The following is a 57,344-nucleotide window of genomic DNA, read 5'->3' on the forward strand; positions in this document are numbered from 1 at the left end:
GTCCCCGAGGTGCGTGACGAAACTGACGTCGGGGTCGGCGTTGATCTGGCTGACGACGTGCGGGAAGTCGGCGATCTCGGCGTCGCCGTAGGGCATGTCGCCGAATACCGCGAAGGTGAAGGGCTTGTCGTCGGTGGTGGTGCCGGCATCTGCGGCATGCGGGCCGGCCGATGCACGCCCGGCGGAAACGGCGAGCGTGAGCAGGCTCAGGGCAGCGGTGGCGGACACGGCATGGCGCCACGATCTCATGGGATTCTCCCTCGCGGTGGAGCGGCCCGGGCGGGCCGGGATACATCTGGTCAGCGGCCGGCGGGGGGTAGCGGCGCGGCTCACGGCGGGCGCGTGCGGCAGCCGATGATCGGCCCGGCGGGAAGTCTGGCGGTCCCGGTTGACCTCGGGGTTGATCGGCGAACGGACGGACGGTGAACTCTTGCTGGCGCTCCGGTGTCCGGTCCGGGACCGCTCGCGCTGCGAGGGCGACGATCGGTGTGCAGACTTCTACGGGTTCTTCGGTCGACACTGCTGCGGAGAATGCGGTGTTCGCGTTGTACTTCGGGTGCTCGCCGGCCAGCTCGACTCCGGGACCTCACGCAGCAGTTCCTTCCGGGCGCGTGCCGCCGGGCGTCCTGCCGGGGCGCGGCTTGATGTGTGGAAGAGTCAGACGCCGTTGCCCACGCCGGCCATACGAGGTGAACCGTATGGTCGAGAGGATGAGGGGTCGTTCCATGTCCGATGAGATCACGCTGCGCCCGGTGACCGCCGACGATCTCGATCTGTTCGAGCGCGAGTTCAGCGGTCCGGAGGGAACCGGCCAGTACCAGTGGTTCGGTTTCGGCTCACCTGCCGGCCTGCGTCGGCAGTTCGCGGAGACCGGCCTGCTCAGCCCCGACGGCGGCGTGCTTTCCGTTGCGGAGGCTGGCCGGACCGTAGGGCGGGTCGAGTGGTTCGCCAGCACATGGGGGCGGCCCGCCACCTCCACCTGCTGGAGTCTGGCGATCGGCCTGGTGCCGGCAGCGCGCGGCCGCGGCATGGGCACCCAGGCCCAGAGACTGCTGGCCGAGTACCTCTTCGACCACACCAGGGCCGAACGGCTCCAAGCCTGGACGGACTTCGCCAACCTCGCCGAGCAGCGTGCGTTGGAGAAGGCGGGCTTCGTCAGGGAGGGCGTGCTGCGCTCCGCGCAGTGGCGCGGAGGCCAGTGGCACGACCAGATCATCTTCTCCATGCTTCGCGCGGAGCGGTCCGGCGGCGAACCAAGACGGTGATCGCCCCGACGAGTCTCCAGCTCCTGAGTCGGAGCCTCGCCAGGCCTCCGCCGCGCGCCCGGCCGAACTGTCCCACAGCCCCGCCGGGCAGCCGCTAGCCAGTGCTCGTCTTCGTCGGCGTCACCGATCTGAAGGTGGTCGCCACGCAGCTCAGCGTGCGGGTGTACCGGGAATGCCAAGTAGCGGCACTGGCCCCACTCTCAGCTCAGAGGTATTGACGGCCAAGCAGGTCGAACACGTGCACAGCGTTGCACGCCATCGGCAAGCTTGGAGCAAGGCCTGACTCGGCGCGACTCAGCGATGCGCCAGTTTGCCTCAGCCGCGTGTTGTGGCGCTGGTCGGAGGCCGTGGTTCACTCGACCCAACGAGTGGCGATGGCTTCCGCGACGCTGAAGACCTCATCGCACTCGGCGCACTGGGCTTTGCCGAAAACGTAAGTCAACTTACGCGCGACATCGGTCTGACCGTCTGCGAGCGCGCGACTGTGCAGTCTTTGGGCCAGCCCCTCCAGGGCTGAGGCGTCCGCAGGCTGCAGCGGCATCCTTCTTGCCGCGGTCTCGTCCATGTACATGCTGTCGGTGGTTGAGAAGAAGCCGTACTCGCCGAACGCTACGAAGTTCTCCGCGGTACACGCCGGACAGGGGACTTCGTATTCATCGTCATTCAGTCCGTCGAGCTGTTCGCTCCAGATGTCGACCCCCTCGAAGCCGAGGAGTGCGGCGAGAAGGTAGACGTAGGTGCCGGGGTCGTCGGCGAGGGCCGGATCTCGAAGGGCTTCCTCGGTCAGTTGCGCCAGGTCGGACATTTCCGAGGCGTAGGCCACGTGGGGATCTTGCTCGCCATATGGCTGATCAGTGCTGGCCGCGATGGCGCCGGCCAGTACGAGTGGCATCTGTCTGTCCGCGGGCGACCACTGGCGTGCCATGTCTCGCAGGGCCGGCAGGGCCGCGTGGCTAGCTGAGTAGACGGTGCCTTGATGGCACAGCCGGGACCAAAGTTCGGTCCAGCTTGAATCCCCTGGGGCGGGGCTCACTGAGCTGAGCAGGCCCGGGATGTCTTCTGCCGTGCCGTAGGCGTGGTGGAGCTGGGACCAGTCCGTCATGGCAGCGATCTAAGCAGCCGGGCGCCGTGGGCTACACGGCTGGGGCCGCACCAGTTGCTCTGTCACCGAGGCAAGCCAAGCCGAGCGCCCGAGCAGCCGAAGGACGCAGCGACCTGCGGTGATGCGGTGATGAGATCGGACAGTATGCCGCGATCTGCTGACTGCGGTCTCGTATGTCGGCGGGTACGGCCGCGCGTGGTCGCCGACTCGTCGGCCTGTTCGCTTGCATGTACTACGGCGCCCTGCGCCCGGCTGAGGCCGTCGGCCTCACCAGTGCAGACCTGAAGCTGCCCGAGGTCGGCTGGGGGACGGCACTGTTGAACCGGACGCGCCCCAGTGTCGGCAAGCAGTGGACCGACTCCGGCGAGACCCCATGACGACCGAGGCCTGAAGAACCGACCGGCGGAGGAGGTCCGACCCGTACCGATCCCGACCCGGCTCGTCGCCATCCTCCGGCAGCACCTCGACACCTTCGGCACCGCCGAGGACGGGCGGCTGTTCGCCAACGAGCGCGGGGGAGTGGTCGGCTCCTCGACGTACTGCCGCGTCTGGCAGGAGGCTCGTGCGCTGGCGCTCCCGCCGGCCGCGGTCGCCTCGCCGCTCGCTGCCCGGCCGTATGATCTACGGCACTCGGCGCTGTCGACCTGGCTCAACTCCGGAGTGGACCCCACTGAGGTCGCCGAACGCGCTGGCAACAGCGTTGAGGTCCTGTTGAGCCGCTACGCCAAGTGCATCGACGGTCGGCAGGAGATCGCAAACCGCAAGATCGAGGAATTGTTGCGCGAGTACGAGTGAGCGCATGTGGTGTCAGGCTTAGGCCCCCGGACCTATCTGGGTGCCTTAGGCCATTGTGCAGCTGACCAGGGGAAACACCCGGAGATTCGGCCCGGTCCTCCACGCTCCACTCGGTGGGCACTGCTCGGCCGTGCTGATACTGCGCTCGGACGAGCCGGATGCCGCAGTCGAAGGTGATCGCAGGAAATTCCGTCTGGAATTTACCGAAAAGCTATTGACTCATGACATTCAGTGCGCATCATGGTTAGTAGGCCATAACACCGAAAGAGTTACAAAGTCGATCAGGACGTCTAGTCGGCGTAGTGACTTGGACAGGATGTGGTTGAGGCCCCCGGCAAGCCGGCGCGATACCGAGGCGACAGTGACGACTGAAGCTTCAGGACACGTGCAGTACTACCGGGGACTGTTTTTTGCCCTCAGAGCCTTTGCACGGCTGGGTGCCGGTGCGGAGGTTGTGGCATGCCCACTCTCAGCGGAACCGAAGAGCAGCAGGCGTAGTCCGTTCCTGCAGGCCAGACCTACGCATTGAGTATGTCGGCGCTCGTCGTGGAGGTCCTGGCCGGGACTACCCGGCACGCGGTCGCGACGTTGACGCGGCGGTGTTGCCCGGGGCTCAGATGCAGGTCTGCGGGGCCGGCCTGTTCGGCTTCGTGCGTGAGGTTGGAGGAGTGTCCGGGGCGGGGTGAAGTCTTCGTCTGGGACCACCGACCGACCGGCCACCGGTGACCCATCCGGTTACTTCGCTGCTGTACGCCCTTGAAACGCCAGAGGCCCCGGAGTGATCCGGGACCTCTGAGCTGCGCGCACTCGGCAGGACTCGAACAGACGCGTGAGGTGTCGCGGCGGGAGAGCTGGGTCCGGAGCGGTCAGACCTGCTTCAGGTGCTGGGTGAGGTGCTGGAACGTGGCCCAGGCCCTTGGGTCGGTTCCCTCCCCCAGGGGGTAGTGGAGGGCGGGTTTGGCCGGGTGGCCGAGTCGGGTGGGGGTGGGGCCGAGGGGTGGGTGTTCGGCTCGGGTGCGGTCGATGTGCTCGATCTCGTTGTGTCCGAGGGTGAGTGCGACGGGGATGGGTGGGGCTTCGAGGTGTGGCGGCACAGTGAGGTCGCGGCGGGCGGTGCGGAGTGAGGTGAGCAGGGTGGCGAGGCCGTGTTCGGTGGCGAGAGCCGTGGCGAGGCGTTCGATCGCGTTCAGGGGTGGGGTCTCGTCCTTGCCGTAGCCGAGGGCGAGGGTGATGTCCTCCTCGATGCCTGCCGGGGTGCGGGTGATGCGGGCGGTGGCGAGGGCGGGGCGGTCGGGGTGGCCCACGGCGACCAGCCAGGTGGGCTGTGGTGCGCGGGAGCGGGCGAGTTCGGTCAACTGGCGGGTGGACCAGGGGAGGTTGACCGGTTCGGCGGTGCTCCAGCCGGCGGGTGGCGCGTCGGTGAGGAGGTGGAAGGCGGTTTCGAGGGCGCGGCCGAGGACGAGGTCCGCATCGGCGGGGTGGCGGGTGCGCAGGGCGAGCAGGAGCTGGCGTTCTCCTGTGTCGGTGACGCTTTTGAAGGCCTCGGCTGCCTGGGCGGTGCCGTTGTTGTCGCGTACGGGGGTGAAGGTGCCGTTCTTCCAGTGGAGGATGGCGCCGGACAGGCCGTCGTAGTAGCCGTGTTCGGGGTGCTGGACGACCCAGCGGTTGGGCAGGCCGCGCAGGGCGGTGCGGGTGGGCAGGGTGAGGCGTGCCGTGGGCGGGGTGACGATCTGCAGGGCCCGGTGGGCGGCGGTTGCGGTGCGCAGGGCGTCGGCGAGCCAGCTGGTCAGGGGGACCAGGGGGCGATCCTGGATGACTACGGCCGTGGTCGTGGTCAGGACGTCGACGGCGGGCGTGGCGGTGGTGGGGACGGGGACTGCAGTTACGTCGGTGGTGAGGGGTACGACGTCGGTGGTGGCGGCCTCGGGTGGCCAGACTGTGCCGCCCAGGACGGTGGCCAGGCGTCCGGCGAAGGAGGCTGCGAGGCGGCCGGCCTCGGCGACGGCGGTGGAGGCGCGGGCTTCGGTCCACCACACCGGTCCGTCCGGGGTGGGGCAGTCAAGCAGGCGGGTGGTTTCGCCGGGGATGTGGACCAGGATCGGTGCTTCCACGGAGACGAGGGGGCGACCGTCACCGGCGCAGAGTTGCACCACGGCACCGTCGGCCGTCGTGTTCACACCGAGGTCGGGGCCGCCTGCGTAGAGGCCTGCCAGCAGGGTGTTCAGGTTCGGCATCGTGGGGGTGAGGGCGATGACGTCCTTCGTCACGGGGTCTCTTCGGCCTCTTCTGCGATGAGGGCGGTCTGGATGAGCTGGTGGGGGCGGCCGCGGCGGACGAGGGTGCCGCGACCGGGCGGCTGCTGGGAGGCGTAGAGGCCGGGGAAGAGCTGTCCTTCGGTGCGGTCACCGGTCATGACCAAGGCCGTGGTGCCCGTCTCGCGCAGGGTGGTGAGCAGGGGTTCGTACAGGGCGCGGGAGGCTCCGGCGGCACGGCGGGCGAGGACGAAGTGCAGGCCGATGTCCTGCGCGGAGGAGAGGTAGGGCAGGAAAGGTGCAAGGGGCTGCTGTCCGGCGGTGGTGAGGATGTCGTAGTCGTCGATCAGGATGACGATGCGGGGCCCGCGGAAGGAGAGCTCGATGGTGGTGCTGTCCGGGTCGGCGGTTTCCGGCAGGCGTTTTTCCAGTTCGGTGGCGATGCCGGTGGCCAGGGCGGCGGCGAGTTTGGCGTTGTGAGCGTAGCCGCCGCGGTAGGGCTCGGGGATGACGCCGCGCAGGCCGCGGCGCGGGTCGAAGATGCCGAAGACGAGTTCCTCGTCCGTGTGCCGCTCGACGAGCTGGGTGGCGATCAGTTTGAGCAGATTGGTCTTGCCGCACTCGTTGTCGCCGAGGATCAGCAGGTGCTGGTCGCTGCCGAACAGGTCGAGCAGGACCGGGGCGAGGGTGTCCTGGTCGACGCCGAGGGGGATTCGGGCGGGTTCGGCGGCGGGAGTCGGCAGGGTCGCAGCCGGGAGGCGGGTGGGCAGCACTCGTACCGGCGGGGCAACTTCGCCGTGCCAGGAAGCGCGGATCGTGCGAGCGGTGCGCTCCAGGGCCGGGCCCAGGTCGCCTGTGTCCGGGCAGTTGTCGATGCGGGGCAGCGCCACCTGCGCGAAGAGCTTGCCGTCGGTCAGCGCCCGGCCGGGCGTCTCGGGGGCGAGGGTCTCGGACAGCTTCCGGTCAATGGAGGAGTCGGCGGGGTCGTTGAGCCGGAGCTCGACGCGGGTGCCGAACATCGACTGGGTGGCGATACGAACGTCGTTCCAGCGCAGCATGCCCGCCACGACGTGGATGCCGTAGCCGCCGCCCCGCTTGAGCAGGTCGGCGATCGCGTCATCGAGGTCGGCGAACTCGTCGCGCAGGGCGCCGAACCCGTCGATGAGCAGCACGATGTCGGTGGCGCCCAGCTGCGGTAGCCGTCCGTTGACTCGCAGGTGGCGCAACTGGTCGACGGAGTCGATGCCCAGCTCGCGGAAGAGTTCCTCGCGCTGGGCCAGCATGGTGCGCACCTCGGCGATGGTGCGGGCGGCCCGCTCGTGGTCCGCGCGCCCCGCGATGCCGCCGACGTGCGGCAGCCCGGCCAGCGCGGACAGGCCGCCGCCGGCCAGGTCGAGGCCGTAGACGGCGACGTCGTCCGGGGCGTGGGTGAGGGCCAGGGCGAGGGTGAGCGTGCGCAGCAGGGTGGTCTTGCCGGACTGCGGTCCGCCGATCACCGCGACGTGTCCGCCCGCCACGGTCAGGTCCAGCAGCCATGGCTGCTGGACCTGGCGGGCCGGGTCGTCGAGGACGCCGAGCGGGACGCGCAGCGGGCCGTCGCCGTGGGTGAGGCGTAGGCCGTCCGTACCGGCCTGCAGCGGTCCGGCGGCCGTGTCCAGGGTGACGGCGTCCGGCAGCGGGGGCAGCCAGATGCGGCGTACCGGGGGTGCGGCGGTGGCGAGCTGGTCGACCATGACGGACAGGACGGTCGGGCCGGTCTCGCGCCGGGTGGCGGCGGGTTCTTCCGGTGCCTCCGGTTCCTCCTGCCCCGTGTTGTACGTCGGGTCGGGCCAGGCCAGCGGGGTGTCGTCGGCCTGCTCGTGCCGGGTCGGACCGTGGTAGCGGCCGGAGACGTACCCGGCCTTGAAGCGTTCGTAAGTGGAGGTGTCGACCTTCAGATAGCCGAAGCCCGGAAGCGGCGGCAGGTGGAAGGCGTCGGTCGTGTCCAGGACGGTGCGGGACTCGTCGGCGGAGAAGGTGCGCAGGCCCAGCCGGTACGACAGATAGGTGTCCAGCCCCTTGAGTCCGCCGCCCTCGATGCGCTGGCTGGACAGCAGCAGGTGGACGCCGATGGAGCGGCCGATGCGGCCGATGGACAGGAACAGGTCGATGAAGTCCGGCTTGGCGGTGATGAGTTCGCCGAACTCGTCGATGACGACGAAGAGGTGGGGGAGGGGCTCCAGGTCGGGACGTTGGGTGGCGCGCAGGGCGGCGTAGTGGCCGATGTCTGCGACGTTTCCGGCGTCCTTGAGGACCTGCTGGCGGCGTTTGACCTCGCCGGCGAGACTGGTGTGGACGCGTTCGACGAGGCCGGCCTGGTTCTCGAGGTTGGTGATCACGCCGGCCACGTGCGGGAGTTCGGCGAAGGGCGCGAAGGTGGCGCCGCCCTTGTAGTCGACCAGGACCAGCGCGAGGTCCTCGGGGGAGTGGGTGGCGGTCAGGGCCAGGACGAGGGTGCGCAGCAGCTCGCTCTTGCCGGATCCGGTCGCGCCCACGCACAGCCCGTGCGGTCCCATGCCCAGCTGCGAGGACTCCTTGAGGTCGAGCAGTACGGGCTCGCGGCGGTCTGTCAGGCCGATGGGTACGCGCAGGAAGTCCCGTTCGCCGCGGGGTGCCCACAGCCGGTGCAGGTCGAGGTCGGCGGGGTCGTCGATGCCGAGCAGGGCGGGGAAGTCGACGGGTCCGGCGACCGGGGTGCCCTCGGCGGCCGACTCCGCGGACAGCCGCAGCGGGGCCAGCATGCGGGCGATGCCCTCGGCACCTGGGCCGGTCACGGCGTCGGAGGTGCCGCGCGCAACGGGGGCGCCGGGTGCGCGCAGGTCTTCGACGGCGATGCGGTCGCCGTCGACCGTGATGCGCACGCTCACCTCGTCCGGCTCGTGCACCTGCTGTTCCAGCAGGTGCAGCACGGTGACACCCATGTCCGGGAGGTCGACGGCCGAGTCCGGACGCGGGAGTTCGGCCGCGATGTCTCCGTACGTGTCACTGACGACCAGGAGCCGGGCCGTCAGGCGCAAGGCGTCCCGTCCGGCCAGCCCGCGTCGCACCTCGGCTGCGTACGCGGCGCGCTGTTGCAGGTCGGGCATGCACAGCCGGGCCAGCCGAGGCAGGTCGGCTGCGATCCGGCGGGCGGCGACCGGGCCGTCGTAGGACTGCGGGTCAAGGACATGCGGCAGCCACTTGGCCCACTCCCACGCGGCCTCGTCGCCCGTGGCCAGGGCGAGGGCCACGTCGTCCGGCGCGTGCGTCACGGCCGTCTGCAGCAGCAGTGCCCGCGCGACGCGGAGGACGCCCTCCCGGTCACCGACGATGCTGACGTTCCCCGCACGGTCCAGAGGCACGGTGAGCGGAAAGTCGGAGGCGGCGGTGAAGCGGCCCTGCAGGGCACGGGCCTCGTTGAGCATGAAGGGGTCCGGCGGGGTCAGCACCCCGCCGGCGCTGTTCTGGCCGATGGCCAGCTCCTGTACGGGGATGTCGCCGGTGCCGGCTCGCACCTGCAGGAAGTCGGCGTCCTGGCGGCGGCGCTCCCACAGCCGGGCCGGGTCGCGCACGAGGTCGTACAGCGCCTCCGGCGGCGGGTTCAGCAGCCGGGCCAGACGTCGCCGCTCCCGTTCGGAGCCGCCCAATTCCTCGCGCAGCTCCTCCAGATATTCCAGGTACCGCTCCCGCTGGACGCGCCGGGTGCGCTGGGCCTTGCCACGCTGGGACAGGAAGAGCGCCACCGCGCCGCACAGGGCGACGACCAGCACGATCGCACCGAGCGCGGCGAACTGGCTGTTGCGGATGACGGTCATCATCACGACGGAGCTGATGACGCCGGCCATCGGCAGCAGCGCGGTGGCCGCGTTGCCGACCTTGCCCTCGGGCAGGTTCGGCGGCGCTTCGACGGTGCGAGGCGGTGCGGGCTCGAGAGGGCGGGTGCTGCGGGCCGGACGGTGGATGAGCTGCTGGGTCATCGCATCCTCACAGCTCGCTGCATCGCCTCGGCGGCCAGGCGGACGGCCGCGGTGCGAGTGTCCTGGCCCAGCATGGCGGTGTGGATGGGGCCTCCTTGGGCGAGATGGCGGTCATAGGGGAGCAGCACCACGGGTACGCCGGGCTCGCGCAGGTGCGCTGCCGCGGTCTTGGGATCGAGGGTGGTGTCGGGCGAGCCGGCGCTGAGGGCGACGACGGTCGTCGCCAGGGCGGAGTGCGGCAGCTGCGCCAGCCAGTCGAGGACCTGACGGGTGCCGTTGACGCCCTCGGCAGTCATCGGCGCGACCACCACGCGGGCGTGGGCGGTGTCCATCGCCGTACGGGCCACCTCGCCCGGCAGGGTCTCGCAGTCCACCACCGTCACCGCGAAGTACCGGCGCAGCGCCAGCGTCACCGTGCGGTACGTGCGCACGTCCAGAGGCGCGCCCACGCGGCCCTGGCCGGCGGGCAGCAGCCAGCCGCCGTCGGACACCGGCACCAGGTAGCCGATGACGTCGGTGAGCTGCATGGCGGGCGTGAGAATCCGGGCCAGGTCGCTGCACGACCAACGCACCGACTTGGCGCCCATCCGCACCGGCAGGGTGCCCAGGGCCGCGTCCGCCTCCAGAGTGAGCACGGGATCGTGGCGGTAGTGGTTGAACGTACGGCCCAGTAGTGCGGAGACCGTGGACTTGCCCACGCCGCCGCGGATCGACGTCACCGCGATGATCCGGCCGGTCGTCACCGGCTGCTGCACCGCTTGGGCGAGGCGCGTCTGCTCGGCGACCTCCTGCCCGGCAGACGCGGCGAGCCTGCGCAGCGACCGGCCGGTGCGGCGTGCGACCGAGTCGCCGTGCTGCGGGCGGCCCAACGCGATGGCGAGCCGTGGGTCGACCGTGGGCAGGGACTCGGGGACCCGAGTGGGGACACTCGGATCGTGGGCCTGCCGGGGGACCGGAGGCGCGGCCGGAGAGGTCCCGGCGGACGGCTCCGCATCCGCCCCCGCTCGCACGGGAGCACCCGGGATCGCGCCGGACTCATTCGGGCGCGGCGACGGCGGCGTACCACCCTGGGAGCCGTCGGCCAGCTCGCGCAACACGTCCCGCTGCCAGTCCCCTTCCTGAGCCATGGTGGTCCCTACGTCCTCGGTCCCCAAGTCCTCACGCGAAGGTGCCCAACAAGCGCCCGTACACCCCGAACACGCCGATGGCCAGCGGGAACAGCGCGATCACGGCCACGGACTCCACGAGGTCACCGACGCGCCGCAGCCGCACCCGCACATGCTCGGCCGGCTCCACGGCCAGCACCATGAGAGGTACGACAGCCAGCAGCGCGAGCACGGCGACAGGCCCCGCCGCGGGGGCATGCCCAAGCCACACCACGGCCAGCCGCACGGCGACGACCGCCGCGGCGAGCAGCAGCACCACGACCTCGGCGGCGAGCGGAAAGGCGCGCGCCCGCAGCCCCAGCGCCACCGCGACGACCACGCTCAACAGCACCGTCCACACGGACACCGCACGCAACACGAGAACACCGGCCCCGGCCGCGGAGACGGTGAGGACGGCGGTCGCGAGCGCGAGCCCACGGTGCGTGGCCGCGAGCGCCGTGCTCACGTCGTACCGGCTCACCGACACCCCGCCCGTGCGCTGGTCGTCCAGCCCGGTCAGTCCCGACACCATCAACGCCAGCCGCGGCAGCAGCCCCAGCAGGACCACGGAGGCGAGGGCGATCAGCGCACCGACCCGGGCCTGCTCCGTGGCACCGCCGACGCCGTTCTGCAGGACGATCGCCGCCTCCCACAGCACCAGACACCCACCGAGTGCCCCGGCGCCGATCAGCGCGCCACGCAACAGCGGAGTGCACCACCCGGCCAGCAGCAACGCGACCGTCACGGCCACTGCGACACCCCCCAGCCGCGCAGCGCCGGACCACCCGTAGGCGTCCGCGGCCGTCCAAGCCCCGAGCGCGCCCAGCACACCCGCCGTGGCGATCAAAGTGGCGGCCATCCCACTCCGCCGTACCCGGCCGCACAGCACCCCCGCGACCGCGCACACGCCCGCCACGGCCACCAACCCGCCGGCAACCGCCGACAAAGCGAACCCGCCCCGGGCCAGCACACCGGCCGTCAGGGCCCAGAACACGCTGGCCAACCCGGCCACCACGCGCCGCACCGCAGGCCGCCACCGCCACGCCCGCACACCAAGGTCCTCGGCGACCACATCGGTGACGTCGTGCACCACGGGAGCCGACGGTGCGTCCTCGACCCGCACCAGCCGCAGCACGGCCCCGTCGGCGACCCCGGACGACTCCAACGTGCCCTGGGGCGCCAGCACCGATCCGTCCGCGGTCACCAGATGCCGCAGCTCCGGGCGTACCCCCACCCGGTCGTCCAGAAGCCGCATGATCTCCGGCAGCAGCACACCGACTGGTTCCCGCGAGGGCAGTACGAGGTCGATCCGGCGCCGTTCGCCGACCAGGGTGATGCGGGTGAGTGCCGTACGACTACTGGTCGTGGAACGACTCAAAGACCCCGTGGCTATCACGTGTTCGAACCTATCACCGGGTAGAAGGGGCGACGGAGGGCGCGGAGGATGACTGCGGCGAGGGCTGGACGGGCGTCGCGTACGGGCCTTTCCCGATCACCCGGTGCGACACGAACGACCACCCCACACACCCGGCGCACACCACCGCCGTGATCACCACTCCGGCGAACACCTTCCCGACCCGCTCGTCCAGCGACCGCCGCTGCCGCTGCGCACCGAACAGCAGCGCGTCACGAAGACGACGCCGGCGGACGGCCACCGACTCCAGGAGCTGGTTGTCGTAGTCCTGGGCACTCACGATTGCCCGCCATCCGCCCTTCGTTTCGCAGCCGTCATGATGTGTGCCCGCCGGCAGGCTATGAGCGCTCTTCCGTGACCTTTTTGATGAATGCGGCCGCTTCCGCTTCGCTGATCTCCACGTGGTCGACCTCGTTGTGGCCCAACTCGTAGAGGCGTAGGTACTCGGTCGGTTCCCAGCGCAGATTCCTGGTGAATGCCTCATCATGGGCTACCCCGTTCACCATGCGGCGTCTGACGATGCCCTGAGGATTGCTGCGCGAGTAGCCCTCGCTGAACTTGGCGTAGTAAGTGATGTCACCGGAGCGCGGGTCGAGGACACGTACGTTTGCTCCGCGGGTGTTCAGCCACTGCTCGAGTTCCAGTCCGTCGATCTCGCGCTGCACACCTGCTTGGTCGATGACCGCAGGGCCGAAGAGCGTGCCGGAGAGCCCTTGCACGACTGTCTGCTCGTCGAGCACCGCCTTCAGGGACGTCTCACGCACTGACGCGTTGGTGAGATCGGCGCCCTGCAGCCTGACGTCGATCAAGGAAGCACCATCGAGCTTTGCGGCCCGGAAGCGGGCCGACCGGGCATCCACCGCCCATAGGTCCGTGGATCCCAGGTCTGCTTCGTCCAAAGTGGCGCCGCGCAGGGAAGCCTCATCGAGTTCAGCCTTGACCAGCGACGCGCCGGAGAGGTCGGCGTCATCGAGCACGGCGCCTTCCAGATGTGCCCGATAGAGGTCGCTGCCGACGAGTTTGGCGCTCCGGAGGACGGTCTGCGTGAGGAGTGCCATGGCGAGGTCCGCACCTGACAGGTCGGCCCGAGACAGGTCGAGCGCCGAGACGTCCAGAAGCGAGTCCGCCTGCTCGACCCACTCCCGCAGAGCGGCAGCAGCCTCCGCATCAGGCGGCATGACCCGGACGGCACGGTTCACGTCACGGATACCAGACAACTCGATCACTCCACCCGTGCTGCTCGACGATCGACTTGACATCGTCGATCGCCGCTTGGTTGGCATTGCGCATGTCGAGGATAACCATGCGCCCCTTGGTCACAATCTGGTCCTCCAGCTTGCGCACCCACCCCTGGTTGTTCGCGGGGTTATAGGCTGCCTTGAACGGCAGTGATTTGTCACGGACATTGTTGAGCGGGGGCCAGTCCGAGTGCACGCCCTTGATGTCGTAGAACTCTCCTGTGCTCGGCGAATAGAGATCTCCCTGGTTGGCGCCAGGGGGGCGCTGGATGTCGGTGGGGACTTTCCCGTTTTCGCGTAGATCCAGCGCGACCCGGGCTTCGTCCATTTCCGATGGCTTCACCTTACCCTTGTGATCAGGGTCCTGCTTCAGATGGTCGAAGTCATCGCTGTACCGCTGCGAGAGATCATTCAGGTGTGCATCGTGAGCTGCCCGCTGCTCTGGGGTGAGTTCCGGTGGCGGTCCGTTCCCGTGCACGGACTCGTCGCCATGCTGCCCCGTGTGGACGTCGGGAGCGTCGGCGGCTCCAGAGCCACGCAGATCGTGGTCGAGCTGAATCGAGTCTGCTCCATGGGGAACCGGGACCCTGTCGAACAGATCGTTCTGCGCGGATTGGATGGCTTCGAATTCTTCTCTGGATATGCCGGGAAGGCGCCCCTTCTCGTAGAGAACATGGGTGTCCATCTTGGCGGTGAAACTCTCGGGGGTGTGGAACTGCACCTCGAAGATCTGGCCAGTTGAAGGATCCCGCCATGTTGAATTGATACCCTTATAGCCTGAGTTCCCCCAGGTGTTCTTGAACGTGACGTTCTCGAACCCCCGGGCACGCAGTTCGTCGACTGCCCGCTGCACGCCGTGTGAGTAGTCCCTGGTCGGAATCTCAACTGTGTATCGGAGGGAATCCCTGATATTGGCCAGAGCACGCTCCGGCGTCAGGCGGGCGTCCTCGAGCAGGGCCGTTGCGACCTTGCGCTTGAGGGAATCCTCTCCCTTCAGACGGTACTCAAGACCGTTGAGCTTCCCCTGCTCGACGTGGCCGGTAGCCGCTTGGATAGCCTCCGTGATGCGCGGCTCGGTCCCTTGGGCCCGGTCCATGAACTGGTCGGTCGCGGCATTCTCCTCGGGACTGAGTCTCAGTCCCTGCGGTCCTTCCCAGGAGCCATCGGGGAGGTTGCCTCGAGGCTCCATGGGGCCGTCGGGCAGATGCGAACTTCCGCCGAGCGGTGGGCCGCCTGCGTCACCGCCACCACCGCCCGACATGGAACTGTGCGAGTGCGCGGTACTTGTTCCGTCAGTGATGTCGCGGCTGTGCCCCGAAGGGGCCTCACCAGCGCTTGCGGCCTCGTGACCTGCCTGTGGTGATGAGTTGTCGCCGACGTGACCAGTGGCTTCAGGAGTATTCGACGTTGCGCTGACCCTGGCGAATTCAGGCTCATGCACCGGCGCCTGCTCCGGCGTGGCTTCCGAAGGGACGTGTCTTTCCTGCTTCAGTGCGTTGCCGACGACGTCGCCGTGTTTGTCGTAAGCGATGAACTCGCCGTTCTCGATGACGACCTTGGAGCCGTCGTCGAGTTCGATCACACTGTGCACCCTTTGTGCGTCGGCCGATGAGTCTGCACCAGTGAAGATCTTGGCCGTGACTTCGGAGAGCTTCGGCATTGTGCTGACTGCCTTGCCGGTCGCCTTGAGGCCCACCGAGACCGGGTCCATGAATTCGCCGACCTTGGCAGCGACGCTCGCACTCTTGGCGACCGCGCCGACCTCGCTCGTCTTGGACACCACCGCGAGCGGGCCGGCGCCCAGGGTGAGGACGTTGAAGACGGTCGTTCCCGCGGCGCGGGTCGGGTTCTCCTGCCACTGGTCCCAGGCGACGAGGGATTTGCCGAACTCTTTGGCCGCCTTCTTCGCCCTGATCTCGTCGGCGCTCTCCTTGGCCGGGCCGAAGGCCCAGTCCATGGCCGCGTCGTAGGGGGACGCTGTATACAGGCCGATGCCGGTAACGACGTCCTTCAGCCCGCTCCAGGCGTCACCCGCCGCATCCGAGCCGTTTCCGCCGACCAGCGTCCACAGCCCGCTGACGCCGGCTTCGATGCCGTCGTGGTAGATGCCGTCCCAGACGAAGGTCTTGGCGCCGTGCCCGAACCAGCCGAGGCTCCACGCCTCGTAGCTCTGCTCGTCCACGCTGCCCCAGGGCAACTCCTTGGCGCCTTCGAGCAGGCCGAGGTCGTAGCCGTACACCACCGTGTTGCGGTCGTGGGACCCGCTGCCGTGGTCGGCCACGAAGGCCGGGCCACCCACGAGCTTCGAGATCTTGCCGGCCGCCCTGCGCTCCGCCTCCTGGAAGGCGAACTGCGTGGCGGTGACATCGTCGACGAGTTGCTTGTTCCGGTGGACCTTGTCCTCGTCCTCGGTCCACTTGTCGTCGCCGTCGACGCTCGCCACGAATGCAAGGGCGTCCGCCTTGAGCTGCTCCAGGCGCTTGGCGAGCGGGCGGGCCTCGATGGAGAAGGTATCCAGCGCATCCGCCACTGTCTCCAGCTTGGCGGCGAAGGCGTCGGCCTTGTCCAGCACCGGCTGCGTGGTGGCGAACAGGTCGTCGGCCTCGGGCGCGGTATAGAAGGCCTGCAGCATCTGGAAGCGGGAGTGGACGTCCATGCCGCCGTTGCGAATACCTACAGCGTCGCTGCGCAGGGCGGAGACATCCCTGTCCAACTGGTCGAAGTCGCCGGTGAACTGCGGTATCCCGGATGGGCTGATCACTGCTTCCCGTGCTCCTTGTCCTGCCCCGTGCCGCCACCCCGCCCGGGCATGTCGATCTCCGGCACGGCAAGGGTCTGGTGCTGCGTCCTGGCGGCCATGTCGAGATCCCCGAGGACGTAGTACGCGGTGGCCTCGCGCGCGCCGTTCACCGACTTCGCTGCCCGGGCGCCGAGGAAGAGCACGTCACCGGCGGTGTTCTCCGCGAACAGGCCCAGCGCGGCGGCGATGGGGCCGGTCGGGGCAGCGCCGCAGTACGCCCCGACGATGGTGCCGGCCGAGCCCGCCGCGCTCTTCACGTCCTTGCCGTAGGCCTTGACGTGCTTTTCCATGTCGTTTATCGCGTCCTCGACCAGCGAGGTCACGAACTGCACGCCGGACGTCGAGATGTCCCATGCCGTCATGCCGATCCCCCGTCAAAAAGTCATGGTCAGCCGATGTTGTCGACGGCCGCCCTTGCCTTGGCCAGCGTCGACTGCGCGGTCCCGTCGTTCTGCTCCAGCGTTGTGCGGACCAGCCGGATGATGTCGCGGACCTCGCTGGCGGCGCGGTGCCAGCGGACCTCCTTGCCGTGGTACTCGTCGGCCACGCCGTCAGCCGTGAAGTCGGCCATCGCGGCCTTCACCGCGCGGTCGCGGTCCGTCAGGACGCGCTCCAACTGGCCGATGACGCCGGCCAGGCTGAGTTGCACCTCGGCCGAGGCGCCGGTGTCGTACGAGCGACGGTCCTGGTTCTGGCCCATGGGCGGGTTCCCCCTCGAAAGCAGAAAGACGGTGGTGGTGAGGACGGCTTCAGCGGATGCGGCTGTTATCGTGCGCCGAAGCGGGCCGCGTCGAAGTTGGCCGCGCCCATGTTCTGACGGGCGGTGTCGCCCAGTTCCACGTCACCGGTGCCGAACGCGCTGTCCATGCCGGACTGGCCGCCCAGGATCGCGCTCAGTGAGCTGTTCAGATCCGCGGTGATCTCGTCTGCGTGCGCCTTGAACGTGTCGAACGCCGCCTTGCCCGCTCCGTTGAACTTTCCTTCCAGCGGCTCCGCCGCCTGGATGAGCAACTTGATCAGAGTGCCCAGGTCCTCGCTGGAGCCCATGGTGCTCTTGCCGAGCTGCGACAGGGTCGTCGACCCCATGTCGAACTTCATTCACCCACCCCCGTAAGCGTGTTGTGCGTGAGGCCGCTCGATCGCCACCGCGGCATCATGCGTCGCGCTGACCTCACAGCTTGTCGAACATCCTCTCGCATCACGGGTTGCAGACACAACGCGAAAGCGTCTTAAGTGGCGCGATCCTATTCATGGGTGGCTTATCCCTAGCCGCCTACACTTTGCCCTCCGCTCCCCGGAGTGACGACAGGACCAGGCGGCCGTACCGTGCCGTCAAGGCCCCTGCTGTGGCGGCGACGGACAGTGCGAGTGCTACGAGCAGGTGTGTCACGGAGTTGTCGCCGAGGACCTGCAGGATGCTGAGAGCGGTGCCGAGGGGCGAGATTGGTGAGGACGCCCAGGGCGCCGCTGCACGTCGAGGAGGACCCCGTTCACAGCGAAACAGTTGATGACAGGTCTTGGAGCGCCTCGTACAGGCTGTCCCGGCAGGATCCGGACCAGCGCACGCGGCTCCGGAGTGGATGTAGCGATCCCGTCGCATACCTCGACTGACCTGTCAAAAGGAGACCTGGGGTACCACCGGGACGGGCAGTGTGTCGGAGGTGTGTCGAACGCGTCGCCAAGCATGGGCTTGGACCGGTGCCTGACTTCACCTGCTGCTCGTCGCCTGCGAAGCTAGATCCAGCCGATGCGGCGCAGGACGGGCACAACGCGGGTCACCGCATGGAACGCGGGGTGGGCACCATCGTCGCAGTCCGGTTCGAACAGAGCGCAGAGCTCGCCTTTGCCTGGCCGATCGCGGGTGACGATTTCTCCCTTATGGCCGATGTCAGCGATACCCAATCGGCATGCTGCACGGATGAGGTCTGCGCCGCACTCAGCGTCGAGGGCGTCGAGCGTGTGCGGCTGCCGGTGCATCGGCCAGCCGTCGGCCGCGAAGGTGATGGTGCGTGCGGTCATCCATGTGTGCTGTTCGTCGTCGCAGTAGTAGATGCCGGCGCGGCGCCGCTCGTAGAACTTGGCAATTGCTCGGGGGAGTTCGGGGAGTTGCTCGGGCATGATCGTGCGAATGTCGCGCTCTCCGACCTCCCAGGTGATGTCCCGGATGGTGATGCTAGGGCGATCCTCCACGGTCAGTGCCCAGTCGGAAGCGAAGCCTGGGGATCGTTCTTTTGTGAAGGTCAGCCCGCGGAGTGCGAACAGCTTTTCGGGTGCTGTGAGAGCTATGCCCTTCCCGAGCTCGATCTTGGACATATGAAGCCTGCCGTTCTCCGTACGTGCGCGGGCTCTGGTGCTGTGGGACTGGATTGCGGATAACCGGTCAGTTGCACTACCAGATCACAAGGGGGACGGGGGCGCCGGAGCTTCCGTCCCCCTTGCTTCCTGTTGTTTCTCAGAAGATGGCCTCACCCTCGCCTGCCCGGGGCAACCGCGTGGCGTATTCAGGGACAGGCAGAACGCCATCCGCTGTTAGGTCGTTCACCGTAATGCGCGGTCCCTGGCAGATTTCGTCCAGCAGTTGGCGCTGCTCTGGCTCAGGTTCCACCAACAGGCCCAGCACGTTGAGGAGTTCGAGCAGCTCAGAAGTCCAGTCAGGGAGCCAGGTAGGCGAGCACTCGTGGTCGAGCGAGCGCAGCCGCTTGCCCGCAGGCTCCTTACGGCGGTAGCCGAACCACTTGTCCAGCACATTCATGCCCGACACCGAGTACCGGCGCACCTCTGGCTCTCCTGGTCCAACGCAGCCAGTTCCTATCCATAGCTGCTTCGAGGCCTCGTCATACCGCATGGACGTCGGCATGCCATCTGCAGTGTCGGGGATTGCCACCAGACTGACCGGGCGCCGTTCGGCCGGGAGGCGGGGGCTCTGAGGTGCTCCATGCCTCCCTGCGCTGGCATCGTTGGTGCCACGGCCGAGATCATTGCAACCGGTCCCCCAGTTTCCAACATTCCTCTCGTATGGCTGGACCAGCTGACTGCCGTGGCCCCACCCTCATGAGACGACACACCTAGCGCGCGTATTGAGTCGTGATCGATGCGTGCGGGCATCCGACACGGGTCGGCGTGTCATGGCAGTGCCTTATCTCCGTGTTTTGCAGCTGTATATGACAGGTTGTCGGTTCTAATGGGGCGCGTGGTGATGGCGTCCTTCGGAGGCTGCCTCCCATTCCCCAGCTCACACCCATGGCGTGTGAGATCACTTCCAAGAGAGGGGCGCCTCGTCGTGACCAACGACGTTCACAAATGGGACGGCATGGGCTGGCGCGGACTGCGGCCCGCCACCGCCCGCCGGGCGGGGGGCGTGTCAGGTCGGGTTTCGGTGTGGTCGCGGGCCGGGCTTCGAGGGCGCGGTTGGCGTGCCGGGGTCACCGCGGCGGTGTGTGCCGTGCTGACGGGTGCGGGGACGTTGCCGGCCACCGCTGACTCCACGGCTGCGGGCCGTCCCGGCGGGAGACAGGCCGCCGCCGTGGTCAGTCAGACGTTCACTTTCACCGGCGCTCCGCAGACCCTGACGGTTCCTGCGGGGATGGTCGTTGCGATCACCGCGGATGGCGCCGGGGGCGCCGACTACACCGGCAAACCTTGTCTTTTCCTGGCGTCGGGCGGGACGGGGGCGCGGGTGGTGACCACTCTGCCGCCATCCGCCTCCCCGACGACCTACACCGTCAACGTCGGGGGCACCGGCGCCGCCGGCTGCAACCAAAGCGGCGCCGGCGGCTTCAACGGCGGCGCCCCAGGAGGCAGTGCGAGCGGCCCCAATGGCGCTCGCCAGGGCGGTTCCGGCGGAGGCGGGGCGTCCAGCGTCAGCACCGGCACCAGCCTCGTCGTCGTCGCTGGTGGTGGCGGCGGTGCCGGCGGATCCAACGCCGGCGCCGGAATTACAGGGGGAAGCGGGGGCAACGGTGGCACACCGGACGCCACCGCCGGCGCCACCGGAGCATCCCTTTTTGGCGGTTCGCCGGGAGGTGGCGGGCAAGGCGGCAGCACCACCACCATGACCGGCGGCACCGGCGGTGCGCCCGGCAGTCCCCATGCCCCTTGCACGGCCACCGCGGGTGGCCCGGGGAGCGGTTTCACCGGCGCCACGCCCGGCACCGGGGGCGCCGGCGGCAACAGCACCGCGTGCTTTACTGCTGGGGCCGGGGGAGGCGGCGGCGGAGGATACTTCGCCGGCGGCGGTGGCGGCGGAGCCACCGACCTCCGAAACGGCGGTAGCTTCGCTAATGGTGGTGGCGGTGGTGGGGGCAGCAGCTTCGCCACCCCGTCGGGCACCGGAACCAGCTTCAGCGCCTCGACGATCGGGACGGCGAACAGCAACGGCCAGGTGATCATCTCCTACGCCCCCCTGCTCCCAGTCTGACCATCGGTAAGAGTCACAGTGGCAGCTTCGTGCGGGGGCAGTCCGGTTCCTACACCATCACGGTCGGCAACAACGGGACCGGCTCGACCGACGGCAGTACGGTCACTGTGACCGACACGCTTCCCGCAGGACTCACGGGTACAGCGTTGAGCGGTACGGGATGGTCCTGCACCCTGGCCACCCTCACCTGTACCCGTAGCGACGTCCTGGCTGCGGGGGCCAGTTACCCGCCGATCAGCCTTACGGTGAACGTGGGCTGCACCGCATCGGATCAAGTCACGAATGCGGCTTCCGTGACGGGCGGCGGGGACACCGACACCCACACCGCGACCGACCCCACGACCATCACCGGGGCCTGCTCGCCCTCGCTGACCATCGGTAAGAGTCACAGTGGCAGCTTCGTGCGGGGGCAGTCCGGCTCCTACACCATCACGGTCGGCAACAACGGGACCGGCCCGACGGACGGCAGTACGGTCACTGTGACCGACACGCTTCCCGCAGGACTCACGGGTACAGCGTTGAGCGGTACGGGATGGTCCTGCACCCTGGCCACCCTCGCCTGTACCCGTAGCGACGTCCTGGCTGCGGGGGCCAGCTACCCTCCCCTCACCCTCACCGTCGATGTCGCCTGCACTGCCCCTGACGGCGTCACCAACACGGCTACCGTCTCCGGCGGAGCCAGCGCCCCTGACACCGTCACCGACCCCACGAGCATCACCGGCGCCTGCCCGCCCTCACTGACCATCAGCAAGCACCACACCGGCCACTTCGAGAAGGGCAGGAAGGGCACCTACACCCTCACCGTCGCCAACAACGGCAGCGGCCCCACCAGCGGAACCGCCACCGTCACCGATACCCTTCCCCCGCAGCTCAGGGCGGTCTCGATCAGCGGCACCGGCTGGACCTGCACTCTCGCCACTCTCACCTGCACCCGCAGCGACGTCCTGGACCCGGGCAGCAGTTACCCGCCGATCACCATCACTGTGAAGGTCTCCTGCGCGACTCGTGAGAAGGTTGCGGACACCAAGCGCGGCGGCAGCATCCAGGTCATCAACACAGCCAGTGTCACCGGCGGCGGCAGTCCATCCGACACCGCCACCGACCCCACCACCATCAGATGCAACAAGCGCGACGGGCACCACAGTCCGAAGAGGCACGAACGCCACAAGCTGCAAGAGCACACATCCCCCAGCCGCCGCTGACCAGCAGGCAACACCCCACGGCACGCTCGAGGGTCTCTACGGCGGCCGAAATAACGCCGCGCTCTTCAAGGTAGGTGCGCTGCCCCGGCAGGCCCCTGCGGGCGGGCCAGTCGGGATCGCGCGAGACGTCCCGGGCGAGATCGCCAATGGCGCTGTCTTGATCGACGTGGGTCTTCAATCACGCAGTGGAGCTCTTCGGCTTGGGCATGTCCGCATCCTTCCGCCGCCGCGTGGCGTCCACACGTGAGTGTGTCGGAGGTGTGTCGTGAACGCTGAGAGACAACGAGAGAGGGCGGGAGTCAGTCGGACTGACTCCCGCCCTCTTCTGTCGGCATCCGCCCTGGTCAGCGCTTGATTTCTGCTGATCCTGGGCGAGTGCCCCCGGCAGGATTCGAACCTGCGCACACGGCTCCGGAGGCCGTTGCTCTATCCCCTGAGCTACGGGGGCGTGTCCCGCGCTGTTGCGCTGACGGGTAGAACCCTACCAGCTCCTTCCTGGTGGTCATGAACCGTTTCCCGGGGGCTCCGTCGTCGCGGCTCGCCCGGACGGGGCGGAAGTGGGGAAAACCCGGACGCGGCCCCCTGGGGCGACCTACTCTCGAGTTGTGCCAGGCGCGTCCGGCCGGGTGCTTGTTGTGGACGACAACAAGGTCATCCGGCAGCTGATCAGGGTCAACCTCGAGCTGGAGGGTCTCGAGGTCGTGACCGCCGCCGACGGTGCCGAGTGTCTGGACGTCGTGCATCAGGTGCGGCCCGATGTCGTCACCCTGGATGTCGTCATGCCTCGGCTCGACGGGTTGCGGACGGCAGCGCGGCTTCGTGCCGATCCGCGGACCCGGAAGCTGCCCCTTGCCATCATCAGCGCCTGTTCGCAGTCGGAGGTCGAGAGCGGGCTCGATGTCGGCGTCGACGCCTTTCTCGCCAAGCCCTTCGAGCCGTCCGAACTCGTCCAGCTCGTGAAGGACTTGATCGAGCGCGGTCCTCAGGTCGGCCGGCACCACCACCAGCAGCAGAGCGGTCGCGACCTCCACGGCACGCCCGACTCCGGTGCCGCAGATCACGTCGAACCCGCCGGGCACGCCCCCCATGCCGGGCAGCCGGGCGGTTGAGGCAACCCCTCCCCGCACGCCGCCACCCCCGGCAACCGCAAGCCACCAGGCATGCCCCGCCGGGCGACCGCAAGCCACCAGCCATGCCCCGCCGCGCGCGCGACCGGGCCGCCCCGCAGTCCGCCGGGCGACCAGGCCGCCCCGCAGCCCCGACCGGCAACCGAGCCGCCCCCACCCAGGCCCGCCGGGCGACCGCAAGCCACCAGCCATGCCCCGCCGCGCGACCGGACCACCCCCCAGCCCACCGGGCGACCCGACCGCCCCGCAAGCCCGCCCGGCAACCAGGCCGCCCCCAGCCCCGCCCCGCAACCGAACCGCCCAAGTCCAGCCCCTCCCGGCAACCGGCCCGCCCCCAGCCCGCAACCGAACCACCCAAGCCCGCCCCCGCCCCACCACCCCCGTCCACATCCCGGACCCCAGCCGAAACAACTCGCCTACCCACCCCCCTCCTCCCCTACCCTTGTCCCCGTGACCCCCGTCGAGCTGTCCCGCACCGTGCTGCACGCGGTGCGTCGTGCCATTGACGTGGGCGAACTCAGCGTGCCGCTGCCCGCACGTGCCGTGGTCACTCCGCCGGGGCCCGGTGGCCGTGGGGACTACGCCACCAACATCGCCCTTCAGCTGGCCCGTCCCGCGGGGCGTCCGGCTCTTCAGGTCGCCGAGATCCTCCGGCCCCATCTCCGTGACACCGCCGGTGTCGCCGACGTCGAGATCACCGGGCCCGGGTTCCTCAACATCCACCTCGACCAGGGCACCGCCACCGCCGCCCTCGTCCGCCAGATCCTGGACGACCACAGCGACACCTACGGCCACACCACCACCCTCGACGGCGCCGTCATCCCCCTCCGCATCCCCTACGACATCCGCGCCGAAATCGTGGCCGACACCCTCGTGCGGATCATCGCCACCCAGGGCGGACGCGCCGAGATCGATCATGCGCGTCCTGGTGAACCCGTCGATCTCCGCCCCGTCCCCGCGCCCGAGGACCCCACCCCGCTCGGCCCCGACGCCGCCCGCTGGGCCCTCCTCCACCCCGCCGCCCACGACCGGCCCCGGATCACGGCCGACCATCTCCTCCAGCGCGAGAGCAACCCGCTGTTCCGCGTTCGCTACGCCCACTCCCGCGCCCGCGCCCTGGCCCGCAACGCCGCGAGACTCGGATTCGAGGCCGCCCCCGGCGACGTATCCGACGCGACCGCCGCCGCCCTCACCCGCTCCCTGGCCGAGTACCCCACCGCCCTCGCCCAGGCGGCAGCCCACCGTGCGCCCGATCGGCTCGCCCGGCACCTCGTCGCCGTCGCCGACGGACTGCTCGCCTTTCAGCACACCGTTCTCCCGCTCGGCGAGGAGAAACCCTCGGCCGCCCACCGCGCCCGGCTCGCTCTCGCCGAAGCCGCCGGGGCGGTGCTGGCCGGCGGCCTGTCCCTGCTCGGTATCAGTGCACCCGATTACCTGTGAGAGAGCCTGACCAGTCATGAGCCGTTCCGCGCACCCCGCCGGGCCCCGCCACGCCGACGTCCTGCCCGAGGGGCACTACTCCGCCCCGCCCGCCGACCTCAACGCCCTCGACCCCAAGGTGTGGGCGCAGACCGTCACGCGTGACGCGCATGGTGTCGTCACCGTCGGCGGTATCGACGTCAAGACGCTCGCCGAGCGGTTCGGCACCCCGGCCTACTTCATCGACGAGGCCGACTTCCGGACCCGCGCCCGCGCGTGGCGTACCGCCTTCGGGCCGGACGCCGACGTGTTCTACGCCGGGAAGGCGTTCCTGTCCCGCGCCGTCGTGCGTTGGCTGTACGAGGAAGGGCTCAACCTCGACGTCTGCTCCGGTGGTGAGCTCTCCACCGCTCTCGCCGGCGGTATGCCCGCCGACCGCATCGCCTTCCACGGCAACAACAAGTCCGTCGAGGAGATCACCAAGGCCGTCGAAGCCGGTGTCGGGCGCATCGTCCTCGACTCCTTCCAGGAGATCGTGCGGGTCGCGCACATCGCCTCGTCCCTGGGCAAGCGGCAGCGCGTCCAGATTCGCGTGACCGTCGGCGTCGAGGCGCACACCCACGAGTTCATCGCCACCGCCCACGAGGACCAGAAGTTCGGCATCCCGCTCGCCGACGGTCAGGCCGCCGAAGCCGTACGCCGTGCCCTCCAGCTCGACGGGCTCGAACTCATCGGGATCCACTCCCACATCGGGTCGCAGATCTTCGACATGTCCGGGTTCGAGGTCGCCGCCCACCGGGTTGTGGGTCTGCTCAGGGAGATTCGCGACGAGCACGGCGTCGAGCTGCCCGAGATCGACCTCGGCGGCGGCCTCGGTATCGCCTACACCAGCGACGACGACCCCCGTGAGCCCCACGAGATCGCCAAGGCCCTCACCGAGATCGTTTCGCGCGAGTGTGAGGGCGCCCGTCTGCGCACGCCCCGTATCTCGGTCGAGCCGGGCCGTGCCATCGTCGGGCCGACCGCCTTCACCCTCTACGAGGTCGGCACCATCAAGCCGCTCCAGGGGCTGCGTACGTACGTCTCCGTCGACGGCGGCATGTCGGACAACATCCGCACCGCGCTCTACGACGCCGAGTACAGCGTCTGTCTCGCCTCGCGCACCTCGGACGCGGAGCCGATGCTGGTCCGCATCGTCGGCAAGCACTGCGAGAGCGGGGACATCGTGGTGCGGGACGCCTTCCTGCCCGCCGATCTCGCGCCCGGTGACCTCATCGCCGTACCGGCCACCGGCGCCTACTGCCGGTCCATGGCCAGCAACTACAACCACGCGCTCCGCCCGCCCGTCGTCGCCGTGGCCGACGGGGACGCCCGGGTCATCGTCCGCCGCGAGACCGAGGACGACCTCCTGCGCCTCGACGTCGGGTGAGGCGCACCGCCCAACGAGCCCACGGACACGGCGGAAGATCTTCCGGTCTTCCGCCGCTGACAAAATGAAATGAACGTCTCACGATCCGGACCAAGGGCAGAAACTCCCGTCCGGTGAGTGAGACTGGTCAAACCGTAGACCGCATGAGGAAACGAGGTCGGATGATGCGTACGCGTCCGCTGAAGGTGGCGCTGCTGGGCTGTGGGGTTGTCGGCTCAGAGGTGGCGCGCATCATGACGACGCACGCCGACGACCTCGCCGCCCGGATCGGCGCGCCCGTGGAGCTCGCGGGCGTGGCCGTGCGGCGGCCCTCCAAGGTCCGGGAGGGCATCGACCCCGACCTCGTCACCACCGATGCCACCGCCCTCGTCAAACGGGGGGACCTCGACGTCGTCGTCGAGGTGATCGGCGGCATCGAGCCGGCCCGGACCCTCATCACCACCGCCTTCGAGCACGGTGCCTCGGTCGTCTCCGCCAACAAGGCCCTCCTCGCCCAGGACGGGGCCGCCCTCCACGCGGCGGCCGAGGAGCACGGCAAGGACCTGTACTACGAGGCCGCCGTCGCCGGTGCCATCCCGCTGATCCGGCCGCTGCGCGAGTCCCTGGCCGGCGACAAGGTCAACCGGGTGCTGGGCATCGTCAACGGGACGACCAACTTCATCCTCGACAAGATGGACTCGACCGGCGCCGGGTACCAGGAGGCCCTCGACGAGGCCACCGCCCTGGGGTACGCGGAAGCCGACCCCACCGCCGACGTCGAGGGGTTCGACGCGGCCGCCAAGGCCGCCATCCTCGCCGGGATCGCCTTCCACACGCGCGTGCGCCTCGACGACGTCTACCGCGAGGGCATGACCGAGGTCACCGCGGCCGACTTCGCCTCCGCGAAGCAGATGGGCTGCACCATCAAGCTGCTCGCCATCTGCGAGCGGGCCGCCGACGGGGGCTCGGTCACCGCGCGCGTGCACCCCGCCATGATTCCCCTGACCCACCCGCTCGCCTCCGTGCGCGGCGCGTACAACGCCGTCTTCGTGGAGTCCGACGCCGCCGGTCAGCTCATGTTCTACGGTCCGGGCGCCGGCGGTGCGCCGACCGCCTCCGCCGTTCTCGGTGATCTCGTCGCCGTGTGCCGCAACCGGCTCAGCGGCGCCACCGGGCCCGGAGAGTCCGCGTACGCCGCCCTGCCCGTGTCGCCCATGGGCGACGTCGTCACCCGGTACCACATCAGCCTCGACGTCGCCGACAAACCGGGCGTTCTCGCCCAGGTCGCCACCGTCTTCGCCGAGCACGACGTCTCGATCGATACGGTTCGTCAGCAGGGGAAGGACGGCGAGGCGTCCCTCGTCGTCGTCACCCACCGAGCGTCCGACGCCTCGCTCAGCGGGACCGTCGAGGCGCTGCGCAAGCTCGACACCGTGCGGGGTGTCGCCAGCATCATGCGGGTTGAAGGAGAGTAACCAGCAATGACCCACCAGTGGCGCGGAATCATCGAGGAGTACCGGGACCGGCTGCCGGTGTCCGACAGCACGCCGGTCGTCACCCTCCGCGAGGGCGGTACGCCGCTCGTGCCCGCGCAGGTGCTCTCCGAGCGCACCGGGTGTGATGTCCATCTCAAGGTGGAGGGCGCCAACCCCACCGGGTCCTTCAAGGACCGCGGTATGACGATGGCCATCTCCAAGGCCAAGGAGGAGGGGGCGAAGGCCGTCATCTGCGCCTCCACCGGCAACACGTCCGCCTCTGCCGCCGCCTACGCCGTGCGCGCCGGCATGGTCTCCGCCGTGCTCGTGCCGCAGGGCAAGATCGCGCTCGGCAAGATGGGCCAGGCCCTGGTGCACGGGGCGAAGATCCTCCAGGTCGACGGCAACTTCGACGACTGCCTCACCCTCGCCCGGGCGCTCAGCGACAACTACCCCGTGGCGCTGGTCAATTCGGTCAACCCGGTGCGTATCGAGGGTCAGAAGACGGCGTCCTTCGAGATCGTGGACATGCTCGGCGACGCCCCGGACATCCACGTCCTGCCGGTCGGCAACGCGGGCAACATCACGGCCTACTGGAAGGGCTACAAGGAGTACGCCGCCGACGGCGTCGCCAAGCGCACCCCGCGCATGTGGGGCTTCCAGGCGTCCGGCTCCGCCCCGATCGTGCGCGGCGAGGTCGTCAAGGACCCCTCGACCATCGCCACCGCCATCCGCATCGGCAACCCGGCGTCCTGGAAGTACGCCCTCGAGGCGCGGGACGAATCGGGCGGGCTCATCGATGAGGTGACGGACCGTGAAATCCTGCGCGCCTACCGGTTGTTGGCCGCGCAGGAGGGTGTCTTCGTGGAGCCCGCGTCCGCCGCGTCCGTCGCCGGGCTGCTGAAGGCGGCCGAGCAGGGCAAGGTCGACCCCGGGCAGCGGATCGTGTGCACCGTCACCGGCAACGGCCTCAAGGACCCCGACTGGGCCGTCGCTGGCGCCCCGCAGCCGGTCACCGTCCCGGTCGACGCGGCGACCGCCGCCGAGCGGCTCGGCCTCGCGTAACCGGGCCCTTCCCGGGGGATAACCCTTACGAGCGCCGACAGAGGGGGCACAGGGGCAGCACGACACGCATCGTGCGCCTCCTGTGCGCCCTATGTCGCCGCAGAACCTTCCTTCGATAGGCTGTACTGAACCCGCCCGCCGCATATGCCGCAGCCGCATGTGCCGTGGTGCCGCGCCGCCTTCGCGGCCTTCGGGTCCTTGGTACGTCATCGAATGTCATTCGACGATCACGCAGCTCAAGGAGAGTCAACGAGCGATGGCCGGTCCAGCGTTCCGCGCCGCCGCCGTCCGGGTGCGCGTCCCCGCCACCAGCGCCAACCTCGGTCCGGGCTTCGACGCCCTCGGGCTCGCGCTGGGGCTCTACGACGACGTGGTCGTCCGGGTGGCCGACTCCGGGCTGCACATCGACATCGCGGGCGAGGGCAGCGACACCCTCCCGCGGGACGAGAGCCATCTCCTCGTGCGGTCCCTGCGCGCCGCCTTCGACACGCTGGGCGGGCAGCCGCGCGGCCTGGAGATCGTCTGCGCCAACCGCATCCCGCACGGACGGGGCCTCGGCTCCTCCTCCGCCGCCATCTGCGCCGGCATCGTCGCCGCCCGCGCCGTGACCATAGGCGGCGACAGCCGGCTCGACGACACCGCGCTGCTGGAACTCGCCACCGAGATCGAGGGCCACCCCGACAACGTCGCGGCCTGTCTCCTCGGCGGCTTCACCCTCTCCTGGATGGAGCGCGGCGCCGCCCGTGCGATCCGCATGGACCCCGCCGATTCCATCGTTCCGGTGGTTTTCGTCCCCGGGAAGCCGGTCCTGACCGCGACCGCGCGCGGACTGCTCCCGCGCACCGTGCCGCACGTCGACGCCGCCACCAACGCGGGCCGCGCCGCCCTGCTCGTCGAGGCCCTGACCAGGCGCCCCGAACTGCTGCTGCCCGCCACCGAGGACCGCCTCCACCAGGAGTACCGCGCCCCGGCCATGCCGGAGAGCGCCGCGCTGGTGGAGCGGCTGCGGGCGGACGGCATCCCCGCGGTGATCTCCGGCGCCGGCCCCACGGTCCTGGCACTCGCCGACGGTGCGAGCGCCGACAAGGTGGCCGACCTGGCGGGCGAGGGCTGGGCCGCCAACCGGCTGGAGCTGGACAGCCAGGGAGCGAGCGTGCTGCCGCTTGCGCCCTGACACACGGTTGCCGGATTTCGAGAGGGGGAATGTTTGTTGGATCCGGTAGTGTTAACCTCAAGTCTGCACCCGACCCCGCCATGGCGAGGTGCTTCGTGTCCCCGTCCGGGACCAACATTCTTCCGGGAGCTTCCCAAGCTGCTCTGTGTTCCGTATCACGTACCTGAGCCATACGTCGTACGCGGACACTGAGCGGATTGCAGAGCACGCTCCGGAATCGGCGTGACCGAGCCGCGCGACACAAAACCGGGTGTCACGGCTTCGGGAAGCGCCAATCACCAGATATCTCTTCCGCCGCTTTGGCGGACCACCGCACCGGCACGGTTCACACAAACCGGACCGAAGCCGGACAGCACAACCGGTCGCCGAGCCAGACAGGCCGACGTCCGCTCCAGGGAAGGACCCTTCGTGAGCGACACCACCGATCTGATGGGCGCACGTGTCGAGGACACCGCTGCCGCGCCCGCCACGGACGCCTCCGCGCCTGCCACCGGTGCCGGGTCCCGGCGGCGCCGCGGTACCGGCCTCGAGGGCATGGTGCTGGCCGAGCTGCAGCAGGTCGCATCCGGCCTCGGCATCAGGGGCACGGCGCGCATGCGCAAGAGCCAGCTGATCGAGGTCATCAAGGAGGCGCAGGCGGGGGGTGGCGCCCCGGCCGCCAAGGCCGACACCGCCACCGAGACCAAGCCCAAGCGCCGGGCCACCTCCAGGACCCGCACCGGCGACGAAGCCGCCCCGGCCGAGCCCAAGGCCGCCAAGGCCGACAAGGCCTCCTCCGAGCAGGCCGTGGCCCCGCAGCAGATCGAGATCCCCGGCCAGGGAGCCGGTGACGACGCCCCGGCCGAGCGCCGCCGGCGCCGCGCCACCGCCGAGGCCGGCAGCCCCGAGACCGTCGCCGCCGAGGCGCAGAGCGAGCCGAAGGCCGAGACCCCGGCCCAGCCCCAGCAGGCCCAGCCGCAGGGCGACGGCGCCAAGGCCGACTCCGGCGACGGCGGCGAGGGCCGCCGCCGCGACCGCCGTGAGCGCGGCCGTGACCGCGACCGCCGCGGCAAGGGCGACGACCAGCAGCAGGGCCAGGGCGGCGGCCGCCAGGACCGTCAGCAGCAGGGCCAGCAGCAGGGTGGCGGACGCCAGGACCGCAACACCGGTCCGCAGGACGACGACGACTTCGACGGCGGACGCCGGGGCCGTCGCGGCCGCTACCGCGACCGCCGTGGCCGTCGTGGCCGCGACGACATCGCCGCCGAGCCGCAGCTCGCCGAGGACGACGTCCTGATCCCCGTCGCGGGCATCCTGGACATCCTCGACAACTACGCCTTCATCCGGACCTCCGGCTACCTGCCGGGCCCGAACGACGTGTACGTCTCCCTCGCCCAGGTCCGCAAGAACGGCCTGCGCAAGGGTGACCACATCACGGGTGCGGTCCGTCAGCCCAAGGAGGGCGAGCGCCGCGAGAAGTTCAACGCGCTGGTCCGCCTCGACTCCGTCAACGGCATGGCGCCCGAACACGGCCGCGGCCGCCCGGAGTTCAACAAGCTGACCCCGCTCTACCCGCAGGACCGCCTCCGCCTGGAGACGGACCCCGGTGTCCTCACCACCCGCATCATCGACCTGGTCTCGCCGATCGGTAAGGGCCAGCGCGGTCTGATCGTGGCCCCGCCGAAGACCGGTAAGACCATGATCATGCAGGCGATCGCCAACGCGATCACGCACAACAACCCCGAGTGCCACCTGATGGTCGTCCTCGTCGACGAGCGTCCGGAAGAGGTCACCGACATGCAGCGGTCGGTCAAGGGCGAGGTCATCTCCTCGACCTTCGACCGCCCGGCCGAGGACCACACCACGGTCGCCGAGCTGGCCATCGAGCGCGCCAAGCGCCTGGTGGAGCTGGGCCACGACGTCGTCGTGCTGCTCGACTCGATCACGCGTCTGGGCCGTGCGTACAACCTCGCCGCCCCGGCCTCCGGCCGCATCCTGTCCGGTGGTGTCGACTCGACGGCCCTGTACCCGCCGAAGCGCTTCTTCGGTGCGGCCCGCAACATCGAGGACGGCGGCTCGCTGACCATCCTCGCCACCGCCCTGGTGGACACCGGGTCCCGCATGGACGAGGTGATCTTCGAGGAGTTCAAGGGCACCGGCAACATGGAGCTCAAGCTCGACCGGAAGCTCGCCGACAAGCGCATCTTCCCCGCGGTGGACGTGGACGCGTCCGGTACGCGCAAGGAGGAGATCCTGCTCGGCGCCGAGGAGCTCAACATCGTCTGGAAGCTGCGCCGGGTGCTGCACGCGCTCGACCAGCAGCAGGCGATCGAGCTGCTCCTCGACAAGATGAAGCAGACCAAGTCGAACGTCGAGTTCCTGATGCAGATCCAGAAGACGACCCCGGCCCCCGGCAACGGGGACTGAGCAGGTCGTCACAGCACAGGGCCGCCCCGTCGGGTACGACGGGGCGGCCCTGTGCGTCGGCGAGATTTACGCCACAAGGAACTGATTGCGGGCGGTACGGCCCCTACGCCCCTGTACGGGCGAAGTCGCAGGTGAACGCGATGCTGCCGACCCCGCAGTGACCGTGCGTGTTTGCCGGGCCACGTCCTGGACACTCAGCGTTGTGCAACTCTTGCTCCGGTTTCTCCGTCTGACCGAACGGAGCGACCATGGACCAATGAGAGGCCGCCAGGACTGAGGAGCACATGCCTTCCGAGAGCACGCCGGACGCCGGCATAGCCGGCGAGGCCACGACGCTGGGCCCGCGTCGCGGCGGCAAGGGCCGCCGCCGCAAGCCCCGCAGCGCCGGACGCAAGGCGCTCACGGCCACCGCATGGAGTGCGGCGGGCATCCTGCTGCTCGGCGGCACCGGCGCGGGCTACCTGTACTTCAAGCTCAACGGCAACATCAAGAGCGTCGACATCAACCAGGCGCTCGGCGGCGACCGGCCCCGGAAGGTCGACAACGGCTCCGAGAACATCCTGGTCCTCGGCTCGGACACCCGTTCCGGCGCCAACAGGAAGCTGGGCGGCGGCACCGACGACGGCACCGGGCGTTCGGACACGGCGATGATCGTGCACCTGTACAAGGGCCACAGGCAGGCCAGCGTCGTCTCCATCCCGCGCGACACCCTCGTCGACCGCCCCGCGTGCACCGACCCCAAGGGCGTCACGCACGCCGCGGGCCGCGGCTCCATGTTCAACGAGGCCTACTCCGTCGGCGGCGCCACCTGCGCCGTGAAGACCGTCGAGTCGATCACCGGTATCCGTATGGACCACTACATCGAGGTCGACTTCGCCGGGTTCGAGAAACTGATCGACACTCTCGGCGGCGTCCAGGTGACCACCACCAAGGACATCCACGACGACAGCAGCCACCTCGACCTGAAGGCCGGCACGCACACCCTCAACGGGCAGCAGGCGCTCGGCCTGGTCCGCACCCGGCACGGCGTGGGCGACGGCTCCGACCTCGGGCGCATCCAGCTCCAGCAGGCGTTCATCAAGGCCCTGGTCAGCCAGGTCGAGCACATCGGCGTGCTGACCAGCCCGCAGAAGCTGTACGACCTCGCCGACACCGCGACGAAGTCCGTCACCACCGACTCCGACCTGGCCTCCGTCAAGGACCTGGCGTCGTTCGCCGAGGGGCTGAAGGGCATCAGCTCCTCCCACATGAACATGGTGACGATGCCGGTCCAGTACGACCCGGCGAACCCGAACCGGGTCCTGCTGGACGAGGCCAAGGCCCGGCTGATGTGGACCGCACTGAAGAACGACCAGCCGATCCCGGCGGCGGCGACGAAGGGGACGGCCACGGGCGAGGCCAAGGGTGTGGTCAGTGCCCCGTAAGGGGCGCGAGGCACCACATCGAGCCCGCACCCGCCCACGGCGACGAGGCGGCCCCCGGTAGGCGAACCCACCCGTCCTGCCGTTAGGGAATACACGAGCCCGGCCCCCGGTTTTGGGGGATGGCGCCAGTCCTGGCAGACTGGTACGTCGGCTCCGGTTCACGCTCCCGCATCCCGCGGCTGCGACCCGGCGCCCTCCCGGAAACTAGGAGACACCTTGAAGCGCGACATCCACCCCGCGTACGTCGAGACGCAGGTCAGCTGCACCTGCGGCGCGTCGTTCACCACCCGTAGCACCATCGAGTCCGGCACCATCCGGGCCGAGGTCTGCTCCGAGTGCCACCCGTTCTACACGGGCAAGCAGAAGATCCTCGACACCGGTGGCCGTGTGGCCCGCTTCGAGGCCCGCTTCGGCAAGGCTGCCGCTGCCAAGAAGTAGCGAGCCCACAGCGCCGGTCTCCGGTGCCCCCTTCGCCGGGGGCACCGGGGCCGGCGCTTTGCGGTGCAGCCATTGTTCGTCGTACACACGTCCCCATGCCCCGGCCGGGCAGGGGGCATTTCAGGGAGCCGGAGATGTTCGAGGCGGTCGAGGAACTGGTCGGCGAGCACGCCGACCTGGAGAAGAAACTCGCGGATCCGTCGATCCACGCCGACCAGGCGGGCGCGCGCAGGCTGAACAAGCGCTACGCCGAGCTGGGCCCGATCGTCGCCACGTACCGCTCCTGGAAGCAGACCGGCGACGACATCGAGACGGCGCGCGAACTCGCCGCCGACGACCCCGACTTCGCGGCCGAGGTCAAGGAGCTGGAGAAGCAGCGCGAGGAGCTGACCGAGAAGCTGCGCCTGCTGCTCGTCCCGCGCGACCCCAGCGACGACAAGGACGTCATCCTCGAGATCAAGGCGGGCGCGGGCGGCGACGAGTCCGCCCTGTTCGCCGGCGACCTGCTGCGCATGTACCTGCGCTACGCCGAGCGCGTCGGCTGGAAGACCGAGATCATCGACTCCACCGAGTCCGAGCTCGGCGGCTACAAGGACGTCCAGGTCGCGGTGAAGGCACGCGGCCAGGTCGAGCCCGGCCAGGGCGTGTGGGCCCGGCTGAAGTACGAGGGCGGGGTGCACCGCGTGCAGCGCGTGCCCGCGACCGAGTCCCAGGGCCGTATCCACACCTCCGCGGCCGGTGTCCTCGTCACCCCCGAGGCCGAGGAGGTCGACGTGGAGATCAACCCCAACGACCTCCGGATCGACGTCTACCGGTCCTCGGGCCCCGGCGGCCAGTCCGTCAACACCACCGACTCCGCGGTGCGCATCACGCACATCCCGACCGGCGTCGTCGCCTCCTGCCAGAACGAGAAGAGCCAGCTGCAGAACAAGCAGCAGGCGATGCGTATCCTGCGCTCCAGGCTGCTCGCCATGGCGCAGGAGGAGGCGGAGAAGGAGGCCGCCGACGCCCGCCGCAGCCAGGTCCGCACCGTCGACCGCTCCGAGAAGATCCGCACGTACAACTTCCCGGAGAACCGCATCTCGGACCACCGCGTCGGCTTCAAGGCGTACAACCTGGACCAGGTCCTGGACGGCGACCTCGACGCGGTCATCCAGGCCTGTGTCGACGCGGACTCGGCCGCCAAGCTCGCCGCCGCCGCGTAGGGCTCCGTACCAGCCGCACCAGGCCCGTAGACAGCACCGGAGGACCAGCGTGAACCTGCTGCTCGCGGAGGTGGCCCAGGCCACCCAGCGGCTGGCCGACGCCGGCGTGCCCTCGCCGCGCAACGACGCGGAGGAGCTCGCCGCGTTCGTGCACGGCGTCAAGCGGGGCGAGCTGCACTCCGTGAAGGACTCGGACTTCGACGCCCGCTACTGGGAGGTCATCGCGCGCCGGGAGCAGCGCGAGCCGCTCCAGCACATCACCGGGCGTGCCTACTTCCGGTACCTGGAACTCCAGGTCGGACCCGGGGTGTTCGTGCCGCGCCCGGAGACCGAGTCGGTCGTCGGCTGGGCCATAGACGCCGTACGGGCCATGGACGTCGTCGAGCCGTGCATCGTGGACCTGTGCACCGGCTCCGGCGCCATCGCGCTCGCCCTCGCGCAGGAGGTTCCACGCTCGCGCGTGCACGCGGTGGAGCTGTCCGAGGACGCCCTGCAGTGGACCCGCAAGAACATGGCGGGCTCCAGGGTCGACCTGCGTCAGGGAGACGCGCGGGACGCGTTTCCGGACCTCAACGGACAGGTCGACCTGGTGATCTCCAACCCGCCGTACATCCCGCTCACCGAGTGGGAGTACGTGGCCCCGGAGGCCCGGGACTACGACCCGGAACTGGCCCTGTTCTCCGGCGAGGACGGCCTGGACCTCATCCGGGGCATCGAGCGCACCGCGCACCGGCTGCTGCGCCCCGGTGGCGTCGTCGTCATCGAGCACGCCGACACCCAGGGCGGCCAGGTGCCGTGGATCTTCACCGAGGAGCGGGGCTGGGCCGACGCGGCCGACCACCCCGACCTGAACAACCGCCCGCGCTTCGCGACCGCCCGCAAGGCCCTGCCGTGAGCATCCCTGAGACTCTTTTCCCGCAGCAGTACGTGTACGAGGAGGCCAGCTGACAATGGCACGGCGATACGACACCAACGACGCGACCGACCGCACGACGGGTCTGCGCGAGGCCGCGTCCGCCGTCCGCCGGGGCGAACTCGTGGTGCTGCCGACCGACACGGTGTACGGCATCGGCGCCGACGCGTTCTCCGCGGAGGCCGTGGCCGACCTGCTCCAGGCCAAGGGCCGCGGCCGCAACATGCCCACGCCCGTCCTCATCGGCTCCCCGAACACGCTGCACGGCCTCGTCACGGACTTCTCCGAGATGGCGTGGGAGCTGGTGGACGCGTTCTGGCCGGGGGCCCTCACCCTCGTCACCAAGCACCAGCCGTCGCTGCAGTGGGACCTGGGGGACACCCGGGGCACCGTCGCCGTGCGGATGCCGCTGCATCCGGTCGCGATCGAGCTGCTGACGGAGGTCGGGCCGATGGCGGTCTCCTCCGCGAACCTCACCGGCCATCCGGCGCCGGAGACGTGCGACGCCGCGCAGGAGATGCTCGGCGACTCCGTCTCCGTCTACCTGGACGGCGGCCCCACCCCCGGCAACGTGCCGTCGTCGATCGTCGACGTCACCGGCAAGGTGCCCGTGCTGCTGCGCGAGGGCGCCCTGTCGCCGGAGGAGCTGCGCAAGGTCGTACCCGACCTCGAGGTGGCGAATTGACGGCCCCTGACTCCCCCAAGCTCTCGGCTTCCCTCGAGCAGGGGGCACCCCCATGCGTGGCATAGGCAACGGGGACGAGACGGGGGACCCGGCCCAGCCGGGTCCGCCCCGCGACACCTTCCGCATCCTCCACGTCAGCACCGGCAACGTGTGCCGCTCGCCGATCACCGAGCGGCTGACCCGGCACGCCCTGGCGGACCGGCTCGGCGACCCGCTGTGGGGCGGGGTCATCGTCGAGAGCGCGGGCACCTGGGGCCATGAGGGCGCGCCCATGGAGGCGAACGCGGAGGCGGTCCTCGCGGACTTCGGGGCGGATGCCTCCGGGTTCGTGGGGCGGGAGCTGCTGGACGAGCATGTGATCAGGGCCGACCTGGTGCTGACCGCCACGCGGGACCACCGGGCGCAGGTGATCTCCATGGGGCACTCGGCGGGGCTGCGCACGTTCACCCTGAAGGAGTTCACGCGGCTGGTGCGCGCGATAGACCCGGCCACCTTGCCGCCCCTGGAGGACGGTGTGGTCGCGCGTGCGCGGGCGCTGGTGCGCGCTGCGGCGGCTCTACGCGGGTGGCTGCTGGCGCCTACGGCGGAGGCGGACGAGGTGTACGACCCGTACGGGGCGCCTCTGCCGTTCTTCCGGGCGATCGGGGACGAGATCCATCAGGCGCTGGAGCCGGTGGTGACGGCGCTGACGGGGGTGCCTGCGCGGACGTAGGCTCCCGTGGCTTCTGGGCGCCCGGAGGTGTGCAGGACCCGGGGTGCGGTTGCCCGGGGAAGGTCGCGCAGCCCGGCGTTAAGCGGCGCCTCCCCGAGCTCCGAGCAGGTGATACACCCAGCGCCCACCCGTGCCGCCCCTGGGGGTCCCCGCAGGCCGTCACGGCTCTGGGGGAGGCGCGACTGCCCGCGGCCATGGCGGCTGCGGCGGCGCGACTGTCCGCGGCTGGCGGCTGCGGGGCGGCGCGACTGTCCGCAGCGGCTGCTGCAGCAGCCACAGCGGCCCGCAAGGGGCGCGGGGAACTGCGGGTCAGGTCCGGCGAGGCCGCAGTCGCCGTGGCCACAGAACACCCCGAGTTCCGAGGCGCCTCCCATACCGGGCGCCTCAGCCGCCCCCGGCCTACATTGGTGCTACATCCCCGTCGTCGCCCGGGAGCTCACCATGGCGGTCATCCCCACCCTCGAGGCCGATGTCCTGCGGCGGCAGGACCCCGAGATGGCGGAGCTCCTGCTCGGGGAGGTGGCACGGCAGTCGACGACCCTGCAGCTGATCGCCGCCGAGAACTTCAGCTCGCCGGCGGTGCTCGCCGCCCTCGGGTCCCCGCTCGCCAACAAGTACGCCGAGGGATACCCCGGCGCCCGGCACCACGGGGGGTGCGAGATCGTCGACGTCGCCGAGCGCCTCGCCGTGGAGCGGGCCAAAGCACTCTTCGGTGCCGAGCACGCGAATGTGCAGTGCCACTCGGGATCGTCGGCCATGCTCGCCGCGTACGCCGCCCTGCTCCGCCCCGGGGACACCGTGCTCGCCCTCGGGCTGCCGCACGGCGGCCATCTCACGCACGGCTCGCCCGCCAACTTCTCCGGCCGCTGGTTCGACTTCGTCGGCTACGGCGTCGAGGCGGAGTCCGGGCTCATGGACCACGTGCAGGTGCGCGCCCTGGCTCGTACGCACCGCCCGAAGGCCATCGTGTGCGGGTCGATCGCCTATCCGCGCCATATCGACTACGCCTTCTTCCGAAAGGTCGCCGACGAGGTGGGGGCGTACCTCATCGCCGACGCCGCGCACCCGATCGGGCTCGTGGCCGGGGGAGCGGCGCCCAGTCCGGTGCCGTACGCCGACATCGTCTGCGCCACCACCCACAAGGTGCTGCGCGGCCCGCGCGGCGGCATGATCCTGTGCGGAAGCGAACTGGCCGAGCGCGTGGACCGGGCCGTCTTCCCGTTCACCCAGGGCGGCGCGCAGATGCACACCATCGCGGCCAAGGCCGTCGCGTTCGGGGAGGCGGCGACGGACGCCTTCGCCGCGTACGTCCACCGGGTGGTCGCCAATGCCCGGGCGCTCGCGACGGGACTGGCCGCCGAGGGGCTCCACATCACCACCGACGGCACCGACACGCATCTGATCATCGCCGATCCGGCACCGCTGGGCGTCGAGGGACGCAAGGCGCGCGGGCTGCTCGCCGCCGCCGGGATGGTCCTGGACTGCTGTGCGCTGCCGCACGGCGACGCCCGCGGCCTGCGCCTGGGCACCGCGGCGCTGACGACACAGGGCATGGGCGAGAGCGAAATGGCGTACGTGGCGGCCCTGTTCGCGTCCGTGCTGCGCCAGGAGACGGAGGCCAGGACGGCACGCGAGAAAGTGCGGGATCTCACCGAGGGATTTCCGCCGTATCCCGGGCGATGAGGGGTAGGCGCGCGTTATACACAGCCACACGTGCAACCATCTTCGCTACCCGTGAGTCCTCAACCATATGCACGCGAAGCTAGGGTGTGGGACTGAGGACGCCCAGCGAGACCTGTGGGGAAGCCCGTGCGTGAATACCTGCTGACGCTCTGCATCACGGCCGCGGTGACGTATCTGCTGACAGGGCCGGTACGCAAATTCGCGATCGTGGCAGGAGCGATGCCGGAGATCCGGGCCCGGGACGTGCACCGGGAACCGACGCCCCGGCTCGGCGGGATCGCCATGTTCTTCGGCCTGTGCGCGGGCCTGCTGGTCGCCGACCACCTCAAGAACCTCAACGAGGTCTTCGCCAAGTCCAACGAGCCTCGGGCGCTGCTCTCCGGAGCGGCCCTCATCTGGCTGATCGGTGTACTGGACGACAAGTTCGAGATCGACGCCCTGATCAAGCTGGGCGGCCAGATGATCGCCGCGGGTGTGATGGTCATGCAGGGTCTGACCATCCTGTGGCTGCCGGTCCCGGGCGTCGGCACGGTCTCGCTCACCCCCTGGCAGGGCACCCTGCTGACCGTGGCGCTGGTCGTCATCACGATCAACGCGGTCAACTTCGTCGACGGTCTCGACGGTCTCGCCGCCGGCATGGTGTGCATCGCGTCGGCGGCGTTCTTCATGTACGCGTACCGGATCTGGTACGGCTACGGGCTCGAGGCCGCCGCACCCGCCACCCTGTTCGCGGCCGTCCTGATGGGCATGTGCCTGGGCTTCCTGCCGCACAACATGCACCCGGCGCGGATCTTCATGGGTGACTCGGGATCGATGCTGATCGGGCTCGTGCTCGCGGCCGGCGCCATCTCGGTCACCGGGCAGGTCGACCCGGACGCGATGAACCTCTTCTCCGGTTCGGAGCGCGCGACGGTCCACCAGACCGTCCCCGTCTACATCCCGCTGCTGCTCCCGCTGACGATCATCGCCGTCCCGGCCGCGGACCTGGTCCTCGCGATCGTGCGCCGTACCTGGCGCGGCCAGTCCCCGTTCGCCGCCGACCGCGGTCATCTGCACCACCGGCTGCTGGAGATCGGGCACTCGCACAGCCGTGCCGTGCTGATCATGTACTTCTGGTCGGCGCTCATCGCCTTCGGCACCCTCGGCTACTCCGTGAACTCCGCGTCCATGTGGATCGTGCTCGGCATCGTGGCGCTCAGCGCGGTCGGTCTGGTGCTGCTCCTGCTGCCGCGGTTCACGCCGCGCGCCCCGCAGTGGGCCGAGTCCTTCGTGCCTCCGCGCTACCGCCGTCGGCGCCGCACCGCCGCGAAGCCGCTGCCGGCCGCCGCGTACACCGAGGCCGGGCAGGCCCGGCAGGAGGAGCGCCGCACCCCTGTGGTCGCAGGGGTCTCGGGCGTCAACGGAGCCACGGCCATCGGCACCCGTGCGCGGATGGACCGGCGCCGGGCGGAGTCGTCACGCTGACGTGCAAGGTAAGAATCTGGCGAGCGCGTTGCCCTTCCGTGGGGGCACAAAGCGCCGCAATACCAGACAAGGCGCCGCCGTGTCCGCGCAGACGGGCAGATTCACTCTCATGTGTGACAGTTGGCACACCGCCTAGGTAAAGACCGCATCAAATAGTTTGTGATACGGTTCACGAGAACCCCGGGATAGAGCCGGAGGGTCCGGATGCGACGGCCCCACGGCGTGCGGACTTCGCTCGGCCCGGGACTACGCTCGTCCATGACGACACCCTGCCCCCTGTGAAAGCGGAGTTGCCGCCATGCCGTCCAATGACGCCCGGAACCTTCTGCAGATCGCTGTGCCCGTAGCAGCGATCGGCGTCGTCGCTGTCGCCGTCGGCGGGGGCGTCGCGGGCGGCAAGGGGGCGATCGGGGCGGCCGTCGGCGCGGTGCTCGCCATCCTCTTCATGGGGATCGGCCTGTATGTGCTGCAGTGGACGGCGAGGACGCTGCCGCAGCTCTTCCAGGCGATGGGCCTCATGCTCTACGTCGCCCAGCTCCTCCTGCTCATGATCTTCCTGGCTCTCTTCAAGGGCACCTCGCTCTTCAACGGCAGGGCGTTCGCGTTCTCACTCATCGCCGCGACGGTCGCGTGGATGATCGTGCAGGCCCGGGCGCACATGAAGGCCAAAATCTTCTACGTCGAACCCGACTCCCAGAAGGGCGAGAGCCCCCAGAAGACGGGGCACCCGTCGTGAGGGGTAGGGCCGGGATAAAGACGTGTGAGATCTCCTGCTATCGTCCGGTGCCAACTGCGGCATCGCGGGCGCGGGCATCTGAGCTGACGCCTGCTCACACGCGAGGCTCGATGCCCCCCCAGCCGCCCCCACATCCGTAACACCAGTCCGGTGCCGATCCGCGGCTGCGCGCCGCGCCGACACAACGAGGTTGCCGTATCCATGCGCCACGCCGAAGGAGCCCGCGGTGAGTGCTGACCAGACCACGCTCGCCTTTGACTGGAGTTGCCGCGTCTTCGCCGAGAACGGCTGCGGCTTTCCCTCGCCGGGTCTGAACTCCTTCATCTTCAAGCCGATGTTCACGGTCGGCGGCATCGACTTCGACAAGCCGATGCTGCTGGCTCTGGTGACCACCGTCGTCGTCGTCGGCTTCTTCTGGGCCGCATTCAGCAAGGCCAAGGTGGTGCCGGGCAAGCTCCAGATGGTCGGCGAGGCCGGTTACGACTTCGTGCGCCGCGGCATCGTCTACGAGACGCTCGGCAAGACCGAGGGCGAGAAGTACGTCCCGCTCATGGTCTCCATCTTCTTCTTCGTCTGGATCATGAACCTGTGGTCGATCATCCCGGTCGCCCAGTTCCCGGTGACGTCGATCATCGCCTACCCGGCCGCGCTCGCCGCGATCGTGTACCTGACGTGGATGATCCTGACCTTCCGCAAGCACGGCTTCGTCGGGGGCATGAAGAACCTCACCGGCTACGACAAGTCGCTGGGCGCGGTGCTGCCCCTCGTCGTGACCATCGAGTTCTTCTCGAACGTCCTGGTCCGGCCGTTCACCCACGCGGTGCGACTGTTCGCCAACATGTTCGCCGGTCACCTGCTGCTCGTGATGTTCACCGTCGCCAGCTGGTACCTGATGAACAGCTGGCTGGCCGCGGCCGGCGCCGTCTCGTTCGTCATGGCCATGGTCATGATCATGTTCGAGCTCTTCGTCCAGGCCGTCCAGGCGTACGTCTTCGTCCTTCTGGCCTGCTCCTACGTTCAGGGCGCTCTCGCCGAGCACCACTGAGCCCCCCGTCCGAACGCTCCTCACCAGACGTCCGGTGGCCAACCCCCACCGGTCCTTGAAAGAGAAGGAAGAATCAGCATGGCTGCCACTGAGACCCTTGCCGCCGTCACCGGCTCCATCGCCTCCGTCGGCTACGGCCTCGCCGCCATCGGTCCCGGCATCGGCATCGGCATCATCTTCGGCAACGGCACCCAGGCCCTCGCCCGTCAGCCCGAGGCCGCCGGTCTGATCCGCGCCAACCAGATCCTGGGCTTCGCCTTCTGCGAGGCGCTCGCCCTGATCGGTATCGTCATGCCGTTCGTTTACACCTACAAGTAAACCGCGGTCGGCGACCCACCCCCTCAAGGGAAAGGCACTGATGACATGCAGCTGACACAGCAGCTGATGCTGGCCGCGGAGGAGCAGCAGAACCCGCTCATCCCGCCCGGCCCCGAACTGGTCATCGGCCTCGTCACCTTCGCCATCGTCTTCTTCTTCCTCAGCAAGAAGCTGCTTCCGAACATCAACAAGGTTCTGGAGGAGCGTCGCGCGGCGATCGAAGGCGGCATCGAAGAGGCCGACGCCATGAAGGTCGAGGCCCAGAGCGTGCTCGAGCAGTACAAGGCTCAGCTCGCCGAAGCCCGGCACGAGGCCGCGCGGCTGCGCCAGGAGGCGCAGGAGCAGGGCGCCGCCCTCATCGCCGAGATGCGCGCGGAAGGCCAGCGGCAGCGTGAGGAGATCATCGCCGCCGGTCACGCGCAGATCGAGGCCGACCGCAAGGCCGCTGCGCAGACCCTGCGGCAGGACGTCGGCAGGCTCGCCACCGAGCTGGCCGGCAAGCTCGTCGGCGAGTCCCTCGAGGACCACGCCCGGCAGAGCCGCGTGATCGACCGCTTCCTCGACGAGCTCGAGGAGAAGGCCGAGGCCGCGCGATGAACGGAGCGAGCCGCGAGGCCCTGGCAGCCGCACGCGAGCGTCTCGACGCGCTGACGGACTCCACGTCCGTGGACGCGGCGCAGCTCGCCGACGAGCTGGCCGCCGTCACCGCGCTGCTCGACCGCGAGGCGTCGCTGCGCCGGGTCCTCACCGACCCGGCGCGGGCCGGCGAGGCCAAGGCAGGGCTGGCCCAGAGCCTGCTCGGCGGCCAGGTCAGCGGGCCGGTCGTGGACCTGCTGTCCGGCATGGTGCGCTCGCGCTGGTCGCAGTCGCGCGACCTGGTCGACGCACTGGAGGAGCTGGCGAACCTCGCCGACCTCACCGCCGCCGAGAAGGCGGGCACGCTGGACGACGTCGAGGACGAGCTGTTCCGGTTCGCCCGGATCGTCGCCTCGAACACGGAGCTGCGCGCCGCGCTCACGGACCGTGCCGCCGGCACCCCGGCCAAGATCGAGCTGCTGCACCGGCTGCTCGGCGGTCGTGCCGACGTCGCGACCGAGCGTCTGGTCACGCGCCTTGTGACCGCGCCGCGGGGACGTAGCCTGGAAACGGGAATCGAGTCCCTGTCCAAGCTGGCCGCCGCCCGCCGTGACCGCCTGGTCGCCGTCGTCACCTCGGCGGTCCCGCTGAGCGACTCCCAGAAGCGACGCCTCGGTGCCGCACTGGCCAAGCTCTACGGCCGCCAGATGCACCTCAACCTGGACGTCGACCCCGAGGTCGTCGGCGGGATCCGGGTGCAGGTCGGTGACGAGGTCATCAACGGTTCGATCGCGGACCGACTCGAGGACGCCGGCCGCCGTATGGCGAGCTAGCACAACTCCACAAGCAGTACTACGGCCCGGGTTGGGCCGTGCAGAGGATGCAGAGTTTCTGGGGGGCGCCCCCAGAACCCCCACAGAAACTTCGGGCCCAACAAGGAGAGCAGGGAACCCAGATGGCGGAGCTCACGATCCGGCCGGAGGAGATCCGGGACGCGCTGGAGAACTTTGTCCAGGCGTACAAGCCGGACGCGGCCTCGCGCGAGGAGGTCGGCACTGTCACGTTCGCCGGTGACGGCATTGCGAAGGTCGAGGGCCTGCCCTCGGCCATGGCCAACGAGCTGCTGAAGTTCGAGGACGGCACCCTCGGCCTCGCCCTCAACCTCGAGGAGCGCGAGATCGGTGCCATCGTCCTCGGCGAGTTCAGCGGCGTCGAGGAGGGCCAGCCGGTGCAGCGCACCGGTGAGGTGCTCTCCGTGGCTGTCGGCGAGGGCTACCTCGGCCGCGTCGTCGACCCGCTCGGCAACCCGATCGACGGCCTCGGCGAGATCGAGACCGAGGGCCGCCGCGCCCTCGAGCTGCAGGCCCCCACGGTCATGCAGCGCAAGTCGGTGCACGAGCCGATGGAGACGGGCTACAAGGCCGTCGACGCGATGACCCCGATCGGCCGTGGTCAGCGTCAGCTGATCATCGGTGACCGCCAGACCGGCAAGACCGCCCTGGCGATCGACACGATCATCAACCAGCGCGACAACTGGCGCACCGGCGACCCGAAGAAGCAGGTCCGCTGCATCTACGTCGCCATCGGCCAGAAGGGCTCCACTATCGCCGGCGTCCGCCGCGCGCTGGAGGAGAACGGCGCGCTGGAGTACACCACGATCGTCGCCGCCCCGGCGTCCGACCCGGCCGGCTTCAAGTACCTGGCGCCGTACACCGGGTCCGCGATCGGCCAGCACTGGATGTACCAGGGCAAGCACGTCCTGATCATCTTCGACGACCTGTCGAAGCAGGCCGACGCCTACCGCGCCGTGTCCCTGCTGCTGCGCCGTCCGCCGGGCCGTGAGGCCTACCCGGGCGACGTCTTCTACCTGCACTCCCGCCTGCTGGAGCGCTGCGCCAAGCTCTCCGACGACATGGGTGCCGGCTCGATGACCGGTCTGCCGATCGTCGAGACCAAGGCCAACGACGTCTCGGCGTTCATCCCGACCAACGTCATCTCCATCACCGACGGCCAGTGCTTCCTGGAGTCCGACCTGTTCAACGCCGGCCAGCGTCCGGCCCTGAACGTCGGTATCTCGGTCTCCCGCGTCGGTGGCTCGGCCCAGCACAAGGCGATGCGCCAGGTCTCCGGCCGTCTGCGCGTGGACCTCGCCCAGTTCCGTGAGCTGGAGGCGTTCGCCGCCTTCGGTTCCGACCTGGACGCCGCGTCGAAGTCCCAGCTGGAGCGCGGTTCGCGCATGGTCGAGCTGCTGAAGCAGAACCAGTACGAGCCGATGGCCACCGAGGACCAGGTCGTCTCCATCTGGGCCGGCACCAACGGCCGTATGGACGACGTTCCGGTCGCCGACATCCGCCGCTTCGAGAAGGAGCTCCTCGACTACCTGCACCGCAAGGAGCAGGGTCTGATGACCTCCATCAAGGAGGGCGCCAAGATGTCGGACGACACCATCCAGGCGATCGACGACGCCGTCGCGGAGTTCAAGAAGCAGTTCGAGACCTCGGACGGCAAGCTGCTCGGCGAGGACACCCCGGCCGCAGCCGCCAAGTGACGTAAGGAAGGGACCTGACTCATGGGAGCCCAGCTCCGGGTCTACAAGCGTCGCATCCGATCCGTCAGCGCGACCAAGAAGATCACGAAGGCGATGGAGATGATCGCCGCCTCGCGCGTCGTCAAGGCGCAGCGCAAGGTGGCGGCCTCCACGCCGTACGCGACCGAGCTGACGCGCGCGGTATCCGCGGTCGCCACGGGGTCGAACACCAAGCACCCGCTGACGACGGAGTCGGAGAACCCGACCCGTGCCGCGGTCCTGCTCCTCACGAGCGACCGCGGCCTGGCCGGCGCCTTCAACTCCAACGCCATCAAGACGGCGGAGCAGCTGACCGAGCGGCTCGAGCGGGAGGGCAAGCAGGTCGACACGTACATCGTCGGCCGGCGAGGTGTGGCCCACTACAACTTCCGTGAGCGCAAGATCGCGGAGTCGTTCACAGGCTTCACCGACGACCCCTCGTACGCGGACGCCAAGAAGGTCGCGGCCCCCCTGATCGAGGCCATCGAGAAGGACACGGCGGACGGCGGCGTGGACGAGCTGCACATCGTCTACACGGAGTTCGTGTCGATGATGACGCAGTCGGCGCTCGACGCCCGTCTGCTGCCGCTCAGCCTCGACGACGTGGCCAAGGAGGCTGCGGCGAAGGGCGACGAGATCCTGCCGCTGTACGACTTCGAACCCTCGGCGGAGGACGTCCTCGACGCCCTGCTGCCGCGCTACGTGGAGAGCCGTATCTACAACGCGCTGCTCCAGTCGGCCGCTTCGAAGCACGCCGCCACGCGGCGCGCGATGAAGTCGGCCACCGACAACGCCGGAGAGCTCATCGAGACGCTGTCCCGGCTTGCCAACGCGGCCCGCCAGGCCGAAATCACCCAGGAAATCAGCGAGATCGTCGGTGGCGCGAGTGCCCTGGCCGACGCGACCGCGGGGAGTGACTACTAATGACCACCACTGTTGAGACGGCCACGGCGACGGGCCGCGTCGCGCGGGTCATCGGCCCGGTCGTCGACGTGGAGTTCCCCGTCGACGCGATCCCGGACATCTACAACGCCCTCCACGTCGAGGTCTCCGACCCGGCGAATCCGGGCGAGAAGAAGACGCTGACCCTGGAGGTCGCCCAGCACCTGGGTGAAGGCCTGGTCCGCGCGATCTCGATGCAGCCCACCGACGGTCTGGTCCGCCAGGCCCAGGTGACCGACACCGGCGCCTCGATCTCCGTGCCGGTCGGCGACTTCACCAAGGGCAAGGTGTTCAACACCATCGGTGAGGTCCTGAACGTCGACGAGAAGTACGACGGCGAGCGCTGGACCATCCACCGCAAGGCCCCGAACTTCGACCAGCTCGAGTCGAAGACCGAGATGTTCGAGACCGGCATCAAGGTCATCGACCTGCTGACCCCGTACGTCAAGGGCGGCAAGATCGGTCTGTTCGGCGGCGCCGGCGTCGGCAAGACGGTGCTCATCCAGGAGATGATCTACCGCGTCGCCAACAACCACGACGGTGTCTCCGTGTTCGCCGGTGTCGGTGAGCGCACCCGTGAGGGCAACGACCTCATCCAGGAGATGTCCGAGTCCGGCGTCATCGACAAGACCGCGCTGGTCTTCGGCCAGATGGACGAGCCGCCGGGCACGCGTCTGCGCGTGGCCCTCGCGGGTCTGACGATGGCGGAGTACTTCCGCGACGTCCAGAAGCAGGACGTGCTGTTCTTCATCGACAACATCTTCCGCTTCACCCAGGCCGGTTCCGAGGTCTCCACGCTGCTCGGCCGTATGCCGTCCGCGGTGGGTTACCAGCCGAACCTGGCCGACGAGATGGGCATCCTGCAGGAGCGCATCACCTCGACCCGCGGTCACTCGATCACCTCGATGCAGGCGATCTACGTCCCCGCCGACGACCTGACCGACCCGGCCCCGGCCACCACGTTCGCCCACCTCGACGCGACGACGGTTCTGTCCCGTCCGATCTCGGAGAAGGGCATCTACCCGGCCGTGGACCCGCTGGACTCCACGTCCCGGATCCTGGACCCGCGCTACATCTCGCAGGACCACTACAACGCGGCCATGCGCGTCAAGACGGTTCTGCAGAAGTACAAGGACCTCCAGGACATCATCGCGATCCTCGGTATCGACGAGCTCGGCGAGGAGGACAAGCTCGTCGTCCACCGGGCGCGCCGTGTGGAGCGCTTCCTGTCCCAGAACACCCACGTCGCCAAGCAGTTCACCGGCGTCGACGGGTCGGACGTGCCGCTGGACGAGTCGATCGCGGCGTTCAACGCGATCATCGACGGTGACTTCGACCACTTCCCGGAGCAGGCGTTCTTCATGTGCGGTGGTCTCGAGGACCTGAAGAAGAACGCCAAGGAGCTGGGCGTCTCCTGACGGTCGCCTGTGGCGGGCTCGAACCGGGCCCGCCACAGGTACCGCCTCTTGGTGAGAGGGGTGGAGAAGCGTCTTGCGGGCTTGCCCGCGGGGTGCGGTCCGCCCCTCTCCGTACGCCTACTAGAATTCAGACCAACACCCGGCGACCGCCGGGTGGTGACCCGAGGAGCCACCCTTGGCTGCTGAGCTGCATGTCGAGCTGGTCGCCGCCGACCGCCAGGTCTGGTCCGGCGAGGCCACCCTGGTCGTCGCGCGCACCACGTCCGGCGACATCGGCGTCATGCCCGGTCACCAGCCGCTGCTCGGTGTGCTGGAGTCGGGCCCGGTGACCATCCGTACGAGTGATGGTGGAACGGTCGTCGCCGCGGTGCACGGCGGTTTCATCTCGTTCGCGGACAACAAGCTGTCGCTGCTGGCCGAGGTCGCCGAGCTGTCGGACGAGATCGACGTCCAGCGCGTCGAGCGAGAGCTCGAGCGCGCGAAGGCGGAGGACGACGCCGTCGCCGAGCGGCGCGCGGATGTCCGCCTGCGGGCGGCACAGGCGGCGCGCTGACCGGGGGTGCCTCCCAGGCCGTCTAGGCTCTGGGGGAGCGCTTGCTATGACGTGACTCAGCCGCGGTCGGCCCGGAGAGATCCGGTGCCGGCCGCGGCTGAGGCAAATTCGGGTGTTTTTTCCGTTCCGTTACCTAGGAGACGAGGAGGTCGGTGTCGATGGTCCTCGCTCTGAGCGTGTGCGGAGTGGTCGTGGCACTCGTACTGGTGGGGCTGTTCGTCTTCGGCCTCAGGCGCCGCCTCATCCAGCGCTCCGGCGGCACCTTCGACTGCAGCCTCAGGTGGAACGTCCCGGAGGAGCCCGACACCAGCGGCAAGGGCTGGGGGTACGGCATCGCCCGCTACAACGGCGACCGCATCGAATGGTTCCGCGTCTTCTCCTACGCCCCGCGCCCGCGCCGGGTCCTGGAGCGCTCGGCGATCGAGGTGGCCGGCCGGCGCGCTCCCGAGGGCGAGGAGGAGCTGGCGCTGCTCTCCGACGCGGTGGTCCTCGCCTGTCACCACCGGGGCACCCGTCTGGAACTGGCGATGAGCGAGGACGCGCTGACCGGGTTCCTGGCGTGGCTGGAAGCCGCACCTCCCGGACAACGAGTGAATGTGGCGTAGCGGCGTTCACCCCTCCCCCGAACGAAGTCCGGGGGAGGGGTGAACAGCGCCTGGACCCTTCGGTCAGGTTGACGACAGCCCGTTGCTGAGGGCGCTCACCAGCTCGCCATTGCCGGTGTCGCCGCTGAACTCCCAGAAGAAGGCGCCGCCGAGACCCTGGTTCTTGGCCCATGCCATCTTCGCCCCGATGGTGGCGGGCGTGTCGTACGACCACCAGTTGCTGCCGCAGTGTGCGTACGCCGTCCCCGCGATGGTGCCGGTGACCGGGCAGGACGTCTTGAGCACCTTGTAGTCCTCGATGCCCTGCTCGTACGTGCCGGCCGCCGGGCCCGTGGCCGTGCCGCCCGGGGCGTCCTGGGTGACGCCGGTCCAGCCGCGGCCGTAGAAGCCGATGCCGACGAGGAGCTTCTTGGCGGGCACACCGATCGCCTTGTACTTGGCGATCGCGTCGGCCGTGGTGAAACCGGCCTTCGGTATGCCGCTGTACGACGTGAGCGGGGAGTGCGGGGCCGTGGGGCCCTGCGCGTCCCAGGCGCCGAAGAAGTCGTACGTCATCACGTTGTACCAGTTCACGTAACTCGCGGCGCCCGCGTAGTCGGCGGCCTCGATCTTGCCGCCCGAGGAGCCGTCGGCGGTGACGGCCGCGGTGACCAGGGCGGAGGAGCCGAACTTGGCGCGCAGCGCGGCCATCACGTTCTTGAAGGCCGCAGCGCCGCTGGTGTCGCAGGACAGGCCGCAGGCGTTCGGGTACTCCCAGTCGATGTCGATGCCGTCGAAGACGTCGGCCCAGCGCGGGTCGTGCACCAGGTCGTAGCAGGACTGGGCGAAGCCCGCGGGGTCCTTGGCCGCGTCCGCGAAGCCGCCGGACCAGGTCCAGCCGCCGAAGGACCACAGCACCTTGAGGTGCGGGTACTTGGCCTTCAGCTCGCGCAGCTGGTTGAAGTTGCCGCGCAGCGGCTGGTCCCAGGTGTCGGCGACGCCGCTGACGGACTGGTCGGCGGTGAACGCCTTGTCGTAGTCGGCGTAGGAGTCGCCGATCGCGCACTTGCCGCCGGTGACGTTGCCGAAGGCGTAGTTGATGTGCGTGATCTTCGCGGCCGACCCGGACGTCACCAGGTTCTTGACGTTGTAGTTGCGGCCGTAGATGCCCCACTCGGTGAAGTAGCCGAGCTTGACCTTGTCGCCGGTGGTCGGGGGAGTGGTGGTGCCCCCGGTGGTGTGCACGGCGACCGCGCCGCTGGCCGGACCGGTCTGGCCGGCGGTGTCACGGGCCTGGACGGTGTAGGAGTAGTCGGTGCCGGCGGTGAGGCCGGTGTCGGTGTACGAGGTGGCCGTCACGGTCGCGACCGTCTTGCCGTCGCGCAGGACGTCGTAGTTCTTGACGCCCTTGTCGTCGGTGGCCGCGCTCCAACTGAGCTTCACCGAGGTGTCGGTGATGCTCGAGGCGGTGGGGGTGCCGGGTGCGGAGGGCGGGTTGTCGCCGGGGACGGTCGTGCCGCCGTCACAACTGCCGCCGTTGAGCTTGCAGTTGGACGGTGAGCCGGAGCCACTGCCGTTGAAGCCGAAGGAGACGGAGGCGCCGGGGGCGAGGGTGCCGTTGTAGGACTTGTTCTTGGCGGTCCAGTGGGTGCCGGAGTTGGTGACGTCCGCGTCCCACGCCGAGGTGACGGACGTGCCGGAGGGGAAGTCCCACTCGACGGTCCAGGAGTTGATGGTCGTGGAGCCGGTGTTCTGGACCGTCCACTTGCCTTCGAAGCCGGTGCCCCAGTCCTGCGTCTTGGCATAGGTGGCGGTGGCGGTCGAGGCGGCCTGGGCGGGGCCTGCGGCGAGTCCGACGAGCCCGGCCAGCGGGAGCAACAGGGTCGCGAACCCTGCCGCGGCTCTGTGTCTGAAGCGCATGCTGCGCCTCCCTGTCTTGGGGATGGGGAGTGGTGGGCATGACTGAGCCTTCACGCCCACGGTGCCGCGAGAATAGAAAGGTCTGGACCATAGGTCAATAGGTCTGGACCACTGCGCCGGTCCCGGTGTCAGATCCCCAACTGCTGCGCCAGGACCGCCGCTTGAACCCGGCTGCGCAGCCCCAGCTTTCCGAGGAGACGGCTGACGTGGGTCTTCACGGTGGCCTCGGCCATGTCCAGGCGCCTCGCCGTCTCGGCGTTGGACAGCCCCTCACCGAGGCATGACAGCACCTCGCGCTCGCGCCGGGTGAGGGCGTCGAGGACGGCCGGATCGGTCTTGGGCTCCTGTGCCGACCCCGCGGCGAACTCCGCGATCAGCCGCCGTGTCACCGCGGGAGCGATCAGCCCCTCGCCGCGCGCCACCGTCCGCACGGCCTCGATGAGGTCCTTCGCCTCCGTGTTCTTCAGCAGGAAGCCGGCCGCGCCGGCCCGCAGCGCGCCGAAGACGTACTCGTCCAGGTCGAAGGTGGTCAGGACGAGAACGTCGGCGAGCCCCTCCTGGACGACCTGCCGGGTCGCCGACACCCCGTCCAGCTTGGGCATCTGAATGTCCATCAACACGAGATCCGGCCGCAGCGCCAGGGCGAGCGCCACCGCCTGCTCGCCGTCCGCGGCCTCCCCGACCACGTCGATGTCGGGTGCGCTGCGCAGGATGAGCACCAGCCCGGCGCGGACGGCGGACTGGTCCTCGGCGACGAGGACGCGGATCATGCGGGGTCTCCTTCGGTCAGGGGAAGAGTGGCGCGTACGGTCCACCAGGGGCCGTCGGGACCGGCCGCGAAGGTGCCGCCCAGCAGTGCGATCCGCTCCCGCATCCCGGTGAGCCCGGTGCCGGAACCTGGGGCGCGCGGGCCGTCCCGGTCGCCGTAGGGGCTGGTCACGCGTATGTCGAGGAGGCCGTCGCGCTGGGCCAGACGCACGGTGACCCGGCCGGGATCGGCGTGCTTGAGCGCATTGGTCAGCGACTCCTGGACGATCCGGTACGCGGCCAGCTCCACGGGCGCAGGGACCTTCTCGTACCCGGCGTCGAGCGTGACGTCGAGTCCGTTGGCGCGGGCGCTGCCGACCAGGGCGGCGAGCCCGTCCAAGGTGGGGGTGGCGGTGGGATCGCGCTCGGCGCCCCCGTCGCGCAGGATGCCGATCAGCCGCCGCATCTCCTCCAGCCCTGCCACGCTGTTCTCGCGGATGACGGCGAGGGCCTCCCGGGAGGTCGCCGGGTCGTCGAGGGAGAGCGCGGCGGTGGAGTGGATGGCGATCGCGGACAGGTGGTTGGCGACCATGTCGTGCAACTCCCGGGCCACCCGCGCACGTTCGGCGGTCACCGCCTGGGAGCGGTCCATCTCGGCGAGCAGGGCCGTCTGTTCGGCACGCAGGCGGGCCGCCTCGGCGGCGTCGCGGTGGTTGCGGACGACCCACCCGGTGCTGGCGGGCGCGAGGGCGATCACGCCGACACCGACGCCGATCAGCAGGGTCTGGGGGACGCGCCAGACGGCGAGGGGGACAAGAGCACTGGCGACGGTGAGGAGCCCCGTGACCCACGGCAGGCGACGGGCGGACGCGGGGGTGCCGTAGAGGACGGCCGCGTACATCAGGTCCGTGAACATCACGACGGTGACCAGGTTGCCCCTGGTCACCGTGTCGGCGACCAGGGCGGCGGTGCCGATCAGCAGGGCCGCCTTGGGCCGGGTACGGCGCAGCAGCTCGCAGCCGGCGGTGACGACGAGCGGCACGAGCAGCGCCCAGCGGGCGGGCCAGAGCACGACTGCTTCCCGGGGCCCCCGGGGACTGAGCCCGATGCCCCACAGCAGCAGACCCCCGAGCAGCCCGCCCACCGCGATGCGCATGTCGTCTCGGTGCGGTCGGGGCAGGCGTACGGGCATGGGTCCATCCAACAGGGGCCGGAAGCCACCCGTGTAGTGCCCCGGAACGGTCCCGGACTGCATCTTTCGATGTACGGCGACCTCGTCACGTCGACTCCGAAGCCGGCACAGCCCGGACACCGCTGCCACCGGTCCGACGCCGCGCCGTACGCTGACCCGGCGACAGGCGGTGCAGGGAGGGTGTATGAGCGACGCGGTCGGGGCGGTACTGGTCGTGGACGACGACGCGGCCATCCGTCGCTCGCTGGAGCGCGGCCTCAGGCTCAGCGGGTTCCGGGTGCGGACCGCCGAGGGCGGGGCCGAGGCGCTCGCCGTCATCCGGGACGCACCGCCCGACGTGCTCGTCCTCGATGTGTCGATGCCGGGTATGAGCGGCATCGAGGTGTGCACCCGGCTCCGCGACGACGGCCAGGACCTGCCCGTCCTCATGCTCTCCGCACTGGACGAGACCGCCGACCGCATAGCCGGCCTCCAGGCGGGCGGCGACGACTACCTCGTCAAACCCTTTGCCCTGCAGGAACTCGTCCTCAGGCTGCGCGCCCTGCTGCGCCGCCGCCCGCCCGCCGACCGGGACGTGCTGCGCGTGGCCGGCCTGGTGATCGACCCGGCGGCCCGCACCGCCCACCGCGACGGCCGCCCACTGGAGCTGACGCGGCGCGAGTTCGAACTCCTCGAGGTGCTCGCCCGCAACGTCGGCCTCGTCCTCACCCGCGACCAGCTCCTGGAACGCGTATGGGGCTACGACTTCGACGTCCGCACCGACGCCGTCGACACCTTCGTCAGCTATCTGCGGCGCAAGCTGGAGGCACAGGGGCGGCCACGGCTGATCCACACCGTGCGCGGCGTGGGCTTCGTCCTGAGGGAACAGCCGTGAGACTGTCCACCCGCATCGGACTCGCCGTGGGACTCACCGTCCCGCTCCTCGTGCTGGCCTCCGGCTGGCTGCTGCTGCGCCTGGTCGCCCGCGACCTGCACCAGGAGGAGGACCGCCATCTGCGCAGCCGGGCCGCCGCCGTCGCCCCGGACGCACGCTCCCTGCTGCGCGCGGCCGCCGCGGGCCGGCCCAAGGCGGCCGACACCCGGGAACGCCGGCTCTACACCGCCGCCCTCGACGTCGGCGTACGCGTCGTCGGACCGGACGCCACCTTCAGCGGCGGGCCCCAGCCCGCCACCTCGGTCGCCCTGCCGGCCGAGGCCACCGCGCCGGTCACCGTCCGGGACGCCGGCCGCAGCTGGCGGGCCCTGTCCCAGCCGATCGAGGGCCCCCAGGTCTCCGGCACCCTGTGGGTCTTCCAGCCCGACACCGCCGACCGCGCCCAACTCCGCCTCGTCCGGCGCCGCGTCGTCATGACCGCGCTGCTCGCCGCGCCCCTGTCCGGCCTGCTCGCCTGGGGCCTCGCCACCGGCGCCACCGGCCCGCTGCGCCGCCTCGGCCGCCGTACCGCGGGCCTCGACCCCCGCACCAGCACCACCCGGCTGCGCCACGAGCCGACCGGCGTGAAGGAGGTCGACGAACTAGCGGCCACCCTGCGCACCGTCCTCGCCCGCTACGACGAACAGGCCGCCCGCACCGCCGAGGCCCTGGACACCGCCCGCTCCTTCTCCGCCGCCGCCTCCCATGAACTGCGCACCCCGCTGATGAGCATGGGCACCAACCTCGACATCCTCGCCGACCACCCCGACCTGCCCGAGCCGGACCGCACGGAAGTCCTCACCGACCTGCGCCGCGAACACGCCCGGCTGCTCGGACTGCTGGTGATGCTGCGCCAGCTGGGGCGCGGAGACCTGGTGGAGGCGGAGGCGTTCCGCGCGGTCGACGTGCCGGAGGCAGCGGATGCGGCGGTCGCCGAGGCCCGGCGCCGCGCCCCGGACGCCCGCATCACGTCGAGCGCGCAGCCGGGGCTCACCGTGCACGGCTGGGAGCCCGGACTGCGGCTGCTGCTCGACAACCTGCTCGCCAACGCGCTGGCCCACGGACGGGACGGGCAGGGCAGGGCGGCCGTGACGGTCGGCGTACGGGAAGACGGCCAGGAGGTCGTGATCACGGTCGACGACCACGGGCCGGGGGTCCCGCCCGAGGCCCGCGCCCGGATCTTCGAACGGTTCCAGCGGGGGCCGGACAGTACGGGCTCCGGGCTCGGCCTCACCCTGGTCGCGCAGCAGGCGGCGCTGCACCGGGGGAACGTCACGGTGACGGACGGCCCGGACGGGGCGGGGGCGCGCTTCGAGGTACGGCTGCCCAGGGCGGGCGGGGCGCTGCCCGCACGGCGGGACTGGCTGATCGGTGCAGCAGGGGCAAACCGGTCACAGAGTTCCCACAAAGACGGCTCCTAGCCTCCGCGGCATCGGACGGACGACGGGCCGTCCGGGAACGGAGGAGGACATGGACGTACGACGGCGACGGCGCACCCTGCTCGCGGGTCTGGCCACGGCCGTGCTGCTGGTGAGCGGGACCGGGGCGGCCGCGGCGGAGACGTCACCCACGCCCGCGTCTTCGCACACGGCCAAGGCGGCGCCCAAGGGCGACGGGGCGAAGGCGCTGTGCAAGCGGGTGCCGAAGATCGACCGGCGCATCGACCGCGCGCTGAAGCGGCTGCAGGGCGGAGCGGGCGTCAAGGGCTCCGTCGCCCGGCTGCAGCAGCGCGTGGACAACGCGAAGAAGGCGGGCCACGAGGAGATCGCGACCTATCTCCAGGACCGGCTCACCTTCCGCAAGTCGCTGGTGACCACGCTGCAGCAGCGGCAGAAGGACCTGGCCGGGGTCAAGACGTGGTGCGCGGACAACGACGACGGCAAGGCGGCGAGCTGATGCGTCCCGGGCTGCGGGCGGCCGCCCCCGTGGTGGCCCTCCTCGTCGGCCTCACCGCGGGCTGCGCCCCGGACCACGGGACGGCGGCCACGCCGGTGTCGTCCGGTGGCCCGTCAGCGACGCCGTCCGCGGCCCCGTCCGGGGTGGCGGACATGCAGAAGAAGGTGGCCGCCGCGGAGTCCGCGCTCGCGCAGGCGGACCGGGACGCGGCCCAGGACGGCACCGGCCGCTGACCGGGCCGGGGAGCGCGCCCCGTGGCTCAGCGCCGGGAGCGCGCCCCGTGGCTCAGCGCTCCCCGCCCGGCACCCACAGCACGTCCCCGGTCTCCTTGTTCGCGTACCGGGCGAGAATGAACAGCAGGTCCGAGAGCCGGTTGAGATACGTGGCCGTCAGGGGGTTCATCACCTCGCCGTGGACCTCCAGCGCGGCCCACGTGGAGCGCTCGGCACGTCGTACGACCGTGCACGCCTGGTGCAGCAGGGCCGCGCCGGGGGTCCCGCCGGGCAGGATGAACGAGCGCAGCTTCTCCAGGTCGGCCAGGAAACGGTCGCAGTCCGCCTCCAGCCGGTCGATGTAGAACTGCTCGACCCTCAGCGGCGCGAACTCGGGGTTCTCGGCCACCGGCGTCGACAGGTCCGCGCCCACGTCGAACAGGTCGTTCTGCACGCGGGTGAGGACCTTGACGACCTCCTCGTCGAGGCCGCCCAGTGCGATCGCGGTGCCGATCACCGCGTTCGCCTCGTTGGCGTCCGCGTACGCGGCGATCCGCAGGTCGGTCTTCGGCACCCTGCTCATGTCCCCGAGGTGCGTCGTGCCCTTGTCGCCGGTCCGCGTGTAGATGCGCGTGAGATTGACCATGCGACCAGCGTAGTTACGCCCCGGCCGTCCGGAACACCCGTGTGCCCACCGTCACGGCGAGCGCCGCGAAGCCGACGGCGACGAGAACGCCGTAGAGCATGTGCGCGCTCGTGTACTGGCCGACGTAGGCGTGGCGCACCGCGTCCACCTCTCTTTCCAGGCGGGCGCCGTTGTGTCGGTCACCCTCGCGGGTGATCTCGAGCAGTGCCGTCAGCTGACCGAGGCCCGGCGGGAGAGCGAGTGGCTGGGCTCTGGGAACGCGGACGTGCCGCAACAGGCACTGAAGGACTTCGCCAGGGCCAAGAGCGCCACGTTCATGTCGGGGTTCGGTGAGCCGACCTGGCGCAAGAAGTTCCGGCATGAGGGCTTCCGGGGCATTGGCACCGACCGCGTACCGGAGTGCAACGCAGACGGGTCGCCGAAGCTGAACGCGAAGACCGGCAAGCAGGTCATGGGCCGGTCGGTAGTCGTGCAGAGGCTCAACCGGCGGTGGGCTCAGGTCAAGGTGCCCGGCTGCGGCTGGGTCCGGTTCCGCCTCAGCGCCAAGGGCAAGGGCGCACAGCTGCCCGACGCGAAGACGTTCCGGGTCACCTTCCGCAACGGGCAGTGGCACATTGCGTTCGCAGTCATCCCTGAGCCGACCCCGGCGCCCGGCATGACCCGTTCCGCGAAGGGAACCGTGGACCTCAACCCAACCGGGTTGGAATCCCCCTCTTCCAAGAGGGGGGAGGATGTCAACAGATAGCGGAACGGGGACGACAAGGGTCAGGCGGCTGACCGGAGTCACCCCGCGTCCGCTCCACCATCCGCTGAGCGCTCTCCATGGTTGGGCTCCCGCACTGCGCTCACGGCTGTGG

The 57,344-nt window shown here is 69.8% G+C and carries 51 protein-coding genes, 1 tRNA gene and 2 pseudogenes (1 of these 54 running past the window's edge); 34 read left to right on the forward strand and 20 right to left on the reverse strand.

Going from position 1 to position 57,344, the window contains the following annotated elements:
- A protein-coding gene (locus SY2F82_RS13880) for a metallophosphoesterase (RefSeq protein ID WP_200419309.1) crosses the window boundary here: on the reverse strand, nt 1–249 show its 5' portion. 804 nt of this gene lie to the left of the window's left edge; 249 of the gene's 1,053 nt are visible here — the first part of the coding sequence; the start codon lies at nt 247–249; its stop codon lies off the left edge, out of view.
- Between the two features lie 476 nt (nt 250–725).
- On the opposite strand from SY2F82_RS13880, the gene SY2F82_RS13885 reads away from it, so the two are divergent.
- A complete protein-coding gene (locus SY2F82_RS13885) occupies nt 726–1,265 on the forward strand; it encodes a GNAT family N-acetyltransferase (protein ID WP_236041400.1) in 540 nt (179 codons plus the stop codon).
- A 352-nt stretch (nt 1,266–1,617) separates the two neighbouring features.
- Here the strand turns inward: SY2F82_RS13885 and SY2F82_RS13890 are convergent, their stop codons facing one another.
- Complete coding sequence (locus SY2F82_RS13890; RefSeq protein WP_200419311.1) at nt 1,618–2,367, reverse strand: hypothetical protein; 750 nt, start codon at nt 2,365–2,367, stop codon at nt 1,618–1,620.
- A 148-nt stretch (nt 2,368–2,515) separates the two neighbouring features.
- On the opposite strand from SY2F82_RS13890, the pseudogene SY2F82_RS13895 reads away from it, so the two are divergent.
- Nucleotides 2,516–3,162: pseudogene (locus SY2F82_RS13895) on the forward strand (site-specific integrase); the annotation flags it as partial.
- A gap of 866 nt (nt 3,163–4,028) precedes the next feature.
- Here the strand turns inward: SY2F82_RS13895 and SY2F82_RS13900 are convergent.
- The 12 genes from SY2F82_RS13900 to SY2F82_RS13955 all read right to left on the reverse strand — a co-directional run bounded on the left by SY2F82_RS13900 (nt 4,029) and on the right by SY2F82_RS13955 (nt 18,890).
- On the reverse strand, nt 4,029–5,429 hold the full coding sequence (locus SY2F82_RS13900; RefSeq protein ID WP_200419312.1) for a DUF6177 family protein: 1,401 nt from the start codon (nt 5,427–5,429) through the stop codon (nt 4,029–4,031).
- Nucleotides 5,426–9,409 (reverse strand): type VII secretion protein EccCa, encoded by a 3,984-nt coding sequence (eccCa, locus tag SY2F82_RS13905; protein WP_200419313.1) that lies wholly within the window; start codon nt 9,407–9,409, stop codon nt 5,426–5,428. Before eccCa ends, SY2F82_RS13900 begins: the two co-directional genes overlap by 4 nt.
- Entirely contained in the window at nt 9,406–10,536 is a 1,131-nt protein-coding gene (locus tag SY2F82_RS13910) for a hypothetical protein (RefSeq protein WP_236041402.1), read from the reverse strand. Before SY2F82_RS13910 ends, eccCa begins: the two co-directional genes overlap by 4 nt.
- Before the next feature lie 31 nt (nt 10,537–10,567).
- On the reverse strand, nt 10,568–11,932 hold the full coding sequence (gene eccD, locus SY2F82_RS13915; protein ID WP_200419314.1) for a type VII secretion integral membrane protein EccD: 1,365 nt from the start codon (nt 11,930–11,932) through the stop codon (nt 10,568–10,570).
- 31 nt (nt 11,933–11,963) lie between these two features.
- Nucleotides 11,964–12,248, reverse strand: coding sequence for a hypothetical protein (locus SY2F82_RS13920; RefSeq protein WP_200419315.1), 285 nt, complete (start codon nt 12,246–12,248; stop codon nt 11,964–11,966).
- A gap of 58 nt (nt 12,249–12,306) precedes the next feature.
- Nucleotides 12,307–13,194 carry a pentapeptide repeat-containing protein gene (locus SY2F82_RS13925; RefSeq protein WP_236041403.1) on the reverse strand — a complete coding sequence of 296 codons (888 nt, stop codon included), beginning with the start codon at nt 13,192–13,194 and terminating at the stop codon, nt 12,307–12,309.
- Nucleotides 13,169–15,967, reverse strand: a complete 2,799-nt coding sequence (locus tag SY2F82_RS13930; RefSeq protein ID WP_200419316.1) for a hypothetical protein — start codon at nt 15,965–15,967, stop codon at nt 13,169–13,171. The genes SY2F82_RS13925 and SY2F82_RS13930 overlap by 26 nt, the downstream gene beginning before the upstream one ends.
- Nucleotides 15,964–16,368, reverse strand: a complete 405-nt coding sequence (locus SY2F82_RS13935; RefSeq protein ID WP_200419317.1) for a DUF6507 family protein — start codon at nt 16,366–16,368, stop codon at nt 15,964–15,966. Before SY2F82_RS13935 ends, SY2F82_RS13930 begins: the two co-directional genes overlap by 4 nt.
- Nucleotides 16,369–16,394: 26 nt before the next feature.
- Nucleotides 16,395–16,706, reverse strand: coding sequence for a pore-forming ESAT-6 family protein (locus SY2F82_RS13940; RefSeq protein WP_200419318.1), 312 nt, complete (start codon nt 16,704–16,706; stop codon nt 16,395–16,397).
- Between the two features lie 65 nt (nt 16,707–16,771).
- Nucleotides 16,772–17,104 (reverse strand): hypothetical protein, encoded by a 333-nt coding sequence (locus tag SY2F82_RS13945; RefSeq protein ID WP_200419319.1) that lies wholly within the window; start codon nt 17,102–17,104, stop codon nt 16,772–16,774.
- Nucleotides 17,105–17,740: 636 nt separating this feature from the next.
- Nucleotides 17,741–18,319, reverse strand: coding sequence for a hypothetical protein (locus tag SY2F82_RS13950; protein WP_200419320.1), 579 nt, complete (start codon nt 18,317–18,319; stop codon nt 17,741–17,743).
- A 139-nt stretch (nt 18,320–18,458) separates the two neighbouring features.
- The gene (locus tag SY2F82_RS13955) at nt 18,459–18,890 is read right to left on the reverse strand and encodes a type ISP restriction/modification enzyme (RefSeq protein WP_268980390.1); all 432 of its coding nucleotides are present in this window, start codon (nt 18,888–18,890) and stop codon (nt 18,459–18,461) included.
- Nucleotides 18,891–19,286: 396 nt separating this feature from the next.
- Here SY2F82_RS13955 and SY2F82_RS13960 point away from each other — a divergent pair, with 396 nt between their 5' ends.
- Nucleotides 19,287–20,423, forward strand: coding sequence for a hypothetical protein (locus SY2F82_RS13960; RefSeq protein WP_200419322.1), 1,137 nt, complete (start codon nt 19,287–19,289; stop codon nt 20,421–20,423).
- A gap of 29 nt (nt 20,424–20,452) precedes the next feature.
- Entirely contained in the window at nt 20,453–21,625 is a 1,173-nt protein-coding gene (locus SY2F82_RS38810; protein WP_374707153.1) for a hypothetical protein, read from the forward strand.
- A gap of 376 nt (nt 21,626–22,001) precedes the next feature.
- Here the strand turns inward: SY2F82_RS38810 and SY2F82_RS13970 are convergent.
- Nucleotides 22,002–22,073, reverse strand: a tRNA-Arg gene (locus SY2F82_RS13970).
- A gap of 109 nt (nt 22,074–22,182) precedes the next feature.
- Here SY2F82_RS13970 and SY2F82_RS13975 point away from each other — a divergent pair.
- The 25 genes from SY2F82_RS13975 to SY2F82_RS14095 all read left to right on the forward strand — a co-directional run bounded on the left by SY2F82_RS13975 (nt 22,183) and on the right by SY2F82_RS14095 (nt 48,982).
- Nucleotides 22,183–22,734 carry a response regulator gene (locus tag SY2F82_RS13975; RefSeq protein ID WP_374707154.1) on the forward strand — a complete coding sequence of 184 codons (552 nt, stop codon included), beginning with the start codon at nt 22,183–22,185 and terminating at the stop codon, nt 22,732–22,734.
- A gap of 468 nt (nt 22,735–23,202) precedes the next feature.
- Entirely contained in the window at nt 23,203–24,192 is a 990-nt protein-coding gene (gene nrtL / locus SY2F82_RS13980; RefSeq protein WP_200419323.1) for an ArgS-related anticodon-binding protein NrtL, read from the forward strand.
- A gap of 16 nt (nt 24,193–24,208) precedes the next feature.
- A complete protein-coding gene (lysA, locus tag SY2F82_RS13985) occupies nt 24,209–25,600 on the forward strand; it encodes a diaminopimelate decarboxylase (RefSeq protein WP_200419324.1) in 1,392 nt (463 codons plus the stop codon).
- A 164-nt stretch (nt 25,601–25,764) separates the two neighbouring features.
- The gene (locus tag SY2F82_RS13990) at nt 25,765–27,054 is read left to right on the forward strand and encodes a homoserine dehydrogenase (RefSeq protein WP_200419460.1); all 1,290 of its coding nucleotides are present in this window, start codon (nt 25,765–25,767) and stop codon (nt 27,052–27,054) included.
- A gap of 6 nt (nt 27,055–27,060) precedes the next feature.
- Nucleotides 27,061–28,119, forward strand: coding sequence for a threonine synthase (gene thrC / locus SY2F82_RS13995; RefSeq protein WP_200419325.1), 1,059 nt, complete (start codon nt 27,061–27,063; stop codon nt 28,117–28,119).
- A gap of 256 nt (nt 28,120–28,375) precedes the next feature.
- A complete protein-coding gene (gene thrB / locus SY2F82_RS14000; RefSeq protein WP_200419326.1) occupies nt 28,376–29,293 on the forward strand; it encodes a homoserine kinase in 918 nt (305 codons plus the stop codon).
- Nucleotides 29,294–29,701: 408 nt separating this feature from the next.
- Nucleotides 29,702–31,699 (forward strand): transcription termination factor Rho, encoded by a 1,998-nt coding sequence (rho, locus tag SY2F82_RS14005; protein ID WP_200419327.1) that lies wholly within the window; start codon nt 29,702–29,704, stop codon nt 31,697–31,699.
- A gap of 284 nt (nt 31,700–31,983) precedes the next feature.
- Complete coding sequence (locus tag SY2F82_RS14010) at nt 31,984–33,123, forward strand: LCP family protein (RefSeq protein WP_200419328.1); 1,140 nt, start codon at nt 31,984–31,986, stop codon at nt 33,121–33,123.
- Nucleotides 33,124–33,339: 216 nt separating this feature from the next.
- Nucleotides 33,340–33,561: a 50S ribosomal protein L31 gene (rpmE, locus tag SY2F82_RS14015; protein WP_103838593.1), complete on the forward strand. Its 222-nt coding sequence runs from the start codon at nt 33,340–33,342 to the stop codon at nt 33,559–33,561.
- A 134-nt stretch (nt 33,562–33,695) separates the two neighbouring features.
- Nucleotides 33,696–34,766, forward strand: coding sequence for a peptide chain release factor 1 (gene prfA, locus SY2F82_RS14020; protein ID WP_200419329.1), 1,071 nt, complete (start codon nt 33,696–33,698; stop codon nt 34,764–34,766).
- Between the two features lie 49 nt (nt 34,767–34,815).
- Nucleotides 34,816–35,661 (forward strand): peptide chain release factor N(5)-glutamine methyltransferase, encoded by an 846-nt coding sequence (gene prmC / locus SY2F82_RS14025; RefSeq protein ID WP_103838595.1) that lies wholly within the window; start codon nt 34,816–34,818, stop codon nt 35,659–35,661.
- A 55-nt stretch (nt 35,662–35,716) separates the two neighbouring features.
- Nucleotides 35,717–36,364 (forward strand): L-threonylcarbamoyladenylate synthase, encoded by a 648-nt coding sequence (locus SY2F82_RS14030; protein WP_200419330.1) that lies wholly within the window; start codon nt 35,717–35,719, stop codon nt 36,362–36,364.
- A 52-nt stretch (nt 36,365–36,416) separates the two neighbouring features.
- Nucleotides 36,417–37,076, forward strand: a complete 660-nt coding sequence (locus tag SY2F82_RS14035; protein WP_200419331.1) for a protein-tyrosine-phosphatase — start codon at nt 36,417–36,419, stop codon at nt 37,074–37,076.
- Nucleotides 37,077–37,517: 441 nt separating this feature from the next.
- On the forward strand, nt 37,518–38,759 hold the full coding sequence (gene glyA, locus SY2F82_RS14040) for a serine hydroxymethyltransferase (protein WP_200419332.1): 1,242 nt from the start codon (nt 37,518–37,520) through the stop codon (nt 38,757–38,759).
- 126 nt (nt 38,760–38,885) lie between these two features.
- Nucleotides 38,886–40,223: an MraY family glycosyltransferase gene (locus tag SY2F82_RS14045; protein ID WP_200419333.1), complete on the forward strand. Its 1,338-nt coding sequence runs from the start codon at nt 38,886–38,888 to the stop codon at nt 40,221–40,223.
- 298 nt (nt 40,224–40,521) lie between these two features.
- A complete protein-coding gene (locus SY2F82_RS14050) occupies nt 40,522–40,959 on the forward strand; it encodes a hypothetical protein (protein ID WP_200419334.1) in 438 nt (145 codons plus the stop codon).
- Nucleotides 40,960–41,185: 226 nt separating this feature from the next.
- Nucleotides 41,186–42,004: a F0F1 ATP synthase subunit A gene (gene atpB / locus SY2F82_RS14055; RefSeq protein ID WP_200419335.1), complete on the forward strand. Its 819-nt coding sequence runs from the start codon at nt 41,186–41,188 to the stop codon at nt 42,002–42,004.
- Nucleotides 42,005–42,082: 78 nt separating this feature from the next.
- Nucleotides 42,083–42,322, forward strand: a complete 240-nt coding sequence (gene atpE, locus SY2F82_RS14060) for an ATP synthase F0 subunit C (protein ID WP_018571456.1) — start codon at nt 42,083–42,085, stop codon at nt 42,320–42,322.
- A 45-nt stretch (nt 42,323–42,367) separates the two neighbouring features.
- Nucleotides 42,368–42,919 (forward strand): F0F1 ATP synthase subunit B, encoded by a 552-nt coding sequence (locus SY2F82_RS14065; protein WP_200419336.1) that lies wholly within the window; start codon nt 42,368–42,370, stop codon nt 42,917–42,919.
- The gene (locus SY2F82_RS14070) at nt 42,916–43,731 is read left to right on the forward strand and encodes a F0F1 ATP synthase subunit delta (protein WP_200419337.1); all 816 of its coding nucleotides are present in this window, start codon (nt 42,916–42,918) and stop codon (nt 43,729–43,731) included. The genes SY2F82_RS14065 and SY2F82_RS14070 overlap by 4 nt, the downstream gene beginning before the upstream one ends.
- A 122-nt stretch (nt 43,732–43,853) precedes the next feature.
- Nucleotides 43,854–45,446, forward strand: a complete 1,593-nt coding sequence (gene atpA, locus SY2F82_RS14075; protein ID WP_200419338.1) for a F0F1 ATP synthase subunit alpha — start codon at nt 43,854–43,856, stop codon at nt 45,444–45,446.
- 21 nt (nt 45,447–45,467) lie between these two features.
- Complete coding sequence (locus SY2F82_RS14080; RefSeq protein ID WP_200419339.1) at nt 45,468–46,388, forward strand: F0F1 ATP synthase subunit gamma; 921 nt, start codon at nt 45,468–45,470, stop codon at nt 46,386–46,388.
- Nucleotides 46,388–47,824: a F0F1 ATP synthase subunit beta gene (gene atpD / locus SY2F82_RS14085; RefSeq protein WP_200419340.1), complete on the forward strand. Its 1,437-nt coding sequence runs from the start codon at nt 46,388–46,390 to the stop codon at nt 47,822–47,824. Before SY2F82_RS14080 ends, atpD begins: the two co-directional genes overlap by 1 nt.
- 175 nt (nt 47,825–47,999) lie before the next feature.
- Nucleotides 48,000–48,377, forward strand: coding sequence for a F0F1 ATP synthase subunit epsilon (locus tag SY2F82_RS14090; protein WP_103838606.1), 378 nt, complete (start codon nt 48,000–48,002; stop codon nt 48,375–48,377).
- Nucleotides 48,378–48,535: 158 nt separating this feature from the next.
- On the forward strand, nt 48,536–48,982 hold the full coding sequence (locus tag SY2F82_RS14095) for a DUF2550 domain-containing protein (RefSeq protein WP_200419341.1): 447 nt from the start codon (nt 48,536–48,538) through the stop codon (nt 48,980–48,982).
- Nucleotides 48,983–49,045: 63 nt separating this feature from the next.
- Here the strand turns inward: SY2F82_RS14095 and SY2F82_RS14100 are convergent, their stop codons facing one another.
- The 3 genes from SY2F82_RS14100 to SY2F82_RS14110 all read right to left on the reverse strand — a co-directional run bounded on the left by SY2F82_RS14100 (nt 49,046) and on the right by SY2F82_RS14110 (nt 52,820).
- Nucleotides 49,046–50,881, reverse strand: a complete 1,836-nt coding sequence (locus tag SY2F82_RS14100) for a glycoside hydrolase family 18 chitinase (RefSeq protein WP_200419342.1) — start codon at nt 50,879–50,881, stop codon at nt 49,046–49,048.
- Between the two features lie 128 nt (nt 50,882–51,009).
- On the reverse strand, nt 51,010–51,651 hold the full coding sequence (locus SY2F82_RS14105; protein WP_200419343.1) for a response regulator transcription factor: 642 nt from the start codon (nt 51,649–51,651) through the stop codon (nt 51,010–51,012).
- The gene (locus tag SY2F82_RS14110; RefSeq protein ID WP_200419344.1) at nt 51,648–52,820 is read right to left on the reverse strand and encodes a sensor histidine kinase; all 1,173 of its coding nucleotides are present in this window, start codon (nt 52,818–52,820) and stop codon (nt 51,648–51,650) included. Before SY2F82_RS14110 ends, SY2F82_RS14105 begins: the two co-directional genes overlap by 4 nt.
- A gap of 184 nt (nt 52,821–53,004) precedes the next feature.
- Here SY2F82_RS14110 and SY2F82_RS14115 point away from each other — a divergent pair, with 184 nt between their 5' ends.
- The 4 genes from SY2F82_RS14115 to SY2F82_RS14130 are packed head-to-tail and all read left to right on the forward strand — an operon-like array spanning nt 53,005 to nt 55,862.
- Nucleotides 53,005–53,694 carry a response regulator transcription factor gene (locus SY2F82_RS14115; RefSeq protein ID WP_200419345.1) on the forward strand — a complete coding sequence of 230 codons (690 nt, stop codon included), beginning with the start codon at nt 53,005–53,007 and terminating at the stop codon, nt 53,692–53,694.
- Nucleotides 53,691–55,154, forward strand: a complete 1,464-nt coding sequence (locus tag SY2F82_RS14120) for a sensor histidine kinase KdpD (protein WP_200419346.1) — start codon at nt 53,691–53,693, stop codon at nt 55,152–55,154. Before SY2F82_RS14115 ends, SY2F82_RS14120 begins: the two co-directional genes overlap by 4 nt.
- Before the next feature lie 49 nt (nt 55,155–55,203).
- On the forward strand, nt 55,204–55,629 hold the full coding sequence (locus SY2F82_RS14125) for a hypothetical protein (protein ID WP_200419347.1): 426 nt from the start codon (nt 55,204–55,206) through the stop codon (nt 55,627–55,629).
- Nucleotides 55,629–55,862, forward strand: a complete 234-nt coding sequence (locus SY2F82_RS14130; protein ID WP_200419348.1) for a hypothetical protein — start codon at nt 55,629–55,631, stop codon at nt 55,860–55,862. Before SY2F82_RS14125 ends, SY2F82_RS14130 begins: the two co-directional genes overlap by 1 nt.
- Nucleotides 55,863–55,914: 52 nt before the next feature.
- On the opposite strand, the gene SY2F82_RS14135 is transcribed toward SY2F82_RS14130, so the two are convergent.
- Together SY2F82_RS14135 and SY2F82_RS14140 are read right to left on the reverse strand one after the other, a co-directional pair.
- Nucleotides 55,915–56,487, reverse strand: coding sequence for a cob(I)yrinic acid a,c-diamide adenosyltransferase (locus SY2F82_RS14135; RefSeq protein ID WP_200419349.1), 573 nt, complete (start codon nt 56,485–56,487; stop codon nt 55,915–55,917).
- Between the two features lie 13 nt (nt 56,488–56,500).
- A pseudogene (locus SY2F82_RS14140) lies at nt 56,501–56,635 on the reverse strand (ABC transporter permease); the annotation flags it as partial.
- On the opposite strand from SY2F82_RS14140, the gene SY2F82_RS14145 reads away from it, so the two are divergent.
- On the forward strand, nt 56,618–57,232 hold the full coding sequence (locus SY2F82_RS14145) for a hypothetical protein (RefSeq protein ID WP_236041441.1): 615 nt from the start codon (nt 56,618–56,620) through the stop codon (nt 57,230–57,232). The pseudogene SY2F82_RS14140 and the gene SY2F82_RS14145 sit on opposite strands and share 18 nt — an antisense overlap.
- Nucleotides 57,233–57,344 lie beyond the last annotated feature (112 nt).

The sequence above is a fragment of the Streptomyces sp. Y2F8-2 genome, from assembly GCF_014905555.1.
Lineage (GTDB): Bacteria > Actinomycetota > Actinomycetes > Streptomycetales > Streptomycetaceae > Streptomyces > Streptomyces cynarae.

Excerpts from the sequence above, each read along its gene's own strand:
- SY2F82_RS13890 (WP_200419311.1), bottom strand. The coding sequence starts at position 2,367 with ATGACGGACTGGTCCCAGCTCCACCACGCCTACGGCACGGCAGAAGAC.
- thrB (WP_200419326.1), top strand. The coding sequence starts at position 28,376 with ATGGCCGGTCCAGCGTTCCGCGCCGCCGCCGTCCGGGTGCGCGTCCCC.
- SY2F82_RS13935 (WP_200419317.1), bottom strand. The coding sequence starts at position 16,368 with ATGACGGCATGGGACATCTCGACGTCCGGCGTGCAGTTCGTGACCTCG.
- lysA (WP_200419324.1), top strand. The coding sequence starts at position 24,209 with ATGAGCCGTTCCGCGCACCCCGCCGGGCCCCGCCACGCCGACGTCCTG.
- eccCa (WP_200419313.1), bottom strand. The coding sequence starts at position 9,409 with ATGACCCAGCAGCTCATCCACCGTCCGGCCCGCAGCACCCGCCCTCTC.
- SY2F82_RS13945 (WP_200419319.1), bottom strand. The coding sequence starts at position 17,104 with ATGAAGTTCGACATGGGGTCGACGACCCTGTCGCAGCTCGGCAAGAGC.
- SY2F82_RS13990 (WP_200419460.1), top strand. The coding sequence starts at position 25,765 with ATGCGTACGCGTCCGCTGAAGGTGGCGCTGCTGGGCTGTGGGGTTGTC.
- SY2F82_RS14030 (WP_200419330.1), top strand. The coding sequence starts at position 35,717 with ATGGCACGGCGATACGACACCAACGACGCGACCGACCGCACGACGGGT.
- SY2F82_RS14110 (WP_200419344.1), bottom strand. The coding sequence starts at position 52,820 with ATGCCCGTACGCCTGCCCCGACCGCACCGAGACGACATGCGCATCGCG.
- glyA (WP_200419332.1), top strand. The coding sequence starts at position 37,518 with ATGGCGGTCATCCCCACCCTCGAGGCCGATGTCCTGCGGCGGCAGGAC.
- atpE (WP_018571456.1), top strand. The coding sequence starts at position 42,083 with ATGGCTGCCACTGAGACCCTTGCCGCCGTCACCGGCTCCATCGCCTCC.
- SY2F82_RS14100 (WP_200419342.1), bottom strand. The coding sequence starts at position 50,881 with ATGCGCTTCAGACACAGAGCCGCGGCAGGGTTCGCGACCCTGTTGCTC.
- SY2F82_RS14115 (WP_200419345.1), top strand. The coding sequence starts at position 53,005 with ATGAGCGACGCGGTCGGGGCGGTACTGGTCGTGGACGACGACGCGGCC.
- SY2F82_RS14080 (WP_200419339.1), top strand. The coding sequence starts at position 45,468 with ATGGGAGCCCAGCTCCGGGTCTACAAGCGTCGCATCCGATCCGTCAGC.
- SY2F82_RS13910 (WP_236041402.1), bottom strand. The coding sequence starts at position 10,536 with ATGGCTCAGGAAGGGGACTGGCAGCGGGACGTGTTGCGCGAGCTGGCC.
- SY2F82_RS14095 (WP_200419341.1), top strand. The coding sequence starts at position 48,536 with ATGGTCCTCGCTCTGAGCGTGTGCGGAGTGGTCGTGGCACTCGTACTG.
- SY2F82_RS13940 (WP_200419318.1), bottom strand. The coding sequence starts at position 16,706 with ATGGGCCAGAACCAGGACCGTCGCTCGTACGACACCGGCGCCTCGGCC.
- atpA (WP_200419338.1), top strand. The coding sequence starts at position 43,854 with ATGGCGGAGCTCACGATCCGGCCGGAGGAGATCCGGGACGCGCTGGAG.
- SY2F82_RS14135 (WP_200419349.1), bottom strand. The coding sequence starts at position 56,487 with ATGGTCAATCTCACGCGCATCTACACGCGGACCGGCGACAAGGGCACG.
- SY2F82_RS14050 (WP_200419334.1), top strand. The coding sequence starts at position 40,522 with ATGCCGTCCAATGACGCCCGGAACCTTCTGCAGATCGCTGTGCCCGTA.
- SY2F82_RS14125 (WP_200419347.1), top strand. The coding sequence starts at position 55,204 with ATGGACGTACGACGGCGACGGCGCACCCTGCTCGCGGGTCTGGCCACG.
- SY2F82_RS14130 (WP_200419348.1), top strand. The coding sequence starts at position 55,629 with ATGCGTCCCGGGCTGCGGGCGGCCGCCCCCGTGGTGGCCCTCCTCGTC.
- SY2F82_RS14070 (WP_200419337.1), top strand. The coding sequence starts at position 42,916 with ATGAACGGAGCGAGCCGCGAGGCCCTGGCAGCCGCACGCGAGCGTCTC.
- SY2F82_RS13885 (WP_236041400.1), top strand. The coding sequence starts at position 726 with ATGTCCGATGAGATCACGCTGCGCCCGGTGACCGCCGACGATCTCGAT.
- thrC (WP_200419325.1), top strand. The coding sequence starts at position 27,061 with ATGACCCACCAGTGGCGCGGAATCATCGAGGAGTACCGGGACCGGCTG.
- prfA (WP_200419329.1), top strand. The coding sequence starts at position 33,696 with ATGTTCGAGGCGGTCGAGGAACTGGTCGGCGAGCACGCCGACCTGGAG.
- SY2F82_RS14105 (WP_200419343.1), bottom strand. The coding sequence starts at position 51,651 with ATGATCCGCGTCCTCGTCGCCGAGGACCAGTCCGCCGTCCGCGCCGGG.
- SY2F82_RS14035 (WP_200419331.1), top strand. The coding sequence starts at position 36,417 with ATGCGTGGCATAGGCAACGGGGACGAGACGGGGGACCCGGCCCAGCCG.
- SY2F82_RS14065 (WP_200419336.1), top strand. The coding sequence starts at position 42,368 with ATGCAGCTGACACAGCAGCTGATGCTGGCCGCGGAGGAGCAGCAGAAC.
- SY2F82_RS13950 (WP_200419320.1), bottom strand. The coding sequence starts at position 18,319 with ATGTCCAAGATCGAGCTCGGGAAGGGCATAGCTCTCACAGCACCCGAA.
- atpD (WP_200419340.1), top strand. The coding sequence starts at position 46,388 with ATGACCACCACTGTTGAGACGGCCACGGCGACGGGCCGCGTCGCGCGG.
- SY2F82_RS14010 (WP_200419328.1), top strand. The coding sequence starts at position 31,984 with ATGCCTTCCGAGAGCACGCCGGACGCCGGCATAGCCGGCGAGGCCACG.